Genomic DNA, 57671 nt, shown 5'->3' on the forward strand with positions numbered 1-57671 from the left:
TGTGCGGCCGAGAGGGTGGTGGCGCCCGCGAGGCCGAGGAAGATCGAACCGAAGCAGGCGATGCCGACGACGATGCCGAGCTGGACGTTGGTGACCAGGATGCCGCTGGCATCGGAGGCGAGTTCGGTCGGGACCTTGGCCAGCGTGCGTGTCATGAGCGGGCTGAAGGCGAGTCCGTTGCCGATACCCATCAGGCCGAGGCCGGCCATGGCCGCCACTCCGAGATCCGCGCCGTCGCGCAGCAGCGTGCCGAGCCACACCATCGAGGCGGCCGCGAGCACCAGACCGGCGGGGATCATGCCCGCGTGGTAGCGCGGGGGGATGCGTTCCCAATTCAGGCTGGTCACGGCGAAGGTCGCACCGACGGGGATGAACAGCAGCCCGGCATGCAGCGCGCTGTAGCCGAGGGTGCTCTGCAGGTGGACGGCCATCACGAACAGCCAGCCGCCGAAGGTCGCCATGATGACGAAAAGCGTTGCGGCGGCGAGTATCAGACCCGGCGCGGCGAGCACGCGCTGGGCGAACAGCGGCTCACCACCCCGGCGGTGCACCGCCCGTTCGATCAGCACGAAGGCCGCGATACCGAAGACGCTGGCGCCCAGCGCGAGCCACGCCCACAGCGGCCAATCCTGTTCCCGGCCGAGGACGAGCGGCAGCACGAACAGCAGCACCGACACGGTCAGCATGGCCAGCCCGGCCAGATCCAGCTTGCGATCGAAGCGCGCGGTCGCCGCCGGAAGCATGCGCGGCGCGAGAACGAGCAGCACCAGGCCGATCGGCACGTTCACGAGAAATACGCCGCGCCAGCCGCTGCCGAACAGGTCGGCGTTGATGATCAGGCCGCCGAGCACCTGCCCGATCACCATGGCGCCGGAGATGATGGCGGAGTACACGCTCAGCGCCTTGGCCCTGGCATTGCCCGTGAAGTTGCGCTGGATGAGCGTCATCACCTGCGGCACCATCGCCGCGGCGCCGACGCCCTGCGCGAAACGGAAGGCGATCAGCGAGATCTCGTTCCATGCCAGCCCGCAGGCCAGCGAGGCGGCGGTGAACAGGGCGAGCCCGGCGATGAACGCGCGCCGCTGAGTGAACCGGTCACCCAGGCGCGCACCGGTCACCAGCAGCACCGCATAGGCGATGACATACCCGGCGACGATCAATTGCAGTGCGGAGCCGCTGGTGTGCAGCGACGCGCGGATGGACGGAATGGCGACGTTCACGATGGAGGAATCGAGCACCGCCATGAACTGTCCGGTGAGGATAACGGCGAGGATGGCGAAGGTTCGCCGTGCCGATCCGGCGCCCGTCGTCGTCGCGGGCGCCGTGGTCGGCGGCAAAGTCTGTGTCATGTGGTGAAGCTTGCGCGCGTTTCGACACCAGTAACAGGAGCCTGTTGAAACGGGTACCGGCAACACCTGGATAAGTCATCGCGACAACTGCCGCCGCCGAGGTTTCGGGCCCCGGCCGTAGCGAAGTACGGGCGCGTACTGATCCGGTGGTCGATCTCCACACGCCTACGCCGAACGGTGTAGGCGCGACTCACCGATCGCCGGATGCGCGTGCCTTGCGATGCGCGCAGTGTTGAGTTCGGTCGGCCGCCGATGGGGCGGCCCGAGACAAGGTGGTGCCGGTGATCGAAGCGCGTGGCCGGAGCGAACGACAGGGGCGGATCGCCCAGGGCGCTCGCCGCGTGGATGCCGGACATCGATGCGCCGCACCCGGTGAGTGGTTCGGTGCGCGGTGCGGTGAATAGGGTGGCACGAATGTTTCGCTGGTCGATTGCCGTAGATCTGGTGCTGGCAGGCGCCGCCGCCTACCTCGGATACATGCAGGCGTTGCAATCGCCGATCGGCGTCGCGCCGGTGGCGGTGGCGTCGTTCGTCGCGTGCGCGGCGGGCCTCGCGCTGCTGGTGCGGCGGCGCTACCCGTTCGTCGCGTTCGCCGTCGCGTCGGCCGCCATGGTCCTCAACGGCATGCTCGTGCCCGCGCTGCTCGTCGTGTTCACCCTGGCCTGGCGCAACGGCAATCGGCGCAGCACCTGGATCGGTGTCGTCGTGACGATCGTCCTGGTGCTGGTGCCGTGGGGCGGGCCGATGACGGCGCCGACGGGCCTCGTGGTCGTGGTGGCGTTCTGCCTCGCCGTCACCCCCGCGCTGTTCGGGTTGTGGCTGGCCCAGCGCCGCGAACTGTTCGACAGCCTGCGCGAGCGCGCCGAACAAGCCGAACGCGAACGGGATCTGCGCGCCGCCACCGCCGTCACGCAGGAACGCGCGCACATCGCCCGCGAGCTGCACGACGTTGTCGCACACCGTATCTCGCAGATCACCGTGCAGGCGGGCGCGCTCGAGGTGACCAGCGATGGTGTCGCAGCGACCTCGGCCGCCGCGATCCGCACCACCGCGGCGGCGGCGCTGGCGGAGATGCGCGAAATGCTCGGCGTGCTGCGTGCCGACGGAGAGGCGCCGCTGCATCCCGCACCGAGCCTGGATGGTGTGCGCGACCTGATGGACGGTGCGATCGCGCACGGCGAGCGGCTGCGGGTGAGCCTGCCCGACACCATGCCGCAGGTGCCGGGCGCGGTGGGCCGCGCGGTCTACCGGCTGATCCAGGAATCGCTCACCAATGCCGCCAAACACGCTGCGGGCGCGGAGATCTGGGTGCGGGTCGCGGTCAGCGACACCGCGCTGACCGTGCTGGTCCGCAACGATCCGGGCGCATCCCGCGCCGACTCCGGTGGCGGATTGGGTTTGATCGGCATGCGCGAACGGGTGGAGCAGGCAGGCGGCGCGCTCACCACCGCCGCCGAGCCCGGCGGCGGCTTCCGCGTCGCCGCCACCTTCGAATTGGAAAGGGAAGCCGCGTGATTCGGGTGATCGTCCTGGACGACGAACAGCTGGTGCGTGACGGGATCGCGATGATCCTCGGCGCCTCGGCCGCCATCGAGGTGGTGGCCACCGGCGACGACGGCGCGCTCGCGGTGGAGCTGGTGCACAAGCACCGCCCGGACGTCGTCGTCACCGATATCCGGATGCCGCGGGTCGACGGTCTCGAGGTCACCCGGCGCGTGCGCGCGTTGCCCGACGCGCCCGCCGTCGTCGTTCTGACCACCTTCGACCTCGACGAATACGTCTATGCCGCATTGGAATCCGGTGCCGCGGGCTTCCTGCTCAAGGACACGCCACCCGCCGACCTGGCCCGCGCGGTCGAAGTGGTGGCCGCCGGGGACGCGATGCTCGCACCGACCGTGACGAAACGGCTGCTCGGCCGATTCGCCCGCGGCACCGAGTCGAAGCTCGCCGCGGCCAAGAGCAAGCTGGACGTGCTCACCGACCGCGAACGCGAGGTCGCGGTCGCCGTCGCGACCGGTGCCGGCAACGCCGAGATCGCCGCGCGCCTGTTCATGAGCGAAGCCACCGTCAAGGTCCACCTCAGCCGCGCCATCGGAAAACTGAGCCTGCAGAACCGGACCCAGGTGGCCATCCTGGTCCATCAGGCCGGGGAGGTGTGAGGTACGGCCGATATACGGAACGTATTACGCGGCCGCGGCCGCGGCCGCGGCACGGTTCGGCTGCTGCCGGGGCGAGCGCGCGGTGTCCCAGCAGTCGTATTCGCGGTCCACTCGCACCAGATTGGCGTCCTCGGGTGATTTGCATCGCACGTAGGGCTTGCGGCGCCCGTAGCTGACATCGAAGTGCGCCGTCGCCGCCGGTTCGCCGGCGAACGTCAAATGACACTGCGTGCAGTGGCATGCCTTGTACGCAGAGGCAGGCCACTGGTTCTCGCAGCCGCGGCATTTCACCATGTCCGCCGACACCGCACTCACCACCTTCATCCGATTCGCGCCGTCCGACCACGCCACGACGAGGCGACGGTCATGGTCGGGGGAGCAGTACTGTTCCTGCCGAGGATATTTTCCACACTCCCGGTCGGCAAACTGCCGATACCCGGATGATGCACGAGCGCAACAACGTCCGCACATGGTGACCGGGCTCGATCGAGGTGTGACGCACGGCCCGAAAACTAGTACTGACACCACCTGGATGCTGCTAGCGACTTCCGGAAGGATGGCGGTATGGCTGGGGTTGTCGATGTGCAGGCGGTACGGAAGGCGCGTCGCGCCGAGTTGGGCACGTTCCTGAAGTCGCGGCGTGCGCGGATCACCCCGGAGGACGTCGGCTTGCCGCCGGGGCCGCGGCGGCGTACCCCCGGGTTGCGGCGGGAAGAGGTCGCGCAGCTGTCCGGAATCGGAATTACGTGGTACACGTGGGTGTAGTGCGGAAAGGGTGGCACACGGCCTAGCCTGGGGTTATGCCGTTGAGTCCCAAGGATCTTCCCGGTTTGGTGGCCATTATTCAGGCGCGCGTTTCCAAGGCTGGGAAGCACAAGAGTGAACGTTCACCGAAGGAGCAGATCGCCTGGGGGCGGGGGGAGTGTCGTAGCTTCGGTTGGCCTGTGGGCCGGGTGATCGACGAGGGCGCGGTCGGAGCAACGCGCCATGCTAGGAAGGATCGACCTGGTCGGGAGGAGTTGCGCCAGGAGTTGACGAAGGTAGCTGGTCGAGTCAAGCGGGGCGAGGTCCCGGGCGGCGTTCTGGTGAATTGGTCGTCGTCGAGGGCGAATCGCAAGGTAGGAGATATGGCCGAATTGCGCGATCTCTGCGCCGAATTCGGTGTGTATTGGTATTACGCTGGTGTGCTCTACGATATGAACGATCCGGACGATCGTAGGAGGGTCGCACAGGATGCGGTCGAGGACGAGCATGCACCGGAACGCAATCGCCTGGACTCGATGCGGGCTTTGGCTCAGAACTTCGCGGATGGGAAGCCGCATGGGCCAGAGAGCTTCGGTTTCCGAATTGCCTACCGGCGTGGGCGGTCTTTGGGGCGTGAGCACTGTCCTGAGAATGCTCCCGTATTTCGTGAGATGGCCAGGCGTGCACTCAATTTAGAGAACACGTATCAAATCGCTCGGTGGTTGACTGCGCAGGAAGTGCTGATCCCTAGTCACGACAAGGCATTTCCGTGCAGCTGGTGTTCGGTGAAGGATGGGCGGCGTGTGGTGCAGAAAGTGGATCGGCGGACCTGCCCGTGTCCGAAGGGCTGGCGGACGACATGGGATAGCGACATGGTCAAGCGAGTTCTGCTGAACGAAGCCGCGGCAGGGTTGCGTGTACATGAGGACGAGGACGGAAACCGGCTAACCGTGAAGGGCACATGGGTTGGCTTGATCTCCCTGGACGACCATGACCGGTTGAAATTGATCCTGAACGCTCCAGAGCGAGGTTCCCACAGGGGAAGTGAGCCAGTGTGGCTGCTGTCTGGCATCCTACGGTGCGGGCGATGCGGTAGCGCCGTGGTGCACCGTCAACGTCCGGAGCGTGGCCGGTACTACGTGTGCCGGAAGGGCGGTTGCGTGACACGGATGGCTGAACTGGTTGAGGATTTTGTGGAGGAGGTAGTCCTGCGGCGGTTGGAGGATCCGACACTCCTGCAGTCGCTGACTCGGACCGACGAGGGAGCATTGGCAGCGCTCGACGAGGCTCGTAAACTCCGGGCTGCGTATGAGAAGTGGCTGAACGATGCGGTTGACGCCGACTTGACTCCTGCGGAGATCGCGGTGTACAAGGCGAAAAAGAACCCCATCCTCAAGGCTGCGGAGCGTCGTGCTCAGGAGGCCGTGCCGATGCCGCACGTGGTCGCTGCGGCTGGCGATGACGCCCGCAGGAAGTGGAACGATCCTGAACAGACACCACTGATGGCGAAACGAGACATAATACGTTCGCTCGTGAACGTGACGATTTTGTCGGCGGTCGGCAAACGCAAGGGATTCGGTGGTGGCGCGGGCATTGACACGATTCGCATCGAGCGACGAGTGGGGTGACCATCGCGAAGTCCTTCGCGCCGAGTTCCACGCGTGGGCCTACCGAGCTTCAGAGCGAGTCTAGCGACGGCACTGACCTATTTGCGCTGCTGGATGGACGAGGAGGCGGTACGTGCTCTCACTTAAGGACATTCAATCCGTTAATCAAATCGGGCTGTTGACCTAGTCGCCATCGTGACAGCAGCAAGGGGGTTCGGTTCCGATCGCTGCAGGCAATTTTAACCTCACCCGAGAACACCAGCGCGTCCACCCCGACAACTACCAACACACAGCCTGATCAAAGTCCTTCCAGCGGAGCTACACCCATCCGGTTCTGAAGGGGGCGGCGGTGCAGCAATGCGCTGCCGTTACCTGACACTGTTGATCACGCTGCGAGCTGGTAGTCCTCTGCGAGTGTTGTGCGCGGCGCGCGGGATGACCTTGTGGGCGTGGAGCATTCGCGGACGACTGCTGGGACCGTTGTGTGACGATAGAGGTGTCGGGGCGTTGGTCTGAGGGCGGCAGAAGGGAACCCGGATGACGTCGACTGTCTCCAAATCGGTGCGGCCGCACAATCATTGGTGGCGTTTGCGGGTTCTCGCCGGGGGCTGTGCTCTTTTCCTGGGAATGTCTGTGACGTCGATTCCAGCGCAGGCGTCGGCGCAACCGCCGCTGCCCCCTGGATGCACTGCATCATTGGATTTGCTCATTGGTCCTCGTTTGATGACATGCACGTTCAACACGGCGGGTGCGCATGAGCTCACGCTCCCGTTTCCGCCCTCTGCGGTTACCCGAATTCACGCCACCGCGATCGGGGGCCGAGGCGGTGACGGCGGTAACGGTGGTGGAACAGGCGGGTCCGGCGCGAGGGTCGAATCTGACCTGGGCTCCGATGTCAGGTCCGGGACCACGTTGGACATTTGGGTGGGGCGTAAAGAGAACGACATGGCCGCGGGTGGCAACGGCGGCGATGGCGGCGACGCTTCAGCAATCCACAAGGACGGGGTCGCGCTGATAGTCGCGGCGGGTGGTGGAGGCGGCGGCGGACCGGGCACTAAAGGTCCCGGGGGCACGGGTGGCAACGGCGGCCCCGGCGAGGCCGACTGCCCTGGCTGCGGGGAAGAGGGCGGTCATGGCAACACTTTCGAGACGGGAGGGCAGACCAATCCTGCCGCGGGCGGCGGCCGCATGGGCAACCCGAACCCTGCCGAAGCCGGAACGAATGGGCAAGGTTCCAGCGCGACCTACAGTTGTATCTCCAGCGAGTCCTACCCCGTCGGCGGAACGGGTGGGACCGCCGGTTCGGGAGTTGGCGGCGGAGGAGGAGGCGGCGGCGCCCAGGGCGGTTGTGGTGGGTACCACGGCGTTTCGGGTGGCGGCGGCTCCGGTGGCGGCGCCGGTTCATCGATCGGCCAACCCGGGGCGATCTTCACTACCGCTGACGCTGACGCAGCACCATCGGTGGTCATCACTTTCGAATTCGACCCGCTCCTGCGCCTTCTGTGGCTGGCGCTTCTGGAGTATCTGCTGCGGTTGTTCTGACCACGGATCCGACGGTCACGAAGAGCGCGGCTTGGATTCGGTGGCGCAGGTCCGGACCGCGGCGCCGAGTGCATCCCTCCCTGCGCGCCCTCACCGGCAACGACAACTTCGACGAGGACTGGAAATTCCATGTCCGACAAGAACATCGACGCCACGTTCCGAGGTCGAACGCGACGCACGTCAGGGCCGATTCGGCTCCGCGGCCCGACTGACTCTCCCGCGTCAGGTGTCTCCGCGAATATCGTTGTCTCGCTTGTGAAAGGCGAGGTAGAGCACGACATCTGGAACTTCCACGTCGGTGCTGTAGATGCTGGCTGCGAACCTCTCTCCCGTGATCTGGTCGCGCCAGCGGAGATAGTCGGTGGTCTCTCGGCCATACGCGATGCGAGTGCGAGTGGTCCAAATTCGGTTGAAGTCGTTGTTGGGTCGTAGGCGGCTCAGTAGGTGCGTTGTTTGAGGTGCGTTGCGGTGCCGTCCCATGACGGCTTTGAGGAGGGCGACGACCTGGTCGGCCTCGTTGGCGCGGTCGGTGAGGACGCCGCGGGAGTAGGGGCCGAAGATCCATGGGGCGACGTTGCCGACCTCGTCGAGCCGGGGGTAAGCCCGTAGCATGTGCTTGTTGAGTAGCAATACGTTGAGTAGGGGATCGACGTACGCCGCTAGCACGCCGCGGTCCTCGAGGATGCTCATATGGTCGAGCAGGCCCTGAGACCGGTGAACTTGAGAATGTAGTGTCTCGGTGGGCGTCAGATCTATTGGGGGCGCGAGTAGTTCGCGCACATGCCGTGCTTGTGGCGGGATCAGTTGGTAGCCGGCGATCAACTGTTCGATCGTGTGTGCGCTGGGTTGACGCTGCCCGGTCTCGATATCGCGGATGTAGTGTTCGCTGACGCCGGTCTTGCTCTCGGCGTTCCTTCGGGACAGCTTCGGCTTCTGCTGGACCCGGACCTGCTTCAGGTATTCCGGCAGCGTCGGGACACGTGCTTGCTGACGACGGAGCAAGCGGTGAGGTTCAGCGCTGGCGCCTGTACCGGGATTCTCTCTCATGCGGGCTCCACCCTCCCCTTTGGGGCTTTCGAGCATGGCGGTTGACGAGTACGTTCCGTGATTTCCCCTGTGCGACTTGTGTTGTCGTTCCTACCAGAACCACTGTTCGTCGAGCAATCTGGGGTACGTGCGGATCGTTTGCGACGCATTAGCGATCTGCTCGATCTGTCACGGCGGTCATCCCCGAGCGTGGCAAAATGTGCTTGAGTTTTGTTTGAGGCTGTGAGCGTCAAAAGCAGTCAGATGTTGCTGTTCGCAATATATTTCGGAATGGCATATGCTGAGGGTTCTAGTCGGATTCGAGCATGGTGATGCGCGAATTTCGCTGACATGCTATGCCCTTGGGATAACCGATCTATCTGGGCTGGAGATCCTGTGTGGCAGTGGAACTTCTGCTAGCGTCAGATGCGCTCGGTGGCGGGGTATCCCACGGCACCCCGCGTGCGTTGATAGTTATTCTTAGGGAGGCTGTGAGTGAGCGACATCGATACTGAGACGTCCTTCGCTGCCGACAAAGCTGCGGGAAATCTCACCCCGATCCCCCTGTTCGAACTAGTTACGGGGGGCTGGGCGGCAAAGACGTTGGCTGCGGCTATCGAACTGGATCTCTTTGGGGTGATGGAACGTTCGGGAGGACTGACGCGCGAGCAGGTCGCGGGCGAGTTGGGTATTCAGGAGCGGCCTGCGGATCTGCTGCTTGCCGCATGTGCATCTCTAGGGCTACTGGACAAGCGCGGGCAACTATATATGAATTCGCCGCTGTCGAACTCTTTTTTGGTAGAAGGGCGCCCCTATTATTTCGGTGGGTTCATTCGATACGCCGATCGTCGCGGATATCCAGGCTGGCACAACCTCCCTACCGCATTGCGCACCAATCGGCCGACGACTTGGAATCCAGACGACCAGGAGAGTGTCTTCGACCGCGACGATCAGCTGGTCGTGTCGATGTTCTGGGAGGCCATGCATTCGATGTCAAGCTTTACTGGGCGAGTGTTGACGCAAGCTGTTCCGAGCCTATCTGAACGGAAGGCGCTTCTTGATCTTGGCGGCGGCTCGGGCGCGCTGGCGATTGAGGCCTGCAAAGCATTTCCGACGTTACTGGCAGCGGTCTTTGAGTTGCCGTTTGTCTGTGAGATCGCGGCGCGAAAAGTCATCGAAGCAGGCCTAGGAGACCGGATTTCGACCGAGCCGGGTGACTTCATCAAAGACGATGACCTGCCGAGTGGGTATGACACCATCACTTTGTCTGCGGTTCTTCATGATTGGGATGAGGAAACCGGACGCATGATCCTGGAAAAATGTGCTCGTGCTCTGCCTTCTGGAGGCATGATCATCATCTTGGAAGATGTGCTGAATGAAGAGCATACCGGGCCTGCGCGGGCGGCGCTTGTGGGGATGAACATGCTTGTCGAAACTGTTGGTGGCAAGAACTACTCGGCCGGCGAGTACATCGGGTGGTTGACCGACAGCGGCTTCGGCGATATCAGAACGATTCCATGTCAATCGGTGACCACCAACAGAATCATCCTGGCGTTCAAGCCATAACCGTCAGCACCGCCCGTCGTCGCCACTTCGGCTGGCGGCGACCGTGTGGAGAGGACAGTGAAGCCGTCGGACTGGATTCTCGCTTGTTGAGCTTGCATCCAGCGGGCGCGGCCCGATGCCATCATTTGTCGATTCGCCGCGCTGAGCCCGTGACCTGTTCATGCTGCGGCCGCTGGATGTCGCTGTTCACGTGGCTGAGATTCCCGGTGGATTGGTGGCCCCGGTCCGGAGAGCGATGGTGGCGAGCCGGGCTGGCCCTAGGCATCCGTTTTAAGGAGTGTCGGGTAGTTGCGATCGCGGGGGAGTGAATCCCTCTGCGGCGCAGTGTATTTATAGATCTGCTGGACCGGAATATGGTTTTGGGACTGCGGATATCAAGAAGAGGTACGGCGATCGTCGTGGATCGTCCACATTGGTTGTGTAGAGATACGATATTGGCTCGCCGGTATCCTGATCGCGCAGATGGATTGGAGTACTGGCTCCGCGACCGTACGAAATCTCGATGCTATCGAGCCAAATCCGTCTGACGTCGAGATTCGGGCCGAGATGCCTCATCAGTTCTCGAGCCTGAGCCGTGTTGCGGTGTCTGCCGAGTATCGCTTTGATAATCGCAATGGCCTGGGATGCCTCGGAATCCCATTCGACGAGCACCTGCTTGGCCGCCGGGGTGAACAACCACGCTAGGACTGACACGGAGCGCTCGACGCCAGGCAGCGCCCTGAAGAATGCATCGTTGGCAGCCAATACGTTCCAGAGAGGATCGATGTACGCGGCGGGTTTAGCCTCGTGCTGATGCTCGCGCAGACGTGCGAGGAACGTGGCATCGTTACGGACCGCGTGGCGCATTTGTTCTAAAGGCGGAAGCGCGATGGATGGCATTCGTAGTTCACGAAGGAACTGCGCCTGCGCCGGTGTCAGGGCGTAGCCAGCGATGAGCTTGTCGAGCGTTTCGACCGATGGTGTCCGAGTACCGTCTTCGATCTGCTTGATGTAGGACTGTCCGACTCCAGTGGCACGGTACGCCTGAGCCCGGCTCTTGTGCAGTCCCTCTCGGAAGTCGCGACAGCACCGATGTAGGTCCGGCATCCCGACTTGGCGTCGGTGTACCGGTCTGCGATCTGGCGTGGGTGCGGGAGTCCGATGCATGCGGATTTCCCCCTCTCTTCGATGTCATTCCTCCGGATGTCGTTCGGCAGATACGAGAATTGGCTCCCCCGAGACGTTTCAAGTCCTACCAGACTGGGAACCGACCGGCAAGAACGATCGGGGCCCGAGGTGCCGGTGGAGGGTGGGGGCGATGGTCGGTCAGCCTCACGAATCACCAGTTGCTGCAGGATATTTCGAAAAAGAGCTGTCTGATGCTGCGAGCCTCACTTTTCCGCAGTTCGCGCAGCGTATGTGGGAATTCGCAAATTGACGCCGCCTGAAGTAGCGCAAGATTGTCAGCCCAAAACACTAGCCGCCGAGGCGCTTTGGCGGTTTTGATGGATCCGGTCAGAACAATTCTTGAGAGAGGAACAACCAGTGGATCCATGGGTGATCATCGGATGGGTCAACGCCGGACTCGGGCTCGTGTCCAATGGTCTGGCTGTCGCGGGGCAGGTGCTGTCGCTGCTGTTGCCGTTCATCCGATAAACCGGCATTCCGACGTCGAAACCTGCCTTCTGGCAGCGACTCTGCTGCCAGAAGGCGTCCAAGCCCGATGACACGGGCAATTCTTACGCACAGATTTCCTTGCTCACTCATGATGAAGGGTCTATTTGGCATGCCCAAATACAGATGTAACCCCGAATGTGCGGCAAGCGTCGATGCCGAAAAGCGGACTGCCGCAACGCCTGGCCTGCCGAGTCTGGCAGTGGCGCACCGACCGTGGACTCGCGGCTACTGGGCTGTCGCCGCTGGCGCAGTGCCTGTCGCCATCATGATCGCGATTCCGCCAGTGGCGTCGGCTCACTCGATGGTCGTGGCAGACCAGCCCGGCATTACTAGCCCAGCACAGCCGGGCACCAGCGCGGCACCGCCTCCGCGAGCGCCGGAACCAGCGCCCGAATCTGCGCCACCGGCCTACCGCGAACAACCGCCCGAGGTTCGCAACCACCAGCCGTCGCGGTCGGCGCCGTCGATGAGCGATCCTGCGCCGCCTGTCCAGCTTCAGGATCTGCACCTGCCAGAGCCGGTGCCGCCCGTCGCGCCGATTGAACCGCCGCCCAACACAATTCGTGTTGGTCAGTTCGAGGTCCCGAGCCCTGACTGGCTGCCAGTCGAGGTCCGCGACACCATCAACAACGTCGCTGCGGGCGCCGAAGCCCAAGCGGCGCAAGCGCTCGACTCGATCGGCATCCGTCCTGGACGGTCCGACCGCGTCAGCGGCGCCACTCTGGCTGGGGGAGCAGTTGGAGGAGCTATCGGTACGACGATCACCGGCGCGCCGATCGCCGCAGTGGGCGCTGCGGTCGGTGGAGCGATCGGCGGAACGGTCGGTGGGATCGTCGGTGCCGCTTTGGGCACCATCGTGGCAGTGCCGGTAATCGGCACCGTGACTTCGGGAGTCGCTGGCACCGCACTCGGCGCGGCAGCCGGTGCTGCCGCGGGCGCGGCGGTTGTCGGAATTCCTGCTGCAGCCCTCGGCGCCGTGGCCGGTGCCGTGGTGGGCGCGGGTTTCGGTGCTGGCGTCGGAGTTGGGCAATGAGCCCATCGAAGGTTCGAGGGATGCGCAGCGGTGCTGTCGCGATTGCGATCGCGACAGGTGTGACCATGACTGCCGCAGCGGGCACCGGGTTTTCGGTGCCGATCGGTCCCGCTTGTCCAGCCCTGTACGTGGTGGGCGTCCAGGGCACCGGCCAGTCCTCGCTGACCGCTGACCCGCTCGCGGACACCGGCCTTGTCGGAGCATTGATCGGCCCGGTGGTCTCCGCGGTTCCCGGATTGGTACAGCGCAGCTACATTCCCTACGGAGCCGGGTTCGGTGGGGTAGTCCCAGGTGGAAGTGTTGATCCGTACGTAGTGTCGGTGACCGACGCCCGTGCACGCCTGGACGCCGCATTCAGCGAGATCGCCTCGGCATGCCCGTCGACGCTTGTCGCCGGTGTGGCGTATTCCCAAGGGGCTCAGGCGATGGCCTCACTCGCCCGTGATGTGGGCGCCGGAGCGGGGCCGGTGGGTGCTGAGCGGGTCGCGGGGATCGCGTTGTACGCCAACCCTGAACGCGCGCCTGGCGCACCGGTATTGCCGGGGCGGCCAGGGCAAAGCACCCCTGATCCGGCTCCCGGTACCAGCGGCGGCGCGGTAGCGGGGGTGCACCTGAGCAGCAAATCAGTACCCGGTTCGGGAATCGCCGAAACCAACGCCGATTACGGTGCCCTGACCGGGCGCGTCGCCGACATCTGCGACGACGGGGACCTGGCCTGCTCGGCGCCCGACCGCGCCGCCCTGCTGCGGTTCGGCGCGGAATTGTTCGCCCAAGCCGACCTGCGCAACCCACTTGCCGCGCTGGGATCGGTGAACACCGGACTGCATGCCGCGCTCAACGGGGCATGGACCGCGGTGATCCTGAACGACATCCAGCTCGCGCCGGGCGGCGTCGCCTACCTGCCCCAGCAAAGCCTGGCCGAGCGGATCATCGCCGCCGCTGACCCTCGCCTACCCACACCAACCGCCGAGGACACCGCGGCAGCCAACGCGCGATGGGCCGAGATCACCGCGACGCTGGCCGCCGCCCCGCTCGCGATACCGGCCTTCGTCGGACAGCTCGCTGCCGGGTGGGCGCGGTTGGTGGCAGACAACGCCGACCTGATCAACCCGGCGGTGTGGCTGCGTTTCGCCGACACCGTGGCCCGTCACAACGGCTACGCCCTGTCCGGACAACTCGATGCCGGGATCGCCTGGCTCATCGCCCTCGCCAACGACATCGCAGGAAGATACCGATGACACACAGCGACCACGACACCGTAGACACGTTTTTCCACGCTGAGACCATCACCGAAAGCCACCGCCCAGGAGACGTCCTACGTGCCCGCGCAGTGATCGCACCTCAACTGCAAGCAGGGGTGGCCTCGCAGATCGTCTACGTTTCTCGCACACCGCTGGGAGAGTCGATTCCGGTGTCAGGGATGGTGATCATCCCCGACACGACCGCGATGACAGGGCCGGGCCCGGTACTGGTGTACTGCACCAGTTTTCACGGTCTCGGCGGCAATGACAGTGCGCCCTCGCAACTGCTCGCCGCTGGTGTTGAACCGGAGGCCGATCGGATCGGGGACGCGCTGGCGCGTGGCTGGACCGTCGCTGTCAGCGACGGGCAAGGCCTCGGCATGGCGGGGGTAGGCGCGCACACCTGGCTGTCGGGATACTCAGCGGCCTACACCGCGCTCGACATCGCCCGTGCCGCCAGCAACCTGCCCGGCGTCGACAACCCGGACGCGCCGATCGCGTTGTGGGGCTACGCCGATGGCGGGCGCGCCGCGATCTGGGCGGGCCAGATGGCTGATGAGTACGCACCACAGCTGGACGTGCGTGGTGTCGCCGCCGGTGCCGTCGTCGCCGACCCGGCGGCGGTGATCGCCGGACTGGACGGTGGTCCCTGGTCCGGGTTGGGGCTGGCGGGCTTGATTGGACTGGGGCGTGCGTATCCGCACCTGCCAACCGGCCATGTGCTCACTAGTGCGGGACAGGCGGCGGCTGCGCAGGCCGCGCGCATGGACGCAGCTGAGATCCTGGCGAGCTTTCCGCAGCCGCTCGCGCACTGGTGTGAACGCCCGGATCCGTGGGCCGACGCCATCTGGCGATACGTGCTTACCCACGAGGGAGCCGGACGTCGAGCTCCGCAAGCACCGGTGCACCTCTATCACGGCAGCGCCGACACACTTGTGCCCGTCGAACAGGGGCGTGCGCTGTTCAGCTCCTACCAGCTCCTAGGTGTCGAGGTGAGCATGCGCGAATACGACACCCATCACCTGCGCACCGCTTTGGACGGCGCCGACGAAGCCGTCGCACGCCTGGCCGGCTACCTCCAGCAGCCGGCTCGCCCGCGACCTTCTCAGACCTGATTCCCGCCCCGCTGGGGCACCTGGCCTACCCGCATCGCAACCCCCCTCGCATCCCGGTGCGGGTAGGCCAGCCAAAACCAACCTCACGCCGAACGGAGGTGAAATCCGATGCGACACACCATGACACAGACAGTACCTGTGGCAGTAGCTGCGCTCGCGGCGGCAGTTGTGCTGAGTGCTGGTCGGGTGCCGGTCGCCGCGACACCGGAGACTGGCGCGCCGCTGGGGCAGAGTTGTCCAGCGCTGTACCTGCTCGGTGTGCAGGGCGCGGATGAGACCTCCCCGGACGCGGCCGCTACCACCGACACCGGCGCGCTCGGTCCCGTTTTCGCGCCCGTGTCGGCCGCCGTTCCGAACCTGGTGCAGCACGCCTACATTCCCTTCGGAGGCAGCGATATTGGTGAACCGCAGCCGTACGACGCCGCGGTCGACGCGGCGTCGCAACGACTCGACACGACCGCCGCGGAGGTCGTAACACGATGCGTGGCAACGAAAATCGCCGCTGTCGGCTACGCACACGGTGCGCCCGCTGTCGCGAGCTGGGCTGAGCGGGTGGGGGCAGGCACTGCGCATGTCACCGCCGAGCAGGTCGCCGCGGTCGCGCTCATGGCTAATCCCCACCGGGCCACGGGCGCACCCGTGCTCCCCGGCCGCCCGAACACCAGCACTCCCGCCCCAGTACCTGGCACGGCCGGCACCAACGTCGCATCGATCCAGCTGACCATTTCGGGCGCCACCGGAGCAGGGATCAGCGCCGCCGCACAGCCGAATTACGGCGCACTAACCGGACGTATCGCGGATCTATGTGTCGCGGGTGATGCCACCTGCGACACACCATCCGGGAGCCCGCTGGCTGCGACCGCCGCCAACATCACCGCCCGCTCGGATCTTCGCGACCCGATCGCAGCGATATCGACCATCGCCCAAGCACTTTCAGCGACCGTGTTCGGTACCGCTGTCGGCGTCATCAACGAAGACCTCACCGGCAACAGCCTCGATCAGCTGTCCTACCAACCGGCCAAGCCTCTGGGCCAGCGCCTCGCTGAAGCCTCCAATCCCGCGACCGCGGCACCGACCGGTAACGATGCGCTCGCGGCACTGATGAAGCTCGGGACGATCGGACTGAACACCGTCATCTCGATTGCGCAGAAGGTGATCACCCCCGCGACGATCGCTGAATTGGCCACCGTCGGGATGGCCAATCCCTGGGCCGCGCTCGGTGTCCTCGCCGGAAAAGTCGGCGCCGCGGCAATGGAGTTGATCCCACCACAGACCGGATTGCGGTGGATCAACGAAGCCTTCACCGCGATCACCAGCACGGTCACCGATCAGCGTGAGCTCTACGCCCTGGCCAGCACCGCCCAATACAGCGACACCAGCGGCCGCCACAGCTCCTACCAAACAACCCCGGCCACCCCCGACGGGCGCAGCGCCACCGCCGCAATCGCCGCCTGGCTCACCGCAGCAGCCCGCGACCTCGCCCCCATCACACCATCTTCGGTCACGCCGAAGCCGCCCAACACCGTGACCCTCGCACCGTCGACGACGGCCACCCCTCCGATAACCAGCCCGGCCGCTACCGCGTCGCCGTCCACGACGAGTGGCCGCCGCGGCCCATGACTCCTTCGGGGGGCGGCGGGACCCAGTTGTACCCGATTGCTGGCGTCCACCCCTTGCGCCGTCCCCCGGAGGACCCCAATTCCTGAAACGCAGACCCGAGGAGGTGAACTCCATGAGCATCGGCGGCCCCATCCCCGGCATCCGGCCCGAACATGGCAGCGGATGGCTCGAACTGGCCGAACCCGCTGCAGCTCAACCGATCTCGCCGCGCACTCGCCTTGGCTACGGTGATTCGGACACAGGGGGACTCGACGACTACCCGCCGGCCGCGAGCATCGGGCCAGTCCAAGCTGGCCGCTGGGCATCGCGTCGTGTCGTGGGCATCGCAGTCGGCGCTGTAGTCCTCACCGGTGCCGCGCTGGTGGCGATCATGCTGTGGCAGCCGACTTCGGCGCCCTCGATCGTCGACGCGGGGCCGAGTGCGACTGCGGCACCGCCCACTACAACTAGCACGCTGGCGAACCTGGGCGCGTGTGCGGGGTTGTCGGGGACGACCGTTACCGACGGAGACGGCAGGCCCGACAGTCTCACCGGTGTGATCGTGGCATTCGAACGCGCCTACTACGCAGGCAAACTCGACGCGGCACTGAAACTACTGGCACCTGACACGGGCATCGCGGCCGAGGGGCTCGCGGCGGGGATGGCTTCCATTCCTGCCGGGACACGGCACTGCGTCGCGATTACCGCGATCGCCGAGACCGCCGCCCGTGTGCACGTCGCGGAGTTGCGCGCCGACGGCCAACGGATGGACTACCTGCAACTGATCAACATTCGTGTCACCGGCGGCACCGCGGTGATCACCAACATCCAGAACCAGGCGTAAACCGATGAACGCCTTGCCGATCCGCGCGCACCGCCCCCGCCCGCAACGACTGGATCCCGACACCGTCGCCGCACCCGAACTGCGAGCGCCGGTGCGCACCAGCCCGCTGCTGGTTTGCGGCCCCCATCCACCGTTGTTCGCCGTTCTCGGCGCTCACGGCGGTGCCGCAACCTCGACCTTGGCCCGCTGGTGGGCTCCGGCCGCCGACACTGGACAAGCCTGGCCCAGCTCACCGCGGACCACTCAACGTGTTCTCGTCGCCGCCCGGCTGTGCATGCCAGGGCTTACCGCCGCGGCCGATCGACTGCGTGAATGGCATGCCGGGCTCGCACCGGAGGGCGTGAGCGTGATCGGTCTCGTGCTGACACCAATCCGGCCAGGACGCGTGCCCGCTCCGGTACGCCGGTATCGGACAGTCCTGGCCGAGTTGGTCGAGCAGGTCTACGACATCGGCTGGCACGACGAGCTTGTCGCGCGCGAACTCGCCGAACTGGCCGAATATGCCCCCTTCGATCCGCCCCCGCCGCGGCGCACCCATCTGGAACGCGCGGTACCCGCCGACGTGCATCGCGTCGGCGCCGACATCATCGGCCGACTGGCCGCTGCTGCTCAACGCATCGACACACAGGACCAGCCGTGAGCACCGCGGCATTACTCGCGGACACCGCTGCCGTCCTGGCGCAGCAGATTCAGATCAATCCCAAACCCCCTCCCGGCTCGGAAAAGCTGATCAACGTCGTGAACTACCTGTCGTGGCTTGTGATGCTCGCCGGTATCTCCGCACTGATCTACGCGGGCGGGAAATTCGGGTGGGAGCGATGGCATGGCGGTGCCGTGGAGAGCCCGAAGATCATCCTTGCCGCACTGTTCGGCGGCATCGTTTCCACCAGCGCCGGACTGATCATGAACGCCGTCGTCACTGGCGGCGGATGACCACCGCGCGAAGCGAAGTCACCTGAATCACAACCAGTGTCAACCAGCGCCAACGTTCGCGATCGAACCCGACCGGTCAGCGATATGCCATCCCAACAAGCGATCAGGAACCGATATCCATGAACACCTCGGCCTCCCAACCTCACCTGCTGTCGGTGACCGCCACCGACGAGACACTGCTGTCGGTCACGCGGCTCGGCAGCCCCAAAGCACCAGCAACTTTGGCCTACCTGCACGGCCCAGGAGCAGACGCCAGCTACTGGACACCACTGACGTCCTACCTGGACCGCCACCTCGACGGCGGCATCGTCCAGATCACCTATGACCAACGCGGACACGGCCATTCCGGCGGGTCGAACGTCGATACGCCACTGGAGGTGGCGCAGCTGGCCGACGATCTCGATGCCGTGCTCACCCGCGCTACCGGTCATGTCGTGCTGGTGACGCACTCGCTGGCGTCGATGATCGTGCACGCCTACGCCGAGCGCTACCCCCAGCGCGCCCGCACCCTCGCAGCCGTGGTCATGTTCGCCGCAGCCGCACATCTACCCGAATCACCGGCGCTGGACCAGATCTGGCCGCATCGGCGCGCCGCGCGGTTCGGTCGACGCCGCGACACCCGCGACCCTCTGCTCGCCGCGCTCTACGAGGCCCCACGGCAACGCCGCTTCGCCGCGCCGCTGCTACCTGAGCGGCAGGTGAGCGCGCTGACGAGGAGCCAACACCTGGGTGCCTACTCCCGATACAGCCTCACCCGCAACGCCAGCACCATCCTGCGGAGCGTGCCGACTCTGGTGATCAGCGGTGAGCTCGACACCGTCATCACCCCCGGGCACAGCCGCTTCCTCGCCGAACTGATTTGGGCAGACACCGAAACCCTCACTGGTGCAGGACATTCCCTGCCCTACAACGACCCTGCCCGCGCGAGCGGGCCGGTGCTGCGCGGTTTGGAGATCGCCTATCAGCACGCCAGCGGTGCGCTCGAAGCGTTGGCGGAGGTCGATATCGCCGACGCGGAGCGGGAGGTCGGCTGATGATCGCCAAACCGCTACCGACAGAAGTGATGTCGCCGTTGCTGCAACTGCTGGGCTACCTGGCGTGGTGTGTGCTGTTGCTCTGTATCGCCCGCACCATCTGGGTCGGCGGACAGCTCGCCGCGCGGATGTATCGCGAAGAAGCGGTCGAAGGACTGGTCGGCGCACTCGCCGCCGCGCTGCTGCTGTCCACCGCCAGCGGACTGGCAGTAGCCGTCATCCCCAAATGATCAACAGCTGTGGAGGAACCGTGAACCGCGCACACCGCCACTTCGCCGCCACGTGCCTTGCCGCGGCAGTCGTTACCGCATGCGGTAGAGATGATCCCGAGCCGACACCACCAGCCCCGACAACGGTGAACCTCACCGCCGCGCCGACCGGGGTGCGCTGGCAGAGATTTCAAGGCGTCAACCTACCGGTCACCGACCAAGGACCACACCACACCGACGGCCCGGCCGCCACCGGCTACGACCACACTCCGGCCGGGGCTGCGATCGCCGCCATTCAGGCAACCATCCGCATGTCGGTGGCCACCGACACCCAGTGGGCCCAGATCGGGCACCGCATGCTCGCCTCGGGTGCCGGCCGCGACGCCTGGGCGACCGCACGCGCCCAAATCTCCATCACCACACCCGCCGCCGACGGCGCACCAACGGTGCTCGGCTACCAGATCACCCACTACACCGACACCGCGGTCGACATCGCCATCTACAGCGCGCTAAGCGACAGCTCCCGCACCCGCAACAACACCCATGTGGTGTGGCAGGCCGACGACTGGCGCCTGCAGCTGACCGCCGAACCAGCCACCAACCGCGTCGAGGCGATCACCGACCTACCCGCTGGTGTCGTGGCGCTGCCCGCGGCCTGAGAAACGCACGGAGGCACCATGAAAACCCGCCGCACGGTGATCATCTTGTTCACCGGTATCGGCCTCGTTGTGATCGCCGCGTTCCTGTTCACCGACACCAAAACCGACTCCCCGCCCCCGCCGCCAGGAACCGAGCCGACCGAACGCACTTTCCCGGAACTGCCGCCGTACCCGAGTCTCGCGCCGCCCACGACCGACCTGTTCGGCAACCGGCTGGAAGTACCCGCCGCCGAGTCCGGGGTCGCGCTGCGCCAGGATCCGGCGAGCCGGCCCGACCCGAAGCGCACCGACTACCTCAGCGCGGCCCCCGCGCGCATGCAGTGGCAACAGGGCTGGGGTGGCGCCGCGCTACCGGTGTCCGGCAGCGACGGACCCGCCTGTATCGCCGACGGCATCGCCAGCGGATTCGCCCACACACCCCAAGGCGCCGCACTCGCCGCCGCTGATGCTCTGGCACGGGCACTGGCCGCACCGGAAGGCATCTGGCAGCAAGGCATCCGGCACCGCTTCTACGGCACCACAACCCAGATCAACTCGTTGACATCACGTTTCGACCGATCACGGCGCAGCACACCCGAGCCCGCCCGGTATGTCGTTGTCCCCGACGGCATCCGTGTCCAAGCCGGCTACCAGCCGGACTTCGCGATAGTCCAGCTGGCCTCGCGCGACCGCACTGGCTACGCCTACGCGAGCTGGCCGATGGCCTGGGTCGAAGGCGACTGGCGCATACGTATCCCGGCCGATCCCGAAACATTCTGGGGCCCACCAACTCCCATTATCGGGCTCTCCGACTTCGGGAACTGGAAGAGCACCTCATGAACCCGACATTATCTGCGGTGTCGCACTACGGATGGCGCACCCAACTCCCCGCGCCGGGCAACTGTGACCTGCCCACCGGGCCGCGCGAAGCCTGCATCCTCGGCCGGGGTGCGGTCGAGAAAGCCGCCAACTCGGTACTCGATCAACTCGTCGACTCCATGAGCGAAGGCATGGCCAACGCCTTGCGCATAGCGATGACGTGGTGGACGAATCTGCCCTCACCGCAACTGGGCGCCACCAACAGGTCCAGCCCCATCCTCGACGGAATCCGGGAATACACCTCCGGTCTGCAAGTCCTGTTCCTCACCGCCGGATTGATTTTCGCGGCAGTGCGGCTGGCGTTGGCCAAACGCGGCGGGGTCGCCGGTGAGGCACAGGAGAGCTTCCTGGTGCTGGTGCGCGCTGTGTTCGCCTCGGGCGCGTTCGCCACCATCCTGGCCGCGGCAACGCGCGCCGGTGACGGGTTCGCCCAGTGGGTGATCTTCGACGCCGCCCGCGGAGACCTCGACGCCGCCGTGAAGAACTTGATCGGATTCGATCTACGCCACAGTAGCGGTCTGGGCGCCGGTCTGCTTCTGGTGCTGTCGTTGCTCGGCCTGATCAGCGGGCTCGTGCAGCTGGTGATGCTCGTCATGCGCCAGGCCCTGCTGATCCTGGGCGTCGCAGTGATCCCGATTGCGGCTGCGGCTGCGGGTACCGGGCCGGGGTCGCAGGCCTATAAGCGGCTGATTTCGTGGTCGGTGGCGTTCGTGCTGTGGAAACCGGTGGGCGCGTTGGTCTACGCGATCGCGTTCACCGCGGCGGGGCGCGATGCGAAGGATCCGCAGTTGGTACTGCTGGCATTGCTATTGATGTGTATGTCGGTGCTGGTGCTACCGGCGCTGGTCCGGTTGATCGCTCCTGCGGTGTCGACCTTGGGCGGTGGTGGCGGTGCGGCGGGCGCTTTTGCTGGTGGTGTCGTCGGCATCGCGATGGCCACCGCCGGCGGCGGCTCGGACGGGCGCAAGATCAGCGAAGGCGAAAGCGCACCCAACGGTGGACCAGCCGCGGACCGGCCACCGTCCTCGCCGTCACCTGGCGGCGGCGGAGGTGGAGGCCGCCCGATGGGCGGGGGGTCAGGCGGCTCACCGCCACCGCCACCGGCCGGCGGTGGCGGGTCCGGCGGAACTGGCGCGCCGAATGCGGCCTCGCCTGCGGAGGGCGAGGCCCGGGCATCGCAACCTATCGGAGCGAAATCCGGGGACAGCAGTCAAACCGCAAGCGGCACGGCAGGCTCCGGCACTGCGGCCGGGCTGGGCTCGGTGGGGGCCGCGCTCGGCGTGGCGCGGATGACGAAAGGTGGCGGGCAGCAGGCGATGTCGGGCGCCGAGGGGCATGTGAGCGTAGCGGCCGCCGAAGGTGTTGCTGATCCGGGGGCTTTGGGGCCGGGGGAGGTGCGGCGGTGACCGCGCGCATGTACGGACGGTGGGAAAGACCGCGCAGCGCAGGGTTTTTCGGGATGACCTGGGGGGCGTCGATGCTGGGGATCGGATTGGCGATCGCGATCATGGCCGGATTCATGATCACGCACTCGCTGTCGATCGTCGCCAGTCTGACGGTGGTGTCGGCGGTGGTGTTCATCCCGTTGGTAGTGACGCGCCACGGCCGCACCGGCTGGGAGATCGCCACCGTCGGTGTCCAATTCGCGATCGCGCGGGCGCGCGGGGAGACGGTCTACCGTTCCGGCCGATTCTCCCGCATCCCCGGATTGGCGAAACTTCCAGGCCTGCTGGCAGATTCACGTCTGAGCGAGTACGAGACCGCCGGAGGGCGACGGTTCGCGATGATCCACGTGCGCCGCACCGACCACTACTCGGTCGTGCTCCGGGTGATCCCGCGCGGCAAGGAACTGGTCGACCAGTCCCAAATCAACGCCTGGGTTGAGGGATACGGAGGATTTCTCGCCACCCAAAGTCGCAGCGGGGAAGTGGTCGCGGTGACCGCCGTGCTGGACAACGTCGTGGAAACCCGACTCCGCCAGCACCGCGAGGTGGCTCGGCTCGTGCGCAGCGACGCCCCGGACTACGCGAAAGCAGTCATGTGGGAAGCCGCCGCCGACATCGGCGGGGTGGGAGTCCGCGTGGAGGCGCGGATCACGATCACCTACCGGGCAATCGGCAAAGGCAGCATCCGCCGCGACGAACCCGAGCAGGCTCGCGAGATCGGGCAGCGCCTGCAAGGAGTGCTGTCCGAGCTCGCACGCGCAGGCCTTCCCGCGACCCCGTTGCAAGCGTGGGAAGTGCTCGGGCTGACCCGATCTCGCTACGACCTGGCCGCGCAGCGCGACATCGAACGGGCCGGACCCACGATCACCCAGACGCAATCCTGGTCCTCGATCGGCCCGATCGCCCACGACGAACGCTGGGACCACTATGTCCACGACGGGGCGCGCTCGATCAGTTGGGAAATGGACGCCGCTCCGCGTGGCGCGGTGATGGAGTCGGTACTCGAAGAGCTGCTGCGGCCACGCGCCGACGTGCCGCGCAAGCGGGTCGCGATCGTCTACCGGCTGCACTCGGCCGCCGAGGCCACGAACCTGGTCGACTCCGATTACCGTGACGCGATCGCGGCGGAGCAGACCGAACGCGGAATCTCCAGCGCCGCCGCGCGGATCCGCGTCGGGAACACCGGTGCCACCCGTGAAGAACAGGCCCGCGGCGCCGGATTGACCCGCTTCGGCATGCTGATCACCGTCACCGACCACCTCGACGCCGACATCCCGGGCATCGAGGCCTCGGTGCACGCGATGACCTCAGCATCGCGGCTGGGCGTGCGTCGCTGCTACGCCTACCAAGCCGCCGCCTTCGCTGCCTCTCTCGGCATCGGGCTGATCCTTCCCGAACACACCTCGGTCTCCAAGCTGTCATGAAACCGCTCGTCGCACTCCAACGTCTGTCCACGACAGGGCTATCACCGTTTGTGCTGGTGGGCGTGTCCGCGGTGGCGTGGGCATGTGTTCCGGTGGTCTTCACCGAGTTACGCGGCGCTGGTTTCGCGGTGGTGGTCTGTGCGGTCGTGGTGATCAACCTGAGCAAGTCGGTTACCGCGGTCGCGGCGTCGGTCGTTGCCGGTATCGGGCCAAGCGTGGCCGCGGCCCGCAGCGTGAGTGGTCGAGCGCGGGCGGTTGTTCTGCTGGGCGCCGACGCCGGTGCCATGGCGATCGGCGACGTGTGCATGCTGATCGCGTTCTCGCTCGGCGGCGGTGCGATGGTCGCCGTGATCATCAACTGCTGGCCCGTGGTCGCGGCAGTACTGCTCGCGCGGTTCATGCCCGGATTCCAGAACGTGACGTGGCTGAGCGCCAGCAGTGCCACGCTGGCGTTGATCGGCGGTGCGGTCGTGGTGTTCGGGACTCAGGAAGCGAATTCCGTGGCTCCCCTCGCAGTGGGTTGGGCAATCACCGGCGTCGTATTCGAAGCGTGCACCGTAGTACTTCATCAACGGTTCCTGGTCGAGATCGGCGCAGGTACCGCCGCGCAGCCGCTATGGCAAGCGATGAGGTCGGCGACCGCAGCACTGCTGGCAGCGATAGGTTTGCCCGCCCTCTGGCTGCTCGGGACCGACCCGATAGTCCTGCCTACCCTGACCGTTGTCGAGCTGGGGGCGGCCGGGCTGCTGTGGACGATCTCGGCACTGCTGTTCCACCGCGGGGTCTCTGCATCGGAAAACCCGTTCGTCACCGTGCCGTGGCTGGTGTCGCCGTTGGTGGCGGCGTTGCTGGTCGCGCACAAGACCGAGCAGGTTCTGCCGATCAGCGTTGTCCTCGGTGGGGTGACCGTGCTGAGCACCAACGCGTTGATCAGCACCCGACCACGCCGATGCGGCCCCGGTCCGGCGGCGGTCATCGCATCCACAGCCCTCGCGGCGTGCGCAGTATTCACTGTCGATGGCCGCAACATTGTGAGCGCTGGGCCCGGAATCGCCATTGCGACAGCAGGTTTCGCGATGGGGTGTGGATTGTTGTCGCGAGGAAGCCGACTTCCGGCAGGCCATGGCTCGCGCAGCGAGAAGCGACACGACCTCGATGCCGGAACCTGGTCGGCAGCCGTGATGAATTGTTCTGCGCGCAGGGACTATTGGGCTCTGGGACTGCGGTCGAGCGTCGGCGGTGCCGCCGTGACTGTCGTGGGGCTGGGGTTGGTGACGGCGGTGGTGTACTGCCGGCCGCGGGGCTGCCTCGTCGACGCTATGGCGGTAGTCCTCGTCTCGGCGACACTGGCGGCAATCGTGCTGATGTGGAGCGCACGCCACCGTGGTTCGCTGCCACGTCGTGAGGGAATCGCTGGCGAACTGCGATCGGCGCCCGCGCGGACAAGGGCCTTGGCAGGTGCGGCTGTGGCGGGCGCGTGTGCGTCGATCGTCGCGACGGCATTGGCAGGACCCGTCGGTTGGCCGCGGCTGTGATGCGGAGCAACGTGATGACGAGCGCATCGGACACCAGATTCCCAACCCGATATCGGTCACGCGAGCGATCACCCGACGCGAACCCGACTACCGTCACCAGCTGCGGTCACAGCCTCGGCAACAGCGCAATCGCCGCAACCACAGCGGCACTGACACCCGGTTCAGGCGAGATCCGCCAGAGCGGTACCGAGCGGCGGCGGCCATGACTAGCAACCGCAGGTATGGACGCCGGGCCAGGACGGTGCGGGTCGCGGGGGTGCGGGTGCTTACTGCGGCCGCGCGGGCGGACGCGGAGGCAGTCGCGAAAACAGCTGGCGTGCTCGGGATTCGAGCGCGATTGGCGATATCGAGCGATGATCATCGTCGGGCGAGCATTGCCCGCCGGACCCAGAAGACCTCCGGGGATGGCTTCGACCGATCGCTGGCGCGGCTGACCGATCGCGGCTACGGCGGCGCCGGTGGTGGCCGCGCGACGGTGGTCCCGTCCACCCCGGAATGGCGCGCGACGACGGTTCAGGTCGCCGGGTTGTGGCCGTGGTCGGTCGGGGCGAGCGCACCGGTGGTCGGCACCCCGGTCGGTTCGCACTACATCACCGGCGCGCCGGTGCATTTCGACGCGATGACCTGGTTCCTGAAAGGTTTTCTCACCGCGCCGATCGTCTTTGTGCTGGGGCTCAACGGTTTCGGGAAATCGTCGCTGATCCGGCGATTGATCACCGGGGCGGTCGCCGCCGGAGAAACGGTGCTGTGCATGGGCGACACCAGACCCGACTACCGCGCGCTCGTCGAGCGCCTGGGGGGCCAGGTCATCGAGATCGGCTATGGAAACACCACGCTGAACCCGCTCGACGTCGGGCAGCTGGGCAAGGTCATCGACCAACTGCCCGACGTCGATCAACGGCGCCAGGTCGCTGCGCGTGTGGAGGCCGGGCAGGTCACCATCGTCGGCGGGCTGATCGAGCTGGTGCGCGGATCGAGGATCGCTGACTACGAAGAGGTCCTCATCGCCGCCGGACTACGCGAACTCTACTGCCCCGCAACAGGATTCACCCACGCCGCGCCGCCGCTGCTGTCGGACCTGCTCGACGTGATCTCCGGCGGCTCCGAACAACTGCGGCGCTTCGCCGAAGAAGACGACGAACGCAGCTACCGGGCCGGCACCAAAGCGTTGCGGCGATCGCTGCGGGCGCTGGTGGAAGGGCCCTTCGGTGCAGTGTTCAACGGACACACCACCACACCGCTGGACCTGCACGCCCCGGCGGTGTGCGTGGACATCTCCCGCATGCCCGAAGGTGACACCAAGCTCCTGGCGGCGGTGCTGATGGTGTGCTGGTCCACCGGATTCGGCGCCGTCGCCGCCGCCCACGCCCTCGCCGACGCGGGCCGAGGTCCGAGGCGCACCTTCGGAGTGGTCATGGACGAAATGTGGCGGGTATTGGGCGTCGGGGCGTTCATGGTCGACCGCGTCGACGCCTTGACGCGCCTGAATCGAGAAATAGCGACCGAGCTGATCATGTGCTCGCACACCGTGAAGGACCTCCTAGCGTTCGATTCCGTTGCGGCGCAAGCCAAAGCACTCGGGTTCTTCGAACGGGCCCGCGCGAAAATCATCGGGCCCGTCGGGCCGGAAGAGATCGACCGCATCCGCGCCGCGATCGGGATCACCGAAACCGAAAAACTCCTCGTCACCTCCTGGGCCGCGCCGCGGCCACCCTCCGACGACGACCTGGACCCCGCACGGCGTGAAACCCCGCCTGGCACAGGCTGTTTCCTCTTGAAAACCGGTGAGGCCGCCGAGCCAGGGATTCCGTTCCGGATGAACTTCACTGCGACCGAACGCGATAGCGACATCCACAACACCAACCGCCGCTTCGACAACCTGCCCGCCAACGACACGAACGAGGAGACGACGAGGTGACTAACGCTGATGGATTCGGGAAAAACGATCGCCGCGGCGGCGCTGTCGCTGCCGTTGGCCGTGCTGCTGTTGTTGCTGCTGATAGTCGTCGGTGTGGCACCGCAGCAATCGTGCACGACGCCGCTGAGCGTGGACGGGAACAGCGTGGCGGGTGGGGGCGTGGCGGGGTTGAACGAATCCCAGCTGCGGCTGGCACGCAACGGCGTGGCGATCGGCAGACAGCGCGGCATGCCCGAGTCGGTGATCTTGGCCGAGCTCGCGGCGCAGTCGGTGGAATCAGGGTTCCGCAACCTCGCCAATGCGGCTGTGCCCGAATCACTGTCGGCCGCCAACGACGGCGTGGGCGCCAATCTGGATTCGGTCGGACCGCATCAGATGCGCGCCAGCGTGTGGGGCTCGGTCGGGATCGCGACGTTGATGGACCCGCCATATCAGATCAACTGGTTCTACGACCAAGCAGTCAGCTTGGGGGCACGCGCAGAGCGGATGAGTCCGGCCGAGATCGCGCAAGCCATCGAGCGATCCCGGCCCAACGCCTACGCCGGCCACATGGATCTGGCCCAGCGGCTGCTGGCGAGATTCGCCGATCTCGCCCCCGGTCCGACGCGACCTTCCGCAGCAGGACAGCAGCGTGCCGCCGGCTGCGGTACAGACGGCTCGGGTGCGCCGTTGACGGCGCAGGCCAGCGAATTCGGGCGCAAGGTCATCGAGCATGCCTCGCGCTGGATCGGCACCCCGTACGTCTGGGGCGGTGGCGACGCATCCGGGCCCACGGCAGGCGGATTCGACTGCTCGGGATTGACGTTGTATGCGATCTACCAAGCCTCCGGCGGGCAGATCCGGCTGCCGCACTACACCCAAGCCCAACAAGATCACCCCACGGCACAGACCGTGCCATGGGACAAACGCGCACCCGGCGACCTGATCTTTTTCACCCAACCCGGCGACAGCGACTCCCACCACGTCGGCATCCTGCTCGACGGCGACCGACTCCTGCACGCCCCACAATCAGGCCAAACCGTCACCATCACACCACTTTCGGCATGGCAAGGCGAACGCAAGGACGCCCGCCGCTACGGACCATCCACTGCCGCACCAACACCCGCATGAACCGTCACGACGACCACCGGCAACAGACACGAGGCGGGCCGCGATGACCGAACCACAGATGTCACCGACTCACGATCGCCGCAGCATCGAGTACGGACGAGCTGCGCGTGCCAGGTGGTCGAGATGAGCACGCCGACCCCGAATCAAGCGCGTGTGCTGAAGGCTGTCCATCACGCTGCCGCGCGTACTGCGCGGTTGCTCGATGCGCGGAAAATCCATTGGGAACATTTGGGGTTGATTCCCCCGGCCTCCTGGTACGAGTCGTTCCACGGTCACCGGCGATTGCGTGCCGAGCTCGAGCGTGTCGCCGCGGCGGGCGGCGTCCCGCAGGAATGGATCGACCACATCCGCGAACGCGGCAGCCAAGGCCGGTACTGGAGCAGGAATTTCAACCTGCCACCAGCGGGACTGGTCGACCGCGAGCAACTACTCAGCGACGTGAACCTCGATATACGCCAACTACGTGACATGGCCGCAGTGAACGCGATTTACGCCCATCGCGCCAAGCAGTTCGAACCCGCGACAGCGGCGATGTTCGACCGCAATATCCAGTCGATCTGGCATCGGACGGTCGCGATCACCCAGCTGCTGGAGGTGACCGCCGCCGAAGCAGCTCAACTGTGGTCGATTGACATGCCTTGGGCGGCCGACATCGTCGCCCGCTTGGCAGGGACCGAACTGGACGTGGTGAGGACGCGCTGGCGCGAATACGCCCACTTCGACACCGAAAGCTATGCGCTGCAAGCAGCCACGCTCGAAACAGCGGGCATCAGCGCACGGACCGCGCACATCGTGGCGCCGACACCGCGGCACATGGTCGAGCAGATCCGCGCCGCAGCCATCACCACCGTCGAGGTCCTCAATCAAGCCCGCGGTGCCGAGATCACCGCAGCGGTCGACGCGGTCCTGCCCGAAGGGCCGAGCGGCGGATACTACGCCGAAACTGCAGCCGGTCGTGGCGACCAACAGACAGCACAACCACACCACGATATCGCATCATCCCTGTAGTCACACCGGCGACAGCACGAAATATGGAGGGAGACAACATGTTACAGCGACACGGGGATCCCGCTCGGCATGATCGGGCACTAGGGACAACCGTATTCGAAGCCGACTGCTCGACGAAAGATGCAGCGAGTAAACAAGATCGGGCGACGCGGTTGGTGCGACGCGCGATCAGGGGTGGCGCGTTGGTGATCGTGCTGAGCGCCGCGGTCGTCGGTTGCGCGGACCCGGCCGTGACCAGCCCGCCGACCCGTCCTCCCTGTGTTCTGGAGGCCGGGTTCACCCCCGCCTCCGATCCGGATCTGTGCTCGGTGGAGCAGGTGTTGCGCGCGGCGATCGAACGGATCTTCGCCTACCAGCCCTCCCATCATGTGGATCAGCGAGTCGCCTTCGGAGCGGCCCTGGCGTTGATGGACCCGGAATTCGCCGCCGCTGCTGAACCAGCGGCACCTGCCGTATCCCCGATCACTCGTCATCTGTGGCAGCAATGGGCCACCGACGGTGTCACCGTGCACGCACGCGCACGCGTCACCGCCGATGACCACCCCGTCGACACCTCGACGCACGCGAGCCGGGTGCTCGCGGTGTCACTCACCCCCAGCGACGGTGCGGTCATCGCATTCACTGTCTATGCCACGGTCACCCGGTCCTTGCCGAGCGCGCCGTGGCTGATGTCGGGGATGCGGGTACTGGGATGAGCGGCGGCGATCCGGTCGACGAGGGCGGCCAAGCAGTACGCACGGGGTTCGTGCAAGCGATGCAGACCGCAGGCATGACGATGTCGCTGCTGCAGCGCCGCGGCGCGGAATCGCGCTCCAAGACAGAGCATCTGCAACGTGTGCAGGGCGCTGCGGCGAAGGAGCACCGTTCGGTCACCGAGTACCTGCGCCGGCAGAGCGGGGCCGCTGCCGGGCAGCAGCGCGAGCAAGATGTCCACGATCTCAAAATCCAGGGATATCGAGATCGAAATGGCTGGAACAACAAGCTTTTCGAGCTCGAGGAGAAGGTCAAGCAGCGCGTGATCGAACGCGGTGACGCGGACCTGCGCCGCCGTCACCGCCAGGCACGCACGGCCGAAGAGCGGGAGTGGGACCTGCACGGCCGCAAGATCTTCGCTTACGACGACCGCGAAAACCGCGCCAGCGAACTGTACGAGCTGGACCGGGAATACAAACAGTTGCGCAACGAGGCGTTGCGTCGCAGCGCGGGCCTGACCGAAACCCTTGCCGCACAATCCGGATCGGACACCCAGACCCTGTCCAGCGTAGCCGGTTTCGCTAGCGCGCACGCCAGCGCCGAGCTGTCCGAGGCACACGGCGCGAAGGCCCACGCGTATGCCGAGCGGTTCCGTAGCGACGCTGGGATCGATCCGGGCACTGTCACCACCACCGGTAGGGATGGCGCCCGGGTGAGTGTGGCCGCCGTGACCGAACTCACCGAGGAGCTGACGGGCCTCGCCTACGCCCAACACCGCATCGGGTCGATTCTCGCCGATCCCGATATCGATCTCACCGTCAGCGAGCAGATCGAGGACGTCCTCGACGCGGCCGGACTTGTCGAACCGCCGAACGATGCCTCCGGCGCCGAACCCGCCATCGAGGTCGAACCGGCCGGGATCGATCCTGATCCGTTGGCACGACCACGCGTCGATAGAGGACTGGACCCATGATCGCGCTCTTCCTGAGGATCGCCGCGGTGCACTCGTGGAGTCGGAGCGGGTGAGATGGACTCACCCACAGCCGTACAAGCATTTCTGCTTCGGTCGATTCAGAACCTGGAGTGCGACAGTGCCGAACGGCGCGGTGACGGCACTGGCGAGTTGCCCGGTGAGGTGCGCGTTTTCCTGCGTAGAGCCGAACGCACGTGTGAGCATCTGGAACAGCTCGCTGCCGCAGTCGGCGCGCCGCCTCAGTGGATCAACTATGTGCGTGCGGCGGGCGGGCGAGGTCAACGGTGGCAGCGCGAACCATGGCTGCTCGGCTTGCCGACCCCGCGACACCAGCTGCTGGCTGATTTGCGCGCCCGTGTGCACGACCTGCAGCACACTGCGGGAATCGGCGCCGCCGGAAGGGAACTGGTCGGCAGCAGTGAAGATTTCGCGTTGTTCCGGCGCGTGATGAGCATGCATTGGCAGCGGATCGGAGCGATCAGCCACGTCCTGGGCGTGACCGGGGCTGAGCGCAGCGTGCTGTGGCAGCGCGGGGGTGAGCACTGGAGCGACACTGTCACCGGCGCGATCCGCGCCACCGAACCGCAACGACTCCGAAATGCGTTCGGTGTCATCGCTCGCGCGGACTTCACCGCCGCCGCTATACCCATGCTTGTGCTGCAGGCTGCGGGTATCACCGCTCACGACGTGGCCGAGCAGATGCCCGAGTCGCCGGACGCGATGATCGCCCTGGTCACTATCACCCTCGCCCAGCACAGCCACGGCAACACGATCGCGGCGATCACGACCAGTGATGTCGGTGCCGACATCAATCAGGCGATCACCGCCGCCGGACTGACCACGATTCCCGATATCGACGAGCAACCTATTCTTGCCGACCCGCCCATCGGTCCTGCTGTCCGCAGCTCCGAGTTCGGTCGCGAGCCATGAACACAACGCAGAAATCGGCCAGCGAACCGGCAGGCCACGACCCATCGGTAACGGTGACCGCACTGCGGCACAGTCGCACGTCGCGGCCCCGATCCCCACGAACGTAGGCCGCATGAGATGCCGAAAACCACTGATTCACACATTGATTCAGGTAAGGAGGAACAGATATGACAGACCCGAGCGGGGACGAGTACGCACCGCTGGAGAGTTGGCAGCTACGACTTCTCGAGCGCCTGCAGAACGTCACGGCTGACCATCTGCGCGTGCTGTTCCAGGGCTATCCGCAATATCACCCCCACGACGGTGCTGGCACTTTCGCGGTGCAGACCTGGCGTGCGCAGCTGGCTCAGCTCGCTGCCGAGCGGGAAGAGTTCCAGACCCGCGCCGTCACGGCGGGCATCCCTGAGGAGTTGATTGACGGCGCGATTGCGGCCGGGGCTCAGGGAATGCGGTGGGGGAACAGTGAACACGCCGCAGTGACGATGCGTGTCGGCGACGATCCGGTGCGTGAGCGATTGGTCGTCGAGGTGGTCGGCGATATCTGGAAGACCGAACACATGGCTCTCATCGCTGTCGAACGCCGAACGCGGCTGGCGGTCAATGGATTCGCTGCGGCGAGCGCACCTGAGCTGGAGCAGCAGTACGGCCGGAACATGGCCGCGTTGTGGACTCGGGCGAGCCGCAACGCGGACATCGCCGACCTGACCCCGGATGAGCGATCGCGCGCGTGGGGGCGCGACCGCACCGGTTGGCATCGACTGGCGAAAGCCACCGTCGCTACCTACAGCGACGCTGAACTCGAAGAACGCTGGCGCGCCTATGCCTGGCCCGGGATCGAACGCGCTACGCGAAACGACAGCGCTACCACAGATGCCGTCGCAGAGCGCCAGCCGAGGATCGGGCTCGGACCCCCGACACCCGACCAGCTGATCGAACGTGCCGAACAAACCCTCAACGGCACCATCGTCGGCGGGACGGGACGCGACATCAGCGACGCAGTCGAAGCGGTGGTGGACGACGGTGCGTCCCGCTGGGGCCCGGAGCTCGACGGCGCGGTCGATACGACGGCACGGCCCGGTATCGACCGTGGATACGGCCTGTAGGCCCGGTGAGCGCGATGGATACGACCGAAGCATGGGAGAGCGGTCGCTGGCGGGCGGATCTGTTGTTGCGGATTGTCCGGCTCTCGGCCGACCACACTCGGATCGCACGACAGGGGTACGAAGGATACGACGGCGACGGCACCGAGGACGGTCCACGGCAGGCGTGGTTGGACCACTTGCGCGGGTTGGAAGCCGAACGCGAGCAGCTCGAAACCGTCGCGCGGTCGGCCGGAGTAGATGCTACAGAGATCGCCGATGCACGCGCGCTGGGTTTGTATACCCAACGCCTGTCGGTCCGTAACGCGGTGCCCGACAACATTTCCCGTCAGAGCGCGGGACAGGAATTCCTGCTGGAGATGTTGTCGGTGGACCTGTGGAATCTCGAGCACATGGCCATGCTGCATGCCGCTCGCGCGGACCGGATCGCGACTGGCCGATGGACCGTCGGCCTCGACCCGGACTCCATCGCGAGATTTCAGCACAACATGGAAGTGCGGCGCACCCGTGTAGTGGCGATGGCTGATGCGATCGAGGTGAGCGCTGCTGAGGCGGAACTGCTTTGGGGTCCGGCATCGACCGAGAGCTGGGGCGCGCATGCACGGCTGGTGGAGGCCTACGACGAAGCCACGCTCGCCGCGCAATGGACCCGCTACGCCGACGCTCCGCCTGAGCTGCCGATGCCGCCCTACATCCCCACCGACTCCGCCACCGGTGCACCACTAACTAGAGCCGCGGCCGCACCGCCGCCCATCCGTGAGTTCCTCGACGACGCATCGAAAGCGTTGAGCGCCCGCTTCATCGAGGTCGCCGTCGGCGACGGCGACGGCGACGGCAGCGCGATCGCCGAAGCGATCCAAGCGGCCCTGCCCGGCATCAATGCCTCGAGCCAGGACTTCGAAGTCTCCACCGACACAACCAGTTCCACCACCGACACCATTGGCGGACCTGAGCCGCCGGCGCACCACACCGGTACCGATCTCGGTATCGACACCTGACCGGCACGCACCGTCCAGACGCAAACACCGAGAACGCTCACCATCACCACTGACCGGCCACGGGTACTGGCCGCGATGGTCGAGCCCGACACCCAAGGGGACATCCGAACATGGCCGCCTCGGCGGCCCGCCCTGTCGAACACGAGGCAAACGATGTCCAACCACACCCAGACCATCACCACGCGCAACCACTACGCCACCGATCGAGCAGGTGAGCACCGAGGGCCGGAGTCGTGGCCGTGAGCTGGCCCGAACCGCGTCGCGCCACCACCGACCCGGCCTACTACCACGACGCCGCCGACGACACCGAACGTCAGCTGCGCGCCGACTTCACCTTGCACTACCAACTGCGCCAGATCGCACCCCACGGCGAATCACCACGGCAGACAAAGACATTCAACGACCAAGCCGACGCACTCGCCGCCAAATGGGGCCGGCACGAACAGCCACGGTGCCGGTCGTTATGGGCGCGATTGCAAGGCGCCATCGCTGGGTGGGAAGCCCGCCCCGAGCCAACCCGGCGCGCGTTCAACCAAATCGAAAACGCCCGCAGAAGTGGCGAACTGGGAATAGACGACGAGATATGGCGGACGCTTCGCCAGGCCCGTGAGATCACCGGCCATGCCGAGCCGGTGATCAGCCAGTCGAAGCAGGACGGTGCCCGATGGCGGCCACCCGCGTCGCCGAAGCTACAGCTGGTCACCGACACCGGTACCCGGGAGCGTTCGAGCGCGCCGGAACCGCGACGGAGTCTACTCGACCGCGCGCTCGGTGCACCGGGTGCGTCGATACCTACCGACGCCGAAGTCGCCGCGATCATCGCCGAAACCGACGAAGCCTTGGACATCGAGGAACAGCATGGTGACCTCGACACCGGTCACGACGCCCGCACCGCGCTGCTACCGCGTACGGTGCGCGAGGCACCGGTCGCCTACGACGGTGACCGCGAGACCCAGACGCGTACGCAGATCGCGGCGCTGCGCACAGTGCAGGACCTCACCGCCGAACATGCCCGTGCCACTGGAGGATTCACTGCCGAAACCAGCCACGACCAAGCCGTTATCGGACGGCTGGAAGCCTTGCTGGACGGTATACGCAGCGCTCGCCGTACCGCGATCGCGGCCGGAGTCGAGGCGGTCGATATCGACGCGGCGTACCGGGCCGGCCTCGACGGCACCTACTGGAGCCACCGCCCTAGCCATCAGCTGCTGGGACATATCGACCGACTGACCGAGGAACGCGACCGCGCTCGCGCCGAGGCCGACACCCTGCACGACCAACAGACGGTGCCCGGTGCCGAGCCCGATCACGAGGCCGCACCCGACGGCAGCCGCATCGGCGCCGTGATCGACGCCGCCCTGCCGGGCGACACCGTCGAGGCATGGCCCACCGACACCGAACCCACCCCCGAGTCCCACCACGACTACAGCGTCGGGGTCGGCGACGAGCTGCATCTGTGAAACCCGCAGGACTGCAACCTATTTCACGAAGGAGACCAATCGTGTTCTCGACCAGAGAAACCCGGCGCCGCACCAAGGGCGGTCTCGGCGAAGAGACCCTGCTGTTGTTGCTGGGGCTGGCGCTGCTGGGCGTACTGGGCTTGGCATGGATGGCGCTGAGTGTCGGCAGCTGGCTGGCCGGGCTCCCGGTCACCGCCAATCCCGCCGCCGCGCTCCTGCAGGTCGTCGGCGGACAGCATCCCTGGCCTTGGCAGGCCAGCGTACTCACCGTCATGCTGCTGGCCGGTTCGGCTGCGACTACGGTATTCGTCTGGCGCAAGCTGGCTTCCGGCGATGCCTATCGCGCGGCCGCGCGCACGATGCAGCACCCGAACCGCATCACCATGGCCCGCGCGATCGACAACACCGTCGCGAACCAGCGCCTGCTGGTCGACGCACCACCACAGATCCGAGCCTCACCAGGACCACCACTAGGCCGCACCGTTGTGGGCGGCGTGGAATTGTTCGTACCCGCCGAACTCGGCGTCACCATCACCGCGGGCACCCGCACCGGCAAAACCATGGCCTGGGCCGTGTCCGCGGTACTGGCAGCGTGGGGGCCATGCCTGGCGACATCGAACAAGCCAGACCTGTACCGGCACACCGCCTACGGTCGCACACGCCGCGGCCGGGTATGGCTGGCTGACCTGCAAGCCGTCACCGGCCGGATCGAGTGCGGGTTCTGGGTCGATCTACTCACCCAGGTCACCATCATGCCGGCTGCGCGGAAGTTGATCGGGTTCTTCGTCTCCGCCGCCTCGGGGTCGGCATCGCAGGCCGCCAACGCACGAGTGGACTCCTACTTCGACGGCGGCGCGCAAGAAGTGCTGTCGCTGTATGCGTTCGCCGCGGCATGCGCGGGCGGAGACCTGTTGCATGTGGCCGAATGGCTCGGCCGGGATCAGGACCAGACACCGGCGCTGATCCTCCGCCACTTCGGCCACCACCGCGCCGCCGAGCGAATCCTGGAAAGCCAAGCACTCTACGCACGCCAACGCGACGGCCTGTACGACATGGCGCGCCGGTATCTGAACGTGCTGACTGACAGCGGATACGCACGCATGATCACCCCGCCATCCAGACGGCGGCTGCGCGTCACCGAACAACCCGACCCCCACGCCACCGACGGACGAACCACCATCGTCATCGACATCACCGAGGAGCCGCCGACACATCACCTGCCGCAGTTCATACCCGCAGACTTCGTCGTCTCCAACGACACTTTGTACGCGCTGTCGATGACCGGCCCCGACGGCGCGACCGCGCTGACCTCGGCGTTGGTCGGGCAAATCCTGGAAGCCGCACTCACCATCGCCCGCGCCCGCCCAGACGGGCGGCTCGCGATCCCGTTGCTCGCGGTGCTCGACGAGGCCGCCAACAGCGGCCGCATCGGTGAGCTGCCCAGCTACTACACCTACTGCGGTGGCTGCGGAATCGTGCTGATCACAATCCTGCAAGTCATCGAGCAGGGTGAAGACCTCTGGGGCGCAAACGGTTTGAAGACAATGCGCGCCCAATCCATCGAGGTCTACGGCGGCGGTGTCGCGGCCATCGACTACCTCGAACACTGGTCGCGGATGGTTGAGGAACACGACGTGGCCGACCGCTCCCGCAGCATCGGCCCCGGCGGCATCCAACGCACATTGAGCTGGCGCGCCGAACCCAACCTCAGCATCGCCCAACTCGCCGCGCTACCGAAACAGTACGCACTGGTACGACTCCCAGGACATCAACCGATCCTGGTCACCAAACAGTGGTGGCAACACAGCCAATACGCGCCACTGATCCACCAATCCCTGGCCCGATTCGCCACCACCGCCACCGCGGCCGTCACCGCGCCTGACGCCGAGCCGGATGCGAACGCAGCGGGGGAGCAGTCGTGACTTCCACGGCCGCGACCAGCCCGGCGGCATCCGGCGGCAAAGGCGCACCGATGCCACCGCAGTATCGGCATTTCGTGCCGTTCGCGCTGAACTGGCTGCTGCCCACGCTGAGCGTGCGACTGGGCGAAGCCAATCGCGAAGACACCTACACCTGGTGCCTGCAATGGTGGGCACACCGCGCCGTCGCCGTGCGAATCGCGCACCTGCACAACGCTTTCGAAGCCGCGCGCCGCGCTCGCGGCACCAGCGTCAGCACCTTCCTGTCGACCCATGTCGACGGCCACGCCAGAACCATCCTCGACGCCGCCAACGGCCCATTGCATCGCTGTACCCGCGAACTCCACGTGCCGACACCGTCACTGCGAAGCGAACCCGTGCCACCGGGCTGGTTCATGCGAAGACCACAACCTGATCGGCCCGGCAGCGGGAACACGAAAGCACCGCCGCCGCGGTTCGCTCACTTCGAAGACTTCGTCCAGCAATGGCTGCTGCCGGTCACCTCGGTGCGGATCGCTGCGAACAGCCGTGAGGGCCAATACACCTGGTGTACACGCTGGTTCGAACACCTCGGCGTGTGCGTCCGATTCGCCGCCCTGCACCGCGGGTTCGAAGCTGCCCGCATCGCCGACGACAAAACAGCCATGTCGAGCCTGTTCATCAGCCACATCGACCCCCACATGCGACACATCCTCGACGCCGCAAAAGGGCCGCTGCACAAATGCACACCCACCCAACACATTCCGCTGCCCGGACTGGCCTCAGCCGAAATCCCTCTCGGATGGTTCGGCCTCCCCGGCACCACCACCGCAGTGGAGGACCTCGGATTCGGACCAGACTTCCGCGCCTTCACCCCAACCGGCCGATGACCGGCCAGCGCACACCGGGCCGTCACCCGCACCGGTGCCGACCCCAGCCGTTACGCCCGCAGCCCCACGCACGCCGCAACCCCCGCCACATCAGAAAAGGAAGAACCGCAATGTCGTTCGACATAGCCCGCCTCGCCCAATCCGCAGCGCTACGCACCTTCACCGTCGGCGCACACCAGTGCACCTGGCTACCCGACGGCGCCGCCACCCTCGACCCCCGCACATGGTTGCCCGCCTCCACCGAGCAGACCTGGCACGAGAACCCGCACCTGCTCACCCCGGACGGCGAACTCGTCGCAAGCATCGGCGCACTGCTCATCCGACATCACGGCCGCGCCATGCTCATCGACGCCGGCGCCGGACCCCTCGCGCTCCCGACCCCGCACGGGAGCATGCACGGCGGGCAGCTCCTCGAATCCCTCAGTGCGGCAGGCCAAACCCCCACCGACATCGACCTGATCGCACTGACCCACCTCCACCTCGACCACATCGGTTGGCTCTGGACCACCCCACCCAACAGCACCCGCCGCCCATTCACCCACGCCACCGTGTTGATTGGTGAAACCGAATGGCAGCAACGCGATCTCGCCGCGGCCGACGGCGTGGCATCAGAAATCCTGGAGACCTTCGCCGACCAAATCCGCACCTTCGCACCAGGAACCGAAATCTTCCCTGGCGTACGCGCGATTGCCCTACTCGGCCACAGCATCGGCCACACCGGCTACATCATCGGCACCCCCACCGACCGCCTCATCGTGTTCGGCGACGCCATGCAAACACCACTGCAAATCACCCACCCGCACCTGACCGCCGCCATCGACGACGCACCCGACCTCACCCAGATCACCGCCGCACGCCTACTTACCGAACTGCAACGACCAGGCACACGCGGATTCGGCGCACACTTCGCCGACGCTCAACTCGGTCGAGTCCACACCGTCGACGGCACCCGAACATGGCAGCCCCAATAGCCCGCGTCACCGGATGCCGACGCCGCCGTCGCAGATGAACAGCGACGCCGGAGTCGACCCCACACGACCTGCCTCCTGCTGCCTCTCAAGAGTGATCTCATGGACAAGCCCACCCGGGCGCAAGCCCGGGTTCTCAAACATCTTCAGAATCAATCCGTCGAGCTGCACAAGATGATCGCCGCGGCGACTGAACGCACACACACCGGCGAGACGGTGCCCCAAACCTGGTACGAGCACTTCCACGGCCGCGCCGTCCTGCACGAGGAACTTCAGCGCGCCGCCGTCGCCGCCGGAATACCCCGAACCTGGATCGACCACGTGAAAGAACGCGGTGAACGAAACGTGAGATGGCGGAAGGAACTCTACCTGCGCGCACCCGAGCCCGTCGACCGGCCTAAACGGCTCGCCGCCCTCGGCGCGGATGTGCAGCGACTACGCGAATGGACAACAGTCCACGCGGCCTACCCTGGGATCGGAGGACAGTCCGAAGCCGCGACAGCATCAGATGTCGACCGCGCCCTGCATGCGCTGTGGGCCAGATCCGCGGCAGTGGCCCACATCCTGGGAGTCACTAGGGAAGAGGCCGAAACCTTATGGGGCACAACCCAGAACTGGGTCGACACCGCCAACGAGACCATCGCTGGAATCGAACGCGAGCAACCACTATCGCAACGCTGGCGCGACATCGCCAACGCCGACACCCTCGCCTACGCACTACAAGCAGTGGCGCTCAAGCACGCAGGAATCACCGCAGCCACACCCTCGGCGCCGCCGGACACCGCGGAGACGATCCCCCGAATCCGCGCCGTGCTGAACGCGGCCACAGCAGCCTCCGTCGTCGACACCGAGACCCCGCGAATACAAACCAACGCCGCCATCGAGGCCGCCTTTCCCACATTCAGCGACCCCATCGCCGAACCGAACCCCCACTACAACATATGGGCCGAAATAGACTCCGTCGCACCGGAATTCAGCAGCGCAGCCGGGCCCGACCTCTCACCGTGAGTGGGGTCTTGGCGCCCAGCGGGTCGTGCCAGCGTAAAGGCAGTGCACGAACATGACCCAGTGCGTCGATGCCAAGTTGATCCGACAAGCAACTCGCCGCAATCGGGGTTGTCTGCAACCACCGCTTGTCCCGAATTCAGTCCGCGCGCCCTCGACTCGCTCAGTAGTTCACTGATCAGGCGTAAGTGTCATTGAGGACGTGGGTCAACTGTCCGATTTCGATCGGTGACGAAGGACTAGGCCGGGACGTCGGCGCCGTCGGCGACGGCGCGCCACTTCGCTGCCCACGAGGCCGCACGATTGCAGGGTGACATCGCGTCGAGTCCGGCCAGGACTTCCCTGCGTGCCGCGCTTTCGTCGCCGAGCAGCCACAGGACTCGACCGCGTTGCAGCGCAAAGGTGGCTTCATCGCTCCAGTACGCGGCATCGGGGGGCTCGACGTCCGTTATGCGCTCGGTGGCCATGCCCGCCTCTCGTAGCTGTGCTATCGCCCCCGTGCGGTCGCCTTCAACCGCCTTGATCCTGGCACCCTGGTACTGCACGTAAACCCTGATCAGAGGGTGCGCGGTGGTGACAGCGAGCGCGGAGTCTGTGTAGGCGCCGGCATCAGTCGTACTACCTGCCTCGAGCAGGCCGTAGGCCTTGAAGCTGAGGGCGTGTGCCAGCCGATCAGGTGCATCGGCTTCGGTCGCCAACTCGATCGCGCGATCGAAAGATCTGTCAGCAGATTCTTGCTCGCCAGTGACCAACTCCAGCCACCCCGTGTACTGGTGAATTTCCGAGCCGATCTCGGCCGAGAGTGTTTCCGCCACCGGCACCAGACCGCGTACGGCGGGCAGAACGAGCCCCGGTGAAGTCTTGTCTTCGAGTCGTCGGGTTGCCGCCAATATTGTTGCGACATAATGTAATTCGGGGGAGATCGAGACTCCGAGTGCAGTCTCGTAGGCAGTGACATGTTCAGATCTGACGCGACGTCGCCGGGTCTCCAGATGCCCGAGTTGTGATGGTGAGTAGTTCGTTCGGGCAGACAACGCGTCCAGGCTCAACCCGGCTGACCTGCGTGCAGCACGCAGGATCGGAGCCCAGTCAGTCGCCATAGGCCAACTGTAGAACTCTGTAGACACCGAAAGGCAAAAGTCGGGAAGCGATTCGATCAGGCTCGATACATGCAACTTCGACCGACAGTGTTCGGGCAGGTCGGCCCCATCCGACAGCTGGTGTATGTAGGCGGCGTCGGATCGCCAACGAATCGTTGGGCATGGGCTCAATCGCAATCCGGTGACACTTCGATGGGACGAGGCGATCGCGCGAGCGATCTCCGTTGGTCGCGGAAATGTGGTTGTTGGGGGACGTATCGGCAGCGGACGGGGCCGTGCTGGTGACCCGATCGATGGACTCTGGGAAGGCGCCGGTCGACGCTGGTGTGGAGCCGTGGGGGCGTCGACTTTGGCGATTCCGCAGGCTCGAACTGGGGTTGAGTCAGGCGCGCTTTGCGGAGTTGTTGCAGGCCAAAGGTTCGGAATGGCGGCTCAACATTGGGTGTGACCAGCGCCACGTCGCGCGATGGGAGAGTGGGGCAGTCAAGCCAGGCACTGAGTACGTTGAGATTCTGAACGCGGTCGGTGCACCGGTGCCGGACAGCTTCTCTTTTGCGTCGCCGCAGGGACTACGTGAGTGTCTTGGTAGTCCGCCGAACACTCCTTCCGGACAGCACGGTCTTTCGGCGCCGTTCACTACGGTGGAGTTCGCACGTGGCGACGGCTTTCTGGAGGCGATTGCCAGTGCGACGGTTGGATCGCCGGATTCGCTTGCGCCGTGGTTGCCTGCGATGGCTGCTGGGCCGTCGGTGGCCAGTGCGGTGACAACGGCTGATGTGGATTCGCTGCGTGGCATTACGGCTAACTTGCGGCAGGTCGATCAACGACACGGCGGGCTGATGGTCGTCGATTCGGCTGCCGCTCACCTGCGATCCAGCGTTGGCCTCATCGCGGGGTGCACCGACGTTGCGACGATTGGTTCGTTGAAAATGCACCTGGCAGATCTTGCACGTTTGGTGGGGTGGTCGAGCCACGATGTCGGCGACCAGTCGCACGCACGCCGGTATCTGGCTCTAGCGCTGCTATTTGCTCGCGAGGCACGAGCAGATAGCCTCGTCGCGAGCTGCCTGTATGTGCTCGGGCGTATCAGTCTGTTGGAGCGCGATCCGGAGGTCGCGTTGCGCATGTTCCAACTCGGGCAGATCCCGGCACAAGATGCCTCCAACGGCGGCGAATCAGCGCGTTTGTACATGCAGGAAGCATGGGCGCACGCGATGATGGGCCACGAGCGTCATATGAAGGATTCGCTCGCTCGTGCTGAGCAGGGCATTGGCTGCGTTGTCGATGCGGTTGATCCATGGACCCAGGTGTTCTTTACCGCCGGCGAGTTCGAGGGCAACACCGCAGTGATCCTCAACGAGTTCGCGCTCGCCACATCCGATTCGGCTGTGGCCGACCGGTACACCGTTGCTGCGGTCGAGCATGCCCGCGCTTCACTTGCATCCTCAACACCAGATCGGCCGCTACGGAGCCTGTTGTTCGATCACACAACGGTGGCGAGCTGTTGCTTCCGCTTGCGAGAGCTGGATTCGGCGCTGGCGTCAGCGACCGAAGCTTTGGCGTTGACCGAGGCAGTTCAGAGCGCTCGGACGGTTGATCGTTTGCATGCGATGGTGCGTGCCGCCGCGCCGTCTTTGCGGAAGTCAGGTGTGAAAGAGATTTGCCGTCAGGTTCGGCAACTGGCGTTGCCGTGCCGAGCAGAGTGATTGTCGTGTACGTGAGGATGTTTCGGCTTTCGGCATAGGATGACTTCGTGGCGACCAACCTTTCGCCACGTCGCGCTGCGGAGTTGCGCGCGGTCGTGGAGGCCGCGTGCGCCCAGATGAGTCTGAGTGCGCACGGAGCCGAGTTGATCAAGTACACCGTGAATGCTGTTTTCCGGCTGCGTTCAGCGCCGGTGATCGTACGCGTAGGTGCCGGAGAGGTCGGCGAAGCCCGCGGATCGCGCGTCGTCAGCGTCGCCCGGTGGTTGGCGGCCGAGGGGGCACCGGTCGCGCCGGTGATGGAAGGCGCTCAACCGATCTATGTCGATGAGGGGCACACGGTCACGTTCTGGCACGAACTGGCCACTCGACGAACCTGGAAGGCCCACGAATTGGCCGGCCCGCTGAGGGCCCTGCATGAGCTGGAACCTGATGCGGCCCTGCCGATCTGGGATCCTTTCGACAACGCTCGTCGACGCCTGGCCGCGGCCGATCCGGTCGTATCACCCGACGACGTGGATTGGTTGCGCGATGCATGGGCCGCCGCAGAGAACGGCTACCGCGCGTGGGAATCGAAGATGCCGATAGGTGTCGTCCACGGCGATCCTCACACTGGTAATTTGCTCAAAGATGTTTCTGGGCGGATAGTCCTGTGCGACCTCGACGAGACCGGAATCGGTCCTCTGGCGTGGGATCTGGTTCCGCAGGCAGTCGGAGCGGTTCGCTTCGACCGCGCCGATTTCTACCGCCAATTCGTAGATGCCTACGGCGCGGACGTCAGAAACGAACCGTACTGGCCTGCGCTGGCGCGCATTCGAGAGCTGGTAATGGTCACCAGCGTGCTGCCCGACATAGGGCAGCGCCCCCTTGTCGCCGCTGAGCATGCTCACCGGCTCGCCACGCTTAGAGCGGGCCATCACACTGCAACCTGGAATCTCTACCGCTAGCCCACGTCGGACGGTCCGGATGTAATGCCTTTCGTTGGGCGACGGTTGTCAGAAACTTGCCCTCTTGACGGAGTGTTCGATCTGTGCCACAGACAACCCTGCTGCGCTCAACGGGCGATTGGACACGCTGGCGATGGGTCAGTTGGACTCGGAATACGTTCGGGATGCCCTATTTCGAAGATCGTCATCTGCCCTGCCCGATGCCCTTGGAACAGTCACCTGCCGGGCGTTGACTTGACGCATGATCGCAATGAGCAGACATACCGAAAGCTGCGATGAGTGTTTGCGGCCCGCGCTGCGGAGAGCCCGATGACATTGGTCGTTACGTCTTCGAAGCGGTCAAGCGAGCGATGAATCTCGAATCAAACTGCGCGAGATGCTGTTACCGCCGGCTCGCCACATGAACCACACCCCGTCCGTTCGTGACGGCATGAAATATCAAGGAGCGCAAGCGCAGTGGAATTCATGGAGGTTGAGGCTGCCGCCAATCGGATTAGTGGACTGGTACGGCCGGTGACGCTGATCCCGATGGACCCCGGTGCGATCCACGCCATCGCCGGGGATCAGACATCCCGGATATGGCTGGCGTGCGAGGGCATGCAGCACACTGGATCCATCACAGCGCGCAGTGTCGCCAATGTCGTCGCTGCCGCACACTCCACCAAATCCATGATCGACAGATCGGTGGCGGTCGCGGTGGCCGACGAGCGAACCGTGGAGGCGTCGCTGGGATTGGCGAGCGCATGGGCGGCGCGCGCATTCGGAACGCGTGCGGTGCTTTTCGTTTCTCCTTCGGTGTCGGTCTCCTATCGGACACGGGCGGAGCAGTTCGGCGCGTGCATCTTCGCCTGCGATAACGCCGCCTCGGTCTACGACGACCGAGCGCGCTATGACCGGCTCGACGCTGCGCAGGCTCTCGACTACCGCGAAGATCCGATGTACGCGGCCGGCGCGAGCACGGTGATCACCGACATCTGCGCGGTGCTCGCGTCCGTCGACACTGTTGTTGTGCCGGTGGGTACCGATTCGTCTCTGGCCGGTATCGCGACCGCGGCCGCCGATGGCGGGATGCGGATCGTGGGTGTCGAGGCGATGGATATGGCCTTGCTGCACAGCGCGATCGACGCGGGTGAGCCTGTGACCCTGAGTGGACCGCATACGAGTGGGCCGCCGTCGCGGTTGCCGACGCTGGTGTGGGACGCGATCGGTCGAGCCCCGGTGGACTCGCTGCTGGTCACTCCCGGTGAGATCGTCGCCGCACGACAGCGGCTGTGGGACGAGTGGAAGTTGCTGGTTTCCGAAGCCGGTGCGACCGGGTTCGCTGCGATCGCGAGCGGCGCGATCAAACCTCTGCCAGGGGAGACGGTGGTCGTGGTGCTTACCGACGCGAATACTCCTACAGGTCTGGCCACTGCCTCAGGTCGGGAGGGGTGACCAGAGATGGACGCCGGGCCAGCCAGGTTGTCGGAGCTCATGGTCTGCGACAACAGGCCCGGCGTCCTCACCGCTGGCGCCGCCCTCACCAATTCGTGCGCACAGGCGATGCGACCGGATTCGCAACCCGGCTCACGGTGATCGCCATGGGAGACCAGCGCACCGACATTGACGCTCCTGAGGCGTGGGTGTTGGTGGTGCTGCCGAGCAAGGACAAGTTGCTGATCGCGGTGACGCTGATGTCCGTCGTGGACGGGGATGTGGTGTGCGAGCAGGCACGCAAGCTCGCTGCTCTCCATTTCCGCCGCCATGAGCAGGTGGTCGATTCGAGGCGGTGGCAGGCGGAGCGGTGGGATGCGATCACGGCGATAGACAGCTGGGTACGCGGACACGCGAAGCCGGCGCACCCGTCGGCGCCCATCTGTCTGGAAACCCTTGGCGCGCTGGTGGATCGAGTCGCTGCAGCCGCTGCCCACGCCACCTGGGTGCTGTGCACCGAGGAAGCGTGCGGTGATCGCACCCACGATGCGTGGACCGCGCTCGCACGGTTGGAGTTGAAATACGACGAGCTCGCACACCAGTTGGCGGACGGCCGTCGACGGCTGCCCCGGGGTGAGGTATGAGCGAGCTCGCCAATGTTGGCACCGCTCGAGGGCACGCATCGAGTGCGTGGGTCGCGAACTACCTCGATGCCGGAATGTCGTGCTGGGCGGGAGTAGCACGCATCCCAAACCTCTACCCCAACCGTAACGAAGGTGGCACCGCCGCTAGATCAGGGAGAGCGCGCGAGGCTGCGCTCAGGCGCTTGGGAACTGGGCGAACCTGATGGATTCGATTGGAAATGAAGGGAATTGGTTGATGAAGGTTGTGCGCACAACGGCGGCGATCGTGGTGTGGGTATTGGCGGCCATTGTGGCCGTCGACATCGGCCACGCCATGCTCAAGCGAGTGACGTTGGCGGCGATCGCACGCCGTCACCCCGACGGTGGCTGGGACTCCAGCAGCGGGGACTGTGCGCGGTGTGGGACGGCGAACTCGCAGTTATGAGCACCGATAGCCAGCACCGGCAGGGGAGCGGGGTGATCACGAAATAGGGCGCAGGTCGTGGCGGTCGATTGACGGCTCGTGGCCGCCACCACACCCGATATCGCGCGTTATCGCGGCTGAGCAGAGGTGTGACCGCGACACAACGGGTCGACACATCTGACACGAAAGGACTGATCATGTCTACGACACAACCAGTGCCCGGCCGAGGAAACCAGCCCCCTGCCCATGCGGTCTACACCCCGCCTAGGGTGGTCGCGCGGTATCCGAAACATGAACTGGTGGAAGATCTTCCAGAATCCATTACGCCGCATATTCATTCCTCGCAGAGCAGCTGAGCCGGGCCGGAGGGCAGGGGAATGCGATACAACACGCTGGGTGTGCATCTAACGAACACCTGTCCCTTGGCCTGCGGTCATTGCATCACCGACAGCTCCCCCTCGGCGCGGGGTGAGCTGTCGTGGCCGCAGATCGAGGAAGCGATTCGTTCGGCCGCCGACTATGTCGACGGCGTGTGCCTGACGGGCGGTGAGCCGATGTTGTTGCGCGACATGGTCTTGCGGGCGATCGGTCTCACGTGCAGGCTGGGGCTGCGCGCGTCGGTGGTCACCTCCGGCTATTGGGCCTCGACACCGGAGAAGGCAGCCCACGGGGTACGGGAGTTGGCGGTGGCGGGTTTGGACAAGTTGGCGATCTCGTTCGACCGCTATCACCTGGTTCCGCGCCATAACAAGATGGTCGGACCGCAGACGCTGAACTACCTGTTAGCTGCTGGTGCGCCGACAGCGATGGAAATGGTTGTGCAGGTGTGCATTCCGCGCGGTGAGGACCCCGCCGAGGACGCCGCTTACAAGACGGCGGCTGCCGCCGTGGCCCGTTTCGGTGGTCGGCTCGAATCGTCGGAGGTGGTGCCCTTCGGTCGCGCAGTGACGATCGCTGCCCGGCCGGGAGCTCGGGTCAGTGATGTACCGGCTGGGCCGTGCGGGGTGGTCGGGCGCCCGATCCTGACCCCGGAAGGCGATTTCTACACCTGCTGCGGACCCGCCCGCGGCGCACCGGCATCTTCGCCGCTGCGGTTGCCGATCGCGGTCGCGGGCGAGGTCGGGGCGGCGTTGGCGAAGGCCGGTCTGGACCCGATCATCAACACCATCCACACCCAAGGCCCAAAGGCGATGTTCGAGCTGCTCTCCGCGGATGCGCGGCAACGGGTTTCGGGAAAGCTGCGTGACGGGTCGATGTGTTCGTTGTGCCGGGCTATCACCGACGACCCGCAAGCGGTCGCCGAGGTACGCGCGGCGGCCGGGGGCAGCGAGTTACGGTTGATCGCGCTATCGGGTGTCCTGCAGGTCGCCCAGGATCAGGCAGGGGTGGGCGCGTGTCATCGGTAGCACTGGTGCTGACCGCCGGGTTGAACGCGTGCAACGTCGTCGCCAGGGTGGGAGATGCGATGGCCGATCGGTCCCCGGTGTGGGCGTGTGCGGGCGATGCCGCCGCAGCGGTCGCCGCGGGAGAGGACACCCAAGGCGCCGCCGAGGCCCGCGTGCACACCCTCGGCGACATGACAGTGATCGCGGCGTCGGCGCCGGAATGGGTTGTCCGACAACTCGATGAGCTGATCGCCCGGCTGAGGTCGTGCGTGATGTCGCCGGAGCTGATCGCGTCGAGGCTGGCGTCGATCACTGGCGATGTGCACTGTGTCGCGGCCTTGGGCCCGGGCATTGCGGTGGCGTATCGGGGGCCGTTGTCGCCGCGGCCGCTGTTCTATTACAGCGACAGCGACGGCTTGGTCGTGGTGGCATCGCAGATCAGAGGTATTCGAGCGGTCAAACAAAGTGTGGCAGTGGATGTTCCGGGCCTCGCACCGTTTCTGGTACCGGCGTTGTGTGACCGGCAGGGCTCGGCGTGGGCGGGAGTGCATCGGCTGCCACCCGGGCATGCGTTGATCGTGCGTGACGGTCGCATCGAGGTGCGGCAGGTGGCCTACGTCGACACCGAGCAGGGCGACTTGAGCGACCGGGCGGAGCTGATCGCGCAGTTCCGGCAGCTGTTGGACACCGCGCTCGTGCGGTGCTCGCGCCCGCGCGACGGGTTGCTGCTCTCGGGTGGGATCGACTCGGCTTGCCTGACCGTCGCGGCGGCCCGTATTTTGCCGCAGCCGCGGGCGTTCTCGATGACCTATAGTAGCCCCGAGCTGGCTGCGTGCGACGAACGCCGCTACGTCGATTGCATTGCCGACGCCACCCAGGTCCCGGTGACCCGATTGCTCGCCGACGACATCCTTCCGCTGGTCAGTGGCTATCGGCTTGCCGATGAGCCGGAGGTGTGGACGTATGCCGCACGTAACCAGGCGTTGTTGCGCCGCATCGTCTCCGACTCTGAACCGGTGGGTTCGCTCATCGCGGGCGAGGGCGGTGATGAGCTGCTGCTGGGGCAGGTGTTCACGGTCGCGGACCGGTCGGCCCGCGGGGACGCCGAAGGCGCGGCCCGGGAAGTGATGACCTTCCCGAACCCGAGCACGGCCATGAAGATCGTCGACGGGCTGCTGGCAGGCCACTACGAGCGACGCCACACCCGAATCCACCGGGCACTGGGCGACATTCCGCCATGGCTGAGCGAAGAGTATCGAGACCGATGCGGACTGGTCGACCGGATCGCCGACCGCTACCCACGGCTGGCGACGCCGGGACGGTTCACCCCTGACTATTCGCGAGCGTTGATCGGTGAAGCCGGAGCAGCCGGGCGCGCGCACTGCGGCGGCTGGTGGGACGACACCGTCCGACGCGCCGGCCTGCGCGTGACCTACCCGTTCTTCGACCCCGATCTCGTCGTCGCCGCGTGGGGGCTGCCGCCACAGCTGTTGCGCGACAACGGCATCGAGAAAGTAGTGCTGCGTGAAGCCGTCTGTGACGAGTTGCCCGCCGACGTGGCAGCGCGACGCGACAAAGCCGACGCATTGGCGATGATGCGCGCAGGGCTGAGCCGCGGCGCCGACCGAATCCGCCACGTCGCCGCAGGCGGACCGCTGGTCGATCTCGGCGTTGTCGACCCGGCCACGTTACGGACAGCAGTCGACGAGTATCTGGCCGGGCATGATGCGCACGGTCCTGGCCTGTGGGCGACGGTCGCGGTCAACACATGGCTGCTCGGCGACCAGAATGGAGGACCGGTGAGATGAGCAACTTTCTCTCGTATCCGAGACCTGCTGCGGCACAAGCTAAACGGGCCGGGGACGTGTGGGTAATCGTCCCGAACGACGACGGCGGTGAGGTCGTCGTGGTCAACCACACCGGACACCGAGTGTGGGAGTTGTGCAACGGTGAACGCAGCCTCGCCGAGGTCGCCACCCTGATCGCACTCAACACCGGCGTCGACGCCGCAGATATCGACCGGGACATCGCCCGGTTCGCCGAAGGTCTACGGCAGGCGGGCCTGCTCATCTATTGACCATATTCCGGGGGCTTCGGCACCACCTCGCATGATCCTGGCGGTTCGCGAGGTGGTGCCGAAGTGTCTAATCCGGCGGGGTGAGCAACCGGCGGGCCCGGTCCGACCCGATCGACACCAGTAGCGTCGGCAACCGCGGGCCGGTGTCGCGCGAGCACAACAATTGGTAGAGCGCCTTGAAGAACGTCCGCTGCGCCTTCTTCAACTCCGGCGTCGGCCCCGCGTCGACGGCCAATCCCTGCATCAGCTTCGGCACCGCGTACACGCTCGTGGTGAGCCCGTCCAGGCTCCACTCCGCACCGATCCGCTCGACCAGTATCGACACTCCGCTACGAGTGGCAGCATCCAACTGCGCCCACGCGTCGCTGTTGAAGTCGTCGCGCACGATGGTCCGGTCCTCGGCTGGCAGGTTCTGCGCGTAATGGATCGCGTTGTCCAACCGTGGCTGCAACTGCGCGAGCAATGCGTCGTCGGTGGGAAGGTCGGTGACGCCGTCGGTTTCGAGCTGTTGGCGGACAAGACGTTCGATCTGGTCGCGGTTGGTGGCAGTGATATCCGCCAGCGAAGACAGCAACCGGAACGACACCGGGCGCTCGCTGTGCTCGACCGGCCCTTCCGCGGTCGTGACACACATCTGATGCAAATGGGCTTCCACCGGCGACAGCTCACCGGCGGCGGCCTTGGCCCCGACTCGATCCCACTCGTCGTACAGCCGCAGGATCGCCGACGGTGCCATGTCGATGGTGAAGCTGTTCGACGGCATGCGACGCGCATACAGCCACCGCAGCATCGGCGGCTCCAAAATCTCCAAGGCGGTATCGGGCGTCGCCGCCCCACCCGCCGAGCTGGACAGCTTCGCGCCACCGCCGGTCAGCCGCACGAACGAATACACCACCGTGGCCGGAGCCTGCGCACCGAAGATCTCCGAAGCGATCACCCGGCCCGAGGCGAACGAGCTCGTCGGAGCGTGATGGTCCTCGCCCGCAGCCTCGAAATCCACGCCCTCGAACGCCCACCGCATCGGCCAGTCGACCTTCCACACCAACTTCCCGGATATCCGGGCACCGTCGGCCAGGCTCATCCGGCCCTGGTAGCCACAACGGCAGCGGTAGGAAACGACCTCGTCAGCCCAGCCGGTGACCTCGGTGTTGTCGGTGCCGCAGCTCTCGCAATACGGCTTGAACGGGTAGTAAGCCGCGCGGCGCTCAACGAGCGGCTTCTCGTGACGCCCCTCGGTTTGAAAGGTCTCCAGGATGTCGAAAACGTGGCCACGAGCGTCCATCGCCTTACGAACCGACGCGTTGTAAACCCCGGCCGGGTACTGTTCGGACTGGCGGACATGCCGCATCCGCACGCCGAGCCGATCCAACGACGCGGTGAATACACCCATGAAATGATCGGCATAGGACGAGCCATCGCCCCACGGGTTGGGGACCTGGGCAAGGGGTTTGCCGATGTGAGCGGCCCATTCCTTCGGAACACCCGCAGGCACTTTCCGGAATCGGTCGTAGTCGTCCCAACTATTCACATGCTCCGCGTCCAGCCCCCGGGCCTTGAGCTCCTCAGTAACCAGATGAGCCGTCATCACCTCGCGTAGATTCCCGAGATGGATGGGACCAGAAGGGCTGATCCCCGACGCGCACACGATCTTGGACGCGCCAGCCTGCTTCGCGTGCTCGATCGCGGAATCGGCGGCACGAGCAATCCAGGAGGCCTCGACTGTGGTGTCGAGGCTGTCGGTGGTGGGGAGCACCGATACACGCTACCAGCGATAACACCGCCTATCACCGGTTGGCCGACATCTGCGGTACCGGCACGGCGGGCACCGGAATGATCACCGCGATCACTGATTCGGCTGGGCGCCTGCGCGATCTGCAACTGGCTCACGATGTGTCGCGATGGGGAACCCAATTCGCGGCCATGATCCTGCAACCTGCGTCTACCGCCCAGTCCGGAGCGCTTGTGGGTCAGGTGAGGTGGACCGGCGATGGGCTCGCGGGCGTCCTGATCCGGTCATGTCGGCTTGGACGACCGCGCTGCCAGCGCGGTCACCGCTCGATCGGTCAGGTGAGGTGATCCCACCACCAAGAGATTGTGGGGTAGGGCAAGCGGTCGCCACCTGGCGGGCTCGTCGGCGTCTCGTGACGTTGGGGTGCGTCTGCCAGCTGTGGTGTGTGGTAGCGCAGGGCTGTGGCGCCGAACACTATGTTGCCACTGACAATCAAATCGAGTCCTGTGAGGTAACGACGTAATTCGGAGCTGGCGCCGGACAGGATTTGCGCACGCAATTGTATATAGAGGTTGAGCATGCGGTTGCGGATCTCGACACCCGCGAGCAGCGCTTCTGTTGCCGTGAGATTGGGATATTCCGTGAGCAGGGCATTGAAAATGGTGTATTTGGTCAAGCCGTTCGTGAGATCGTTACTCAGTGAGTAGCGATCGTTATCCAGTACCGCTGCGAACATTCCGGCTTCGGAGGCAGCTCGGAAGCGAGGGGCTGTCCATTCCCGGTCGGGCACTTCGATGCCCTCCACAATCTCGACGTAGCCTAATGCGGCCTCCGCTCCCCCCGATCCTAGCCGCATTGCCAGGTAGTCGTTCACGGTCAGTTGTGCGCCACGCTCGTGGAGCACGACTTCCCAACCCATGTCCAACAGCCACCGCACCTGGCTGTCAACCAGACGCGCGCGGGGGCGGGCAGGCGCCTCTTCATAGAGGCGGGTGAAGACCTCGGTGAGTGCCGCGTCGGCCGGGGTAGTGAGTTCGGGGAACGATGACGGTGCTCGCATGATCCGAGCCCACCGATAGAGCTTGTGCAGCACGTCGCATGTTCGTGCCCCCTGGGGCGGGAGCGCATGGTCGTTGGCAACCCATCCCCACGCGCTGTAATCCGTCAACGCCTGTCCGACAGGTCCGGTGATATGCGGGTAGACATTTGCCGTGAACACCGCGCCGACGTTCGCGTAGAGCTCGGTCTTGGCCGGATCGCCGTCGCCGAGGTCGAATTGCTGTGCCCAGGCCCGCGTGCCGGCGGAAAGAGTGTCGGCCTCGGGACATACTTCGGCATCGAACGGGCACCAGAAGTCGAGAAACCCATCGGGGAGGTCCGATAACGCCAGGGACCTCAACTCAGCGATCCGGGTAGCTCGGGTCCCGCCGACAGCTGCGTCGCGAGCTCGCCGCGATCCATCGTCGACGTTGGACTGATTCGGACATGCATCCCTCCGGAAGGTGGAAGTAGGCGGTCTAGCGAAACCAGGTCGGGCCCACCGCGTCCCTTGCAATCGCGCTTCTCCCAGTATGAATCCACCTACAGCTGGCAGTCCCCCGTTTTGGCAAGTCTCATTGGGGTACGGCTCGCCCAGCCCATCTGAGTGGCGCTACTTTTCATTCGTTGTCCTGTGCCAGTGAGGATGGCCCATTCCGCCCTGGTGAGGGTTCTCGGACTGTCAGGCCTGTGTGGCGCGACATCGCTGCGGCATTGGAGGTGCCCAGACAACGCGCACCGTCGGTGTGGACCAGGTGAATGTCGGCGACCGGGTGTATCGCAAGAGCCTGGGGCTGCACGCGAATTCTGTCAATTATCGAACGGGATGGTGCGCAAATCTCTTCCTCCATCGTGTCCGGGTACTTCAAATTGTTGTGAGTCGATGGCTGTTCACCTAAGTCCTGTGGACGCTCTCGTGAGATTGGGTAATAGTTTGGTCATTTGTGCCTGGTCGGGGCGAGTCTGTGTACCGAAATTTGGAGGGTTGAAGGACTCGTATTACTATCGGCCTGAAGAGCCGGGCTGCGAAAGGGATTCAGATGGCTAAGAAGGTAACCGTCACTATGGTCGATGATTTCGACGGTGCGTCAACGGCGGACGAGACCGTTCACTTCGCGATCGATGGTGTGGCGTACGAGATCGACTTGTCGACAAAGAATGCTGATAAGTTGCGGGCAGCTATGAATGCGTGGACGGAGAGTGCACGCAGGGCCGGACGGGATAAGGTAAAGCCGAAGGTGGCTGGGAAGGCGGTTCGATCGACGGTCGATCGTGAGCAGACCGCGGCAATCCGGGAGTGGGCTCGGAGGAATGGTCACAAGGTATCGGCACGAGGGCGGATATCCGCGGAGGTCGTCGCGGCCTATAACGGCGCAAAATAGTCGATCGCATCTACAGTCCGAGGACCTAGTGGTCAGCTCGCATTTCGCTATGCGCCGAGCGGTCTCTCCGGCCTTCTGTGCTATCGGTGGGCGCGTCTGGGCGACTGTAGCCGAAGGGTGAGTGACGTTGAATCGGCACAGCGCGTGGCGTCATGTCATCGGAGAACGTAACCGGGCAAAGATGTGTGGTCCGCCCGAGCATCGCTCAGGCGGACCACTTCCCCGTGCCTAGCGAACGCCGCCACGTCCGGCAGGCATGACGATCATAACGGTCGCGTGGTCCGGGCGAGATGAGCGACGCTGGTACAGTTCGGGCTTGCGTGATCATCGCGATCTACGCTCATCTCGACCGCAAATGATGCGCTGTTACGCCGCGCTGATAACGCCGAGCATCTGCTCACCGAAATCAGTAAGCGCGCCAGCATCCTCGACGACTGCACCGGTATCAGCTCAAGCGATGGGGGAGGCTGCACAACGAGCGGCCCAGGGCGTGATCGGCTTGCTCGTGGTCGACCCGGACGGCGGCTCGGCCTGGCGGTGCCCGTGGTGGCGGGGCACCGGCGGCATGTTGGTGTGCGTGCGATGGAGGAGGCCACGCTTAACCTCCCGGACGATGCGTCCGGCGGCGTCGGCGAGTGCTTGCAGCATCTTCAGGATCACAGGCACCACTCCCGCACGCTGTTGGTGTCGGAACAGAAGCTATCGCCCAGCCCCGCGGTGTACTGAGGGCCAGCTTTTCTGGGGCAAGGTGAAACGTCCGGAGAGCGATCCGGACGCCCAGGAGTCGACCAGCGTTGGCAGAGCCGTGGCGCTTCCTGTTTGTTTGTCACAGACGACAACCCTTGGCGGCGAACTTCTTTCGTGGAACGAAATATCTCCTACTGCGAGGTGATTGCAGAGCGACAGTGAAATACTTGGCGCCGCTCGATGAAAGAATTGCACCAGGAGCACGAGCGATCCGTATTTGCGCAATCATCAGGCAATCGAACATGTTGACAGCCACATGTGTGCAGTCTCTGCGCGGAGCCGCTCTCGTCGCGGATCAACGGCCTGGTGTGCACCCGTGTGGCAAGTGCGATTGGACTACACATGGAGGACGACGCGATGTCATCCCTGGAACCAGTTGAACAGCGCGCATGGGAAGTGCTGATACAGCTGACCACGCGGCTGCCGGCCGTCATCGATTCACGACTGCTGAGGGACTTCGGTCTGACGCACTTCCAATACCGATTGCTGGTGCTGTTGGATCGCCAGTGCGATGGAGAGTTACGCATGGTCGAGCTGACTCATCGTATGGGGGCATCGATTTCGCGTGTCTCCCACGTCGTCTCCCGCCTCGAGGACCAGGGCCTTGCTCGCAGAATCGGTGCCAACGGCAAACCCGGGGTGCATGTTCGACTGACTGAACTCGGGCGTCGCATGGTTGCGGATGTTATGCCTTGGTACCAAGACACTGCCCGATCGCTAATCCTGGATCACCTGAATCGTGAGGAAACCTCGCAGCTCGCCACGCTTGGCGAGCTGCTGACCACGCGGCTGGCGGGTTCGCGCTGGTCGACTGAACTGGGCGCCTAGACGTTGTCTTCGTTCCTCCCGTCCGGTGCTCACGCGGTGTTCGTGAAATCTGTTGCCACAGTGACAGTCCGTGACGGCGATGCCGCAATTGCCACTGTGGGATGCTGGTCGCGAAATTCGACATCGCTGTGGATACAGCGGCAGAGGACGCCGGAACCGCGGGATGGCCTTCGGCCACGACTATTCAGGCCCGGTTTGAATGAACCCGGTGAGAATCGTTCGCACAGCCGTTGAATTAGAAGGTGGTGAGCCCTGGATGAGGGGAAGTCGCCAGCGACGCAGAGTATCGAGAAGAGCCGTAAATTCTGGTTATGGATAGGTTTACATCAGATTGGTGAGCCTGCGATTGCTGGCAATGTGTGCTCGTGCGCGTTAGCGTTCCTGATATGACAGCCGAGTCCACAACTTCTCGCAGCACCGATCCGTACCGGGACGGGAGTGGCTCGTTCACGCCCCGCGATCACGTTGGTGAGCCACATATTTCGAGCACCCTGGCGCGGCTGAATTGGCTGCGCGCTGCAGTGTTGGGCGCCAATGACGGAATAGTGTCGGTGGCGGGCATCGTCGTAGGCGTGGCTGCGGCCACCGTCGATCGGGCTCACATCGCAACTGCCGGAATTGCCGGGCTCGCAGCAGGCGCGGTTTCAATGGCGTTGGGTGAGTACGTTTCGGTCAGTACCCAACGGGACAGTGAGCGAGCGCTGCTCGAGAAGGAGCGTCGCGAACTTCGGGAACAACCTGAGACCGAGCTGGCTGAGCTTGCAGCCATCTACCGGGCGAAAGGGCTGTCGTCGGCGACGGCGCGACAGGTTGCCGAGGAACTCACCACCCACGATGCCTTCGCGGCGCACGCCGAGGCCGAATTGCGAATCGACCCGGACGAGTTGACCAATCCATGGCATGCTGCGATGTCCTCGGCCGTGTCATTCACCGTGGGTGCACTGTTGCCGCTGCTGGCGATCCTTTTGCCCGGACCTGCGCTGCGGGTGCCGGTCGCTTTCGTAACTGTGGTGGTAGCGCTCGCGTTGACCGGCTGGATTGGTGCCTATCTGGGGGGCGCCCGGAGGTTGCCGGCTACGGCGCGTGTGATGGTCGGCGGTGCCTTGGCGATGGTTGTCACGTACGCGATCGGTGATCTGGTTGGCCATCTGCTTTGAATGCATTAGCCGGGATCGCAATCATCGAGCATCGACGGCCGAGAGATCCGTAGCCTCGGGGCACCTCCTGAAATCCACGGTCGGGGTCTTATGTTCGGGGCGCGGTACGCCTATGGTTTTCGGCCGATTCCGCCGACGATGCAGTGGCGAACGTCGGCCAAGGGGGCCAGCCGCGGCCCGTCGGGCCACCAGTCATCGCACAGCACCAGCCCTGGCTCGACCATTTCCAACGTGCCGAACATGGCCTGTATCTCGTCGCGGGTCCGGAATCGTCCACTGCCCATCGGGCTGTGTACGAACTTGTCCTCCATCTTGTGCGCCAACTCACTGTGCTCGGCGGTGCGCGGGTCGAAGAAGTGCGCGATGGTCAAGTAGGAGCCGGACGGCAACGCGTCGATGTAGGTCTGCATGATCGCGGCCGCGTGATCGCCCAGGTAGTGGTGCGGTGTTCCGATGTGGAACAGCGCCACTGGAAGGGTGAAGTCCAGCTCGTCGCGCACAACCGGGTGCCTGAGCACAGCCAGTGGCTGGAAGATGTCGGCCTCGGCAATCGTTGTCCTGTCGTTGCGGCCCAGCAGCGCTCGGGCGT

General features: G+C 65.4%; 52 protein-coding genes and 1 pseudogene (2 of these 53 cut by a window edge). 44 read left to right on the plus strand and 9 right to left on the minus strand.

Annotated elements, in window-relative coordinates:
• Positions 1-1349, minus strand: the 5' portion of a protein-coding gene (locus tag ACIG5A_RS29220; RefSeq protein WP_397245691.1) for an MFS transporter. It extends 79 nt beyond the left edge of the window; only the first 1349 of its 1428 coding nucleotides appear in the window; the start codon lies at positions 1347-1349; its stop codon lies beyond the left edge, outside the window.
• Positions 1350-1763: 414 nt separating this feature from the next.
• Here ACIG5A_RS29220 and ACIG5A_RS29225 point away from each other — a divergent pair, with 414 nt between their 5' ends.
• Both ACIG5A_RS29225 and ACIG5A_RS29230 read left to right on the plus strand, forming a co-directional pair.
• On the plus strand, positions 1764-2864 hold the full coding sequence (locus tag ACIG5A_RS29225) for a sensor histidine kinase (protein ID WP_397245693.1): 1101 nt from the start codon (positions 1764-1766) through the stop codon (positions 2862-2864).
• The gene (locus ACIG5A_RS29230; RefSeq protein WP_397245695.1) at positions 2861-3508 is read left to right on the plus strand and encodes a response regulator; all 648 of its coding nucleotides are present in this window, start codon (positions 2861-2863) and stop codon (positions 3506-3508) included. The genes ACIG5A_RS29225 and ACIG5A_RS29230 overlap by 4 nt, the downstream gene beginning before the upstream one ends.
• Positions 3509-3532: 24 nt before the next feature.
• On the opposite strand, the gene ACIG5A_RS29235 is transcribed toward ACIG5A_RS29230, so the two are convergent.
• The gene (locus ACIG5A_RS29235; RefSeq protein ID WP_397245697.1) at positions 3533-3727 is read right to left on the minus strand and encodes a hypothetical protein; all 195 of its coding nucleotides are present in this window, start codon (positions 3725-3727) and stop codon (positions 3533-3535) included.
• 345 nt (positions 3728-4072) lie between these two features.
• Between ACIG5A_RS29235 and ACIG5A_RS29240 the strand changes: the two are divergent.
• The 3 genes and pseudogenes from ACIG5A_RS29240 to ACIG5A_RS29250 all read left to right on the plus strand — a co-directional run.
• Positions 4073-4270, plus strand: a pseudogene (locus ACIG5A_RS29240) (transcriptional regulator); the annotation flags it as partial.
• A 38-nt stretch (positions 4271-4308) separates the two neighbouring features.
• Positions 4309-5880 carry a recombinase zinc beta ribbon domain-containing protein gene (locus tag ACIG5A_RS29245; RefSeq protein WP_397245699.1) on the plus strand — a complete coding sequence of 524 codons (1572 nt, stop codon included), beginning with the start codon at positions 4309-4311 and terminating at the stop codon, positions 5878-5880.
• Between the two features lie 891 nt (positions 5881-6771).
• Positions 6772-7401, plus strand: coding sequence for a hypothetical protein (locus ACIG5A_RS29250; protein ID WP_397245701.1), 630 nt, complete (start codon positions 6772-6774; stop codon positions 7399-7401).
• Between the two features lie 222 nt (positions 7402-7623).
• On the opposite strand, the gene ACIG5A_RS29255 is transcribed toward ACIG5A_RS29250, so the two are convergent.
• Entirely contained in the window at positions 7624-8448 is an 825-nt protein-coding gene (locus ACIG5A_RS29255) for a helix-turn-helix domain-containing protein (RefSeq protein WP_397245703.1), read from the minus strand.
• A gap of 474 nt (positions 8449-8922) precedes the next feature.
• On the opposite strand from ACIG5A_RS29255, the gene ACIG5A_RS29260 reads away from it, so the two are divergent.
• Positions 8923-9993: a methyltransferase gene (locus tag ACIG5A_RS29260; RefSeq protein ID WP_397245706.1), complete on the plus strand. Its 1071-nt coding sequence runs from the start codon at positions 8923-8925 to the stop codon at positions 9991-9993.
• Positions 9994-10323: 330 nt separating this feature from the next.
• On the opposite strand, the gene ACIG5A_RS29265 is transcribed toward ACIG5A_RS29260, so the two are convergent.
• Positions 10324-11079, minus strand: a complete 756-nt coding sequence (locus ACIG5A_RS29265; protein WP_397245708.1) for a helix-turn-helix domain-containing protein — start codon at positions 11077-11079, stop codon at positions 10324-10326.
• 1036 nt (positions 11080-12115) lie between these two features.
• Between ACIG5A_RS29265 and ACIG5A_RS29270 the strand changes: the two genes are divergently transcribed.
• From ACIG5A_RS29270 to ACIG5A_RS29360, 19 genes are all read left to right on the plus strand, one after another.
• Positions 12116-12682 (plus strand): hypothetical protein, encoded by a 567-nt coding sequence (locus tag ACIG5A_RS29270; protein WP_397245710.1) that lies wholly within the window; start codon positions 12116-12118, stop codon positions 12680-12682.
• A gap of 65 nt (positions 12683-12747) precedes the next feature.
• A complete protein-coding gene (locus ACIG5A_RS29275) occupies positions 12748-13920 on the plus strand; it encodes a cutinase family protein (protein ID WP_397245713.1) in 1173 nt (390 codons plus the stop codon).
• A complete protein-coding gene (locus ACIG5A_RS29280; protein WP_397245715.1) occupies positions 13917-15038 on the plus strand; it encodes a lipase family protein in 1122 nt (373 codons plus the stop codon). The genes ACIG5A_RS29275 and ACIG5A_RS29280 overlap by 4 nt, the downstream gene beginning before the upstream one ends.
• 138 nt (positions 15039-15176) lie before the next feature.
• Complete coding sequence (locus tag ACIG5A_RS29285; protein ID WP_397245717.1) at positions 15177-16658, plus strand: cutinase family protein; 1482 nt, start codon at positions 15177-15179, stop codon at positions 16656-16658.
• A 316-nt stretch (positions 16659-16974) separates the two neighbouring features.
• Positions 16975-17481, plus strand: a complete 507-nt coding sequence (locus ACIG5A_RS29290) for a hypothetical protein (protein ID WP_397245719.1) — start codon at positions 16975-16977, stop codon at positions 17479-17481.
• 4 nt (positions 17482-17485) lie between these two features.
• Positions 17486-18121 (plus strand): hypothetical protein, encoded by a 636-nt coding sequence (locus ACIG5A_RS29295; protein WP_397245721.1) that lies wholly within the window; start codon positions 17486-17488, stop codon positions 18119-18121.
• Positions 18118-18414, plus strand: coding sequence for a hypothetical protein (locus ACIG5A_RS29300; RefSeq protein ID WP_397245723.1), 297 nt, complete (start codon positions 18118-18120; stop codon positions 18412-18414). The genes ACIG5A_RS29295 and ACIG5A_RS29300 overlap by 4 nt, the downstream gene beginning before the upstream one ends.
• A 119-nt stretch (positions 18415-18533) precedes the next feature.
• On the plus strand, positions 18534-19448 hold the full coding sequence (locus ACIG5A_RS29305) for an alpha/beta fold hydrolase (RefSeq protein WP_397245725.1): 915 nt from the start codon (positions 18534-18536) through the stop codon (positions 19446-19448).
• Positions 19448-19678, plus strand: coding sequence for a hypothetical protein (locus ACIG5A_RS29310; RefSeq protein WP_397245727.1), 231 nt, complete (start codon positions 19448-19450; stop codon positions 19676-19678). The genes ACIG5A_RS29305 and ACIG5A_RS29310 overlap by 1 nt, the downstream gene beginning before the upstream one ends.
• Positions 19679-19698: 20 nt before the next feature.
• Complete coding sequence (locus ACIG5A_RS29315) at positions 19699-20316, plus strand: hypothetical protein (RefSeq protein ID WP_397245729.1); 618 nt, start codon at positions 19699-19701, stop codon at positions 20314-20316.
• A gap of 18 nt (positions 20317-20334) precedes the next feature.
• On the plus strand, positions 20335-21135 hold the full coding sequence (locus tag ACIG5A_RS29320) for a hypothetical protein (protein WP_397245731.1): 801 nt from the start codon (positions 20335-20337) through the stop codon (positions 21133-21135).
• Positions 21136-21152: 17 nt separating this feature from the next.
• Positions 21153-22580, plus strand: coding sequence for a hypothetical protein (locus ACIG5A_RS29325; protein WP_397245733.1), 1428 nt, complete (start codon positions 21153-21155; stop codon positions 22578-22580).
• A gap of 8 nt (positions 22581-22588) precedes the next feature.
• Positions 22589-24043, plus strand: coding sequence for an SCO6880 family protein (locus ACIG5A_RS29330; RefSeq protein ID WP_397245946.1), 1455 nt, complete (start codon positions 22589-22591; stop codon positions 24041-24043).
• 92 nt (positions 24044-24135) lie between these two features.
• Complete coding sequence (locus ACIG5A_RS29335; protein ID WP_397245735.1) at positions 24136-25578, plus strand: hypothetical protein; 1443 nt, start codon at positions 24136-24138, stop codon at positions 25576-25578.
• A gap of 559 nt (positions 25579-26137) precedes the next feature.
• Complete coding sequence (locus tag ACIG5A_RS29340) at positions 26138-27496, plus strand: hypothetical protein (protein WP_397245737.1); 1359 nt, start codon at positions 26138-26140, stop codon at positions 27494-27496.
• Positions 27497-27505: 9 nt separating this feature from the next.
• Positions 27506-28606, plus strand: coding sequence for a C40 family peptidase (locus ACIG5A_RS29345; RefSeq protein WP_397245739.1), 1101 nt, complete (start codon positions 27506-27508; stop codon positions 28604-28606).
• A 114-nt stretch (positions 28607-28720) separates the two neighbouring features.
• Positions 28721-29614: a hypothetical protein gene (locus tag ACIG5A_RS29350; protein ID WP_397245741.1), complete on the plus strand. Its 894-nt coding sequence runs from the start codon at positions 28721-28723 to the stop codon at positions 29612-29614.
• 185 nt (positions 29615-29799) lie between these two features.
• Complete coding sequence (locus tag ACIG5A_RS29355; protein WP_397245743.1) at positions 29800-30309, plus strand: hypothetical protein; 510 nt, start codon at positions 29800-29802, stop codon at positions 30307-30309.
• Complete coding sequence (locus ACIG5A_RS29360) at positions 30306-31280, plus strand: hypothetical protein (RefSeq protein WP_397245745.1); 975 nt, start codon at positions 30306-30308, stop codon at positions 31278-31280. Before ACIG5A_RS29355 ends, ACIG5A_RS29360 begins: the two co-directional genes overlap by 4 nt.
• Positions 31281-31340: 60 nt before the next feature.
• Here ACIG5A_RS29360 and ACIG5A_RS29365 read toward each other — a convergent pair whose 3' ends face one another.
• A complete protein-coding gene (locus ACIG5A_RS29365; protein ID WP_397245747.1) occupies positions 31341-31655 on the minus strand; it encodes a hypothetical protein in 315 nt (104 codons plus the stop codon).
• Between ACIG5A_RS29365 and ACIG5A_RS29370 the strand changes: the two genes are divergently transcribed.
• The 8 genes from ACIG5A_RS29370 to ACIG5A_RS29405 all read left to right on the plus strand — a co-directional run bounded on the left by ACIG5A_RS29370 (position 31638) and on the right by ACIG5A_RS29405 (position 40532).
• On the plus strand, positions 31638-32210 hold the full coding sequence (locus tag ACIG5A_RS29370) for a hypothetical protein (RefSeq protein ID WP_397245749.1): 573 nt from the start codon (positions 31638-31640) through the stop codon (positions 32208-32210). The two genes, ACIG5A_RS29365 and ACIG5A_RS29370, sit on opposite strands and share 18 nt — an antisense overlap.
• Before the next feature lie 167 nt (positions 32211-32377).
• Positions 32378-33313, plus strand: coding sequence for a hypothetical protein (locus ACIG5A_RS29375; RefSeq protein WP_397245751.1), 936 nt, complete (start codon positions 32378-32380; stop codon positions 33311-33313).
• Positions 33314-33318: 5 nt separating this feature from the next.
• Positions 33319-34308: a hypothetical protein gene (locus ACIG5A_RS29380; protein WP_397245754.1), complete on the plus strand. Its 990-nt coding sequence runs from the start codon at positions 33319-33321 to the stop codon at positions 34306-34308.
• Between the two features lie 239 nt (positions 34309-34547).
• Positions 34548-35768: a hypothetical protein gene (locus ACIG5A_RS29385; RefSeq protein ID WP_397245756.1), complete on the plus strand. Its 1221-nt coding sequence runs from the start codon at positions 34548-34550 to the stop codon at positions 35766-35768.
• Positions 35769-35809: 41 nt separating this feature from the next.
• Positions 35810-37690: a type IV secretory system conjugative DNA transfer family protein gene (locus tag ACIG5A_RS29390; protein ID WP_397245758.1), complete on the plus strand. Its 1881-nt coding sequence runs from the start codon at positions 35810-35812 to the stop codon at positions 37688-37690.
• Complete coding sequence (locus ACIG5A_RS29395; protein ID WP_397245760.1) at positions 37687-38556, plus strand: DUF4913 domain-containing protein; 870 nt, start codon at positions 37687-37689, stop codon at positions 38554-38556. The genes ACIG5A_RS29390 and ACIG5A_RS29395 overlap by 4 nt, the downstream gene beginning before the upstream one ends.
• A 110-nt stretch (positions 38557-38666) precedes the next feature.
• On the plus strand, positions 38667-39527 hold the full coding sequence (locus tag ACIG5A_RS29400; protein WP_397245762.1) for an MBL fold metallo-hydrolase: 861 nt from the start codon (positions 38667-38669) through the stop codon (positions 39525-39527).
• Between the two features lie 99 nt (positions 39528-39626).
• Positions 39627-40532 carry a hypothetical protein gene (locus tag ACIG5A_RS29405; protein ID WP_397245764.1) on the plus strand — a complete coding sequence of 302 codons (906 nt, stop codon included), beginning with the start codon at positions 39627-39629 and terminating at the stop codon, positions 40530-40532.
• Positions 40533-40768: 236 nt separating this feature from the next.
• On the opposite strand, the gene ACIG5A_RS29410 is transcribed toward ACIG5A_RS29405, so the two are convergent.
• Positions 40769-41629: a helix-turn-helix domain-containing protein gene (locus ACIG5A_RS29410; protein ID WP_397245766.1), complete on the minus strand. Its 861-nt coding sequence runs from the start codon at positions 41627-41629 to the stop codon at positions 40769-40771.
• Positions 41630-41853: 224 nt separating this feature from the next.
• Between ACIG5A_RS29410 and ACIG5A_RS29415 the strand changes: the two genes are divergently transcribed.
• From ACIG5A_RS29415 to ACIG5A_RS29450, 8 genes are all read left to right on the plus strand, one after another.
• Positions 41854-43335 (plus strand): helix-turn-helix domain-containing protein, encoded by a 1482-nt coding sequence (locus ACIG5A_RS29415; RefSeq protein ID WP_397245768.1) that lies wholly within the window; start codon positions 41854-41856, stop codon positions 43333-43335.
• A gap of 47 nt (positions 43336-43382) precedes the next feature.
• Positions 43383-44279: a phosphotransferase family protein gene (locus tag ACIG5A_RS29420; protein WP_397245770.1), complete on the plus strand. Its 897-nt coding sequence runs from the start codon at positions 43383-43385 to the stop codon at positions 44277-44279.
• A 528-nt stretch (positions 44280-44807) separates the two neighbouring features.
• Positions 44808-45713, plus strand: a complete 906-nt coding sequence (locus ACIG5A_RS29425; RefSeq protein ID WP_397245772.1) for a pyridoxal-phosphate dependent enzyme — start codon at positions 44808-44810, stop codon at positions 45711-45713.
• A gap of 146 nt (positions 45714-45859) precedes the next feature.
• Positions 45860-46336, plus strand: coding sequence for a hypothetical protein (locus tag ACIG5A_RS29430; RefSeq protein WP_397245774.1), 477 nt, complete (start codon positions 45860-45862; stop codon positions 46334-46336).
• A gap of 235 nt (positions 46337-46571) precedes the next feature.
• On the plus strand, positions 46572-46760 hold the full coding sequence (locus tag ACIG5A_RS29435) for a hypothetical protein (protein WP_397245776.1): 189 nt from the start codon (positions 46572-46574) through the stop codon (positions 46758-46760).
• 356 nt (positions 46761-47116) lie between these two features.
• Positions 47117-48145, plus strand: coding sequence for a radical SAM protein (locus ACIG5A_RS29440; protein ID WP_397245778.1), 1029 nt, complete (start codon positions 47117-47119; stop codon positions 48143-48145).
• Complete coding sequence (locus tag ACIG5A_RS29445; protein ID WP_397245780.1) at positions 48133-49932, plus strand: asparagine synthase-related protein; 1800 nt, start codon at positions 48133-48135, stop codon at positions 49930-49932. The genes ACIG5A_RS29440 and ACIG5A_RS29445 overlap by 13 nt, the downstream gene beginning before the upstream one ends.
• Positions 49929-50201: a PqqD family protein gene (locus ACIG5A_RS29450; RefSeq protein WP_397245782.1), complete on the plus strand. Its 273-nt coding sequence runs from the start codon at positions 49929-49931 to the stop codon at positions 50199-50201. The genes ACIG5A_RS29445 and ACIG5A_RS29450 overlap by 4 nt, the downstream gene beginning before the upstream one ends.
• 67 nt (positions 50202-50268) lie before the next feature.
• On the opposite strand, the gene lysS is transcribed toward ACIG5A_RS29450, so the two are convergent.
• Both lysS and ACIG5A_RS29460 read right to left on the minus strand, forming a co-directional pair.
• Positions 50269-51954, minus strand: coding sequence for a lysine--tRNA ligase (gene lysS, locus ACIG5A_RS29455; protein WP_397245784.1), 1686 nt, complete (start codon positions 51952-51954; stop codon positions 50269-50271).
• 310 nt (positions 51955-52264) lie between these two features.
• Positions 52265-53329: a hypothetical protein gene (locus ACIG5A_RS29460; RefSeq protein ID WP_397245786.1), complete on the minus strand. Its 1065-nt coding sequence runs from the start codon at positions 53327-53329 to the stop codon at positions 52265-52267.
• 679 nt (positions 53330-54008) lie between these two features.
• Between ACIG5A_RS29460 and ACIG5A_RS29465 the strand changes: the two genes are divergently transcribed.
• The 3 genes from ACIG5A_RS29465 to ACIG5A_RS29475 all read left to right on the plus strand — a co-directional run bounded on the left by ACIG5A_RS29465 (position 54009) and on the right by ACIG5A_RS29475 (position 57082).
• A complete protein-coding gene (locus ACIG5A_RS29465; RefSeq protein ID WP_397245788.1) occupies positions 54009-54350 on the plus strand; it encodes an Lsr2 family protein in 342 nt (113 codons plus the stop codon).
• Positions 54351-55439: 1089 nt separating this feature from the next.
• Entirely contained in the window at positions 55440-55925 is a 486-nt protein-coding gene (locus ACIG5A_RS29470) for a MarR family winged helix-turn-helix transcriptional regulator (protein WP_397245790.1), read from the plus strand.
• 386 nt (positions 55926-56311) lie between these two features.
• Positions 56312-57082, plus strand: a complete 771-nt coding sequence (locus ACIG5A_RS29475) for a VIT family protein (RefSeq protein ID WP_397245792.1) — start codon at positions 56312-56314, stop codon at positions 57080-57082.
• A gap of 110 nt (positions 57083-57192) precedes the next feature.
• Here the strand turns inward: ACIG5A_RS29475 and ACIG5A_RS29480 are convergent, their stop codons facing one another.
• Positions 57193-57671 carry the 3' portion of an SAM-dependent methyltransferase gene (locus tag ACIG5A_RS29480; protein WP_397245948.1) on the minus strand. Its footprint extends 163 nt past the window's final position, so 479 of the gene's 642 nt are visible here — the last part of the coding sequence; its start codon lies off the right edge, out of view; its stop codon occupies positions 57193-57195.

This window comes from Nocardia sp. NPDC052566 (genome assembly GCF_044547285.1).
Classification (GTDB): Bacteria; Actinomycetota; Actinomycetes; order Mycobacteriales; family Mycobacteriaceae; genus Nocardia.

Excerpts from the sequence above, each read along its gene's own strand:
- ACIG5A_RS29225 (WP_397245693.1), top strand. The coding sequence starts at position 1,764 with ATGTTTCGCTGGTCGATTGCCGTAGATCTGGTGCTGGCAGGCGCCGCC.
- ACIG5A_RS29245 (WP_397245699.1), top strand. The coding sequence starts at position 4,309 with ATGCCGTTGAGTCCCAAGGATCTTCCCGGTTTGGTGGCCATTATTCAG.
- ACIG5A_RS29255 (WP_397245703.1), bottom strand. The coding sequence starts at position 8,448 with ATGAGAGAGAATCCCGGTACAGGCGCCAGCGCTGAACCTCACCGCTTG.
- ACIG5A_RS29265 (WP_397245708.1), bottom strand. The coding sequence starts at position 11,079 with ATGCCGGACCTACATCGGTGCTGTCGCGACTTCCGAGAGGGACTGCAC.
- ACIG5A_RS29270 (WP_397245710.1), top strand. The coding sequence starts at position 12,116 with ATGAGCGATCCTGCGCCGCCTGTCCAGCTTCAGGATCTGCACCTGCCA.
- ACIG5A_RS29275 (WP_397245713.1), top strand. The coding sequence starts at position 12,748 with ATGACTGCCGCAGCGGGCACCGGGTTTTCGGTGCCGATCGGTCCCGCT.
- ACIG5A_RS29280 (WP_397245715.1), top strand. The coding sequence starts at position 13,917 with ATGACACACAGCGACCACGACACCGTAGACACGTTTTTCCACGCTGAG.
- ACIG5A_RS29295 (WP_397245721.1), top strand. The coding sequence starts at position 17,486 with ATGAACGCCTTGCCGATCCGCGCGCACCGCCCCCGCCCGCAACGACTG.
- ACIG5A_RS29305 (WP_397245725.1), top strand. The coding sequence starts at position 18,534 with ATGAACACCTCGGCCTCCCAACCTCACCTGCTGTCGGTGACCGCCACC.
- ACIG5A_RS29310 (WP_397245727.1), top strand. The coding sequence starts at position 19,448 with ATGATCGCCAAACCGCTACCGACAGAAGTGATGTCGCCGTTGCTGCAA.
- ACIG5A_RS29320 (WP_397245731.1), top strand. The coding sequence starts at position 20,335 with ATGAAAACCCGCCGCACGGTGATCATCTTGTTCACCGGTATCGGCCTC.
- ACIG5A_RS29330 (WP_397245946.1), top strand. The coding sequence starts at position 22,589 with ATGTACGGACGGTGGGAAAGACCGCGCAGCGCAGGGTTTTTCGGGATG.
- ACIG5A_RS29345 (WP_397245739.1), top strand. The coding sequence starts at position 27,506 with ATGGATTCGGGAAAAACGATCGCCGCGGCGGCGCTGTCGCTGCCGTTG.
- ACIG5A_RS29360 (WP_397245745.1), top strand. The coding sequence starts at position 30,306 with ATGAGCGGCGGCGATCCGGTCGACGAGGGCGGCCAAGCAGTACGCACG.
- ACIG5A_RS29375 (WP_397245751.1), top strand. The coding sequence starts at position 32,378 with ATGACAGACCCGAGCGGGGACGAGTACGCACCGCTGGAGAGTTGGCAG.
- ACIG5A_RS29400 (WP_397245762.1), top strand. The coding sequence starts at position 38,667 with ATGTCGTTCGACATAGCCCGCCTCGCCCAATCCGCAGCGCTACGCACC.
- ACIG5A_RS29405 (WP_397245764.1), top strand. The coding sequence starts at position 39,627 with ATGGACAAGCCCACCCGGGCGCAAGCCCGGGTTCTCAAACATCTTCAG.
- ACIG5A_RS29410 (WP_397245766.1), bottom strand. The coding sequence starts at position 41,629 with ATGGCGACTGACTGGGCTCCGATCCTGCGTGCTGCACGCAGGTCAGCC.
- ACIG5A_RS29425 (WP_397245772.1), top strand. The coding sequence starts at position 44,808 with ATGGACCCCGGTGCGATCCACGCCATCGCCGGGGATCAGACATCCCGG.
- ACIG5A_RS29430 (WP_397245774.1), top strand. The coding sequence starts at position 45,860 with ATGGGAGACCAGCGCACCGACATTGACGCTCCTGAGGCGTGGGTGTTG.
- ACIG5A_RS29435 (WP_397245776.1), top strand. The coding sequence starts at position 46,572 with ATGAAGGTTGTGCGCACAACGGCGGCGATCGTGGTGTGGGTATTGGCG.
- ACIG5A_RS29440 (WP_397245778.1), top strand. The coding sequence starts at position 47,117 with ATGCGATACAACACGCTGGGTGTGCATCTAACGAACACCTGTCCCTTG.
- ACIG5A_RS29450 (WP_397245782.1), top strand. The coding sequence starts at position 49,929 with ATGAGCAACTTTCTCTCGTATCCGAGACCTGCTGCGGCACAAGCTAAA.
- ACIG5A_RS29465 (WP_397245788.1), top strand. The coding sequence starts at position 54,009 with ATGGCTAAGAAGGTAACCGTCACTATGGTCGATGATTTCGACGGTGCG.
- ACIG5A_RS29470 (WP_397245790.1), top strand. The coding sequence starts at position 55,440 with ATGGAGGACGACGCGATGTCATCCCTGGAACCAGTTGAACAGCGCGCA.
- ACIG5A_RS29475 (WP_397245792.1), top strand. The coding sequence starts at position 56,312 with ATGACAGCCGAGTCCACAACTTCTCGCAGCACCGATCCGTACCGGGAC.